Annotated in this window: 52 protein-coding genes and 10 pseudogenes (1 of these 62 cut by a window edge); 30 read left to right on the top strand and 32 right to left on the bottom strand. The window is 59.8% G+C overall.

Annotated elements, in window-relative coordinates; translation table 11 throughout:
• The 5 genes and pseudogenes from AWB64_RS23960 to AWB64_RS23940 form a co-directional block, all read right to left on the bottom strand.
• Positions 1-110, bottom strand: a pseudogene (locus AWB64_RS23960) (gamma-glutamyltransferase family protein); it reaches 1,545 nt to the left of the window's first position.
• Between the two features lie 162 nt (positions 111-272).
• Entirely contained in the window at positions 273-1,784 is a 1,512-nt protein-coding gene (argH, locus tag AWB64_RS23955; protein WP_060857923.1) for an argininosuccinate lyase, read from the bottom strand.
• Between the two features lie 76 nt (positions 1,785-1,860).
• On the bottom strand, positions 1,861-3,168 hold the full coding sequence (locus AWB64_RS23950; RefSeq protein WP_063493274.1) for an MFS transporter: 1,308 nt from the start codon (positions 3,166-3,168) through the stop codon (positions 1,861-1,863).
• 11 nt (positions 3,169-3,179) lie between these two features.
• The gene (locus tag AWB64_RS23945) at positions 3,180-4,364 is read right to left on the bottom strand and encodes a porin (RefSeq protein WP_244164189.1); all 1,185 of its coding nucleotides are present in this window, start codon (positions 4,362-4,364) and stop codon (positions 3,180-3,182) included.
• 505 nt (positions 4,365-4,869) lie between these two features.
• Positions 4,870-5,199 carry a hypothetical protein gene (locus AWB64_RS23940; protein ID WP_244164188.1) on the bottom strand — a complete coding sequence of 110 codons (330 nt, stop codon included), beginning with the start codon at positions 5,197-5,199 and terminating at the stop codon, positions 4,870-4,872.
• 885 nt (positions 5,200-6,084) lie between these two features.
• Here AWB64_RS23940 and AWB64_RS23935 point away from each other — a divergent pair.
• Positions 6,085-6,324 (top strand): annotated as a pseudogene (locus AWB64_RS23935) (ATP-binding protein); the annotation flags it as partial.
• A gap of 22 nt (positions 6,325-6,346) precedes the next feature.
• Positions 6,347-6,589: pseudogene (locus AWB64_RS31305) on the top strand (IS3 family transposase); the annotation flags it as partial.
• 34 nt (positions 6,590-6,623) lie between these two features.
• Here the strand turns inward: AWB64_RS31305 and AWB64_RS32370 are convergent.
• Positions 6,624-7,088: pseudogene (locus AWB64_RS32370) on the bottom strand (IS3 family transposase); the annotation flags it as partial.
• Between the two features lie 81 nt (positions 7,089-7,169).
• Between AWB64_RS32370 and AWB64_RS31420 the strand changes: the two are divergent.
• The 3 genes and pseudogenes from AWB64_RS31420 to AWB64_RS31090 all read left to right on the top strand — a co-directional run.
• Positions 7,170-7,310, top strand: a complete 141-nt coding sequence (locus AWB64_RS31420) for a hypothetical protein (protein ID WP_208603310.1) — start codon at positions 7,170-7,172, stop codon at positions 7,308-7,310.
• Positions 7,307-7,855, top strand: a pseudogene (locus tag AWB64_RS23925) (NAD(P)/FAD-dependent oxidoreductase); the annotation flags it as partial. The gene AWB64_RS31420 and the pseudogene AWB64_RS23925, both read left to right, overlap by 4 nt.
• Before the next feature lie 62 nt (positions 7,856-7,917).
• Positions 7,918-8,101 (top strand): annotated as a pseudogene (locus AWB64_RS31090) (IS5/IS1182 family transposase); the annotation flags it as partial.
• A 3-nt stretch (positions 8,102-8,104) separates the two neighbouring features.
• On the opposite strand, the gene AWB64_RS23920 reads toward AWB64_RS31090, so the two are convergent.
• The 13 genes from AWB64_RS23920 to AWB64_RS23860 form a co-directional block, all read right to left on the bottom strand.
• Positions 8,105-8,683: a helix-turn-helix domain-containing protein gene (locus tag AWB64_RS23920; RefSeq protein WP_244164187.1), complete on the bottom strand. Its 579-nt coding sequence runs from the start codon at positions 8,681-8,683 to the stop codon at positions 8,105-8,107.
• 214 nt (positions 8,684-8,897) lie between these two features.
• The gene (locus tag AWB64_RS23915; RefSeq protein ID WP_060857918.1) at positions 8,898-9,665 is read right to left on the bottom strand and encodes a hypothetical protein; all 768 of its coding nucleotides are present in this window, start codon (positions 9,663-9,665) and stop codon (positions 8,898-8,900) included.
• Between the two features lie 65 nt (positions 9,666-9,730).
• Positions 9,731-11,062, bottom strand: a complete 1,332-nt coding sequence (locus AWB64_RS23910; protein ID WP_167353943.1) for an MFS transporter — start codon at positions 11,060-11,062, stop codon at positions 9,731-9,733.
• Between the two features lie 38 nt (positions 11,063-11,100).
• On the bottom strand, positions 11,101-12,837 hold the full coding sequence (locus AWB64_RS23905; protein ID WP_060857916.1) for a gamma-glutamyltransferase family protein: 1,737 nt from the start codon (positions 12,835-12,837) through the stop codon (positions 11,101-11,103).
• Positions 12,838-12,883: 46 nt separating this feature from the next.
• Entirely contained in the window at positions 12,884-13,237 is a 354-nt protein-coding gene (locus tag AWB64_RS23900; protein ID WP_060857915.1) for a RidA family protein, read from the bottom strand.
• 44 nt (positions 13,238-13,281) lie between these two features.
• Positions 13,282-14,715, bottom strand: a complete 1,434-nt coding sequence (locus tag AWB64_RS23895; RefSeq protein ID WP_445343913.1) for an FAD/NAD(P)-dependent oxidoreductase — start codon at positions 14,713-14,715, stop codon at positions 13,282-13,284.
• Between the two features lie 11 nt (positions 14,716-14,726).
• Entirely contained in the window at positions 14,727-15,068 is a 342-nt protein-coding gene (locus tag AWB64_RS23890; RefSeq protein WP_060857967.1) for a (2Fe-2S)-binding protein, read from the bottom strand.
• A complete protein-coding gene (locus tag AWB64_RS23885) occupies positions 15,058-16,194 on the bottom strand; it encodes an NAD(P)/FAD-dependent oxidoreductase (protein WP_208603309.1) in 1,137 nt (378 codons plus the stop codon). Before AWB64_RS23885 ends, AWB64_RS23890 begins: the two co-directional genes overlap by 11 nt.
• A 149-nt stretch (positions 16,195-16,343) precedes the next feature.
• A complete protein-coding gene (locus AWB64_RS23880; protein WP_082850613.1) occupies positions 16,344-17,534 on the bottom strand; it encodes a porin in 1,191 nt (396 codons plus the stop codon).
• Positions 17,535-17,903: 369 nt separating this feature from the next.
• On the bottom strand, positions 17,904-19,181 hold the full coding sequence (locus tag AWB64_RS23875; protein ID WP_060857964.1) for an NAD(P)/FAD-dependent oxidoreductase: 1,278 nt from the start codon (positions 19,179-19,181) through the stop codon (positions 17,904-17,906).
• 45 nt (positions 19,182-19,226) lie between these two features.
• The gene (locus AWB64_RS23870; protein ID WP_060857914.1) at positions 19,227-19,895 is read right to left on the bottom strand and encodes a haloacid dehalogenase type II; all 669 of its coding nucleotides are present in this window, start codon (positions 19,893-19,895) and stop codon (positions 19,227-19,229) included.
• Positions 19,896-19,952: 57 nt separating this feature from the next.
• On the bottom strand, positions 19,953-21,446 hold the full coding sequence (locus AWB64_RS23865; protein WP_060857913.1) for an aldehyde dehydrogenase family protein: 1,494 nt from the start codon (positions 21,444-21,446) through the stop codon (positions 19,953-19,955).
• An 83-nt stretch (positions 21,447-21,529) separates the two neighbouring features.
• Positions 21,530-21,994, bottom strand: coding sequence for a cupin domain-containing protein (locus tag AWB64_RS23860; protein ID WP_244164185.1), 465 nt, complete (start codon positions 21,992-21,994; stop codon positions 21,530-21,532).
• Positions 21,995-22,215: 221 nt separating this feature from the next.
• Here AWB64_RS23860 and AWB64_RS23855 point away from each other — a divergent pair, with 221 nt between their 5' ends.
• The 4 genes from AWB64_RS23855 to AWB64_RS23840 all read left to right on the top strand — a co-directional run bounded on the left by AWB64_RS23855 (position 22,216) and on the right by AWB64_RS23840 (position 27,168).
• A complete protein-coding gene (locus AWB64_RS23855) occupies positions 22,216-23,082 on the top strand; it encodes a GNAT family N-acetyltransferase (protein WP_082850612.1) in 867 nt (288 codons plus the stop codon).
• A 138-nt stretch (positions 23,083-23,220) separates the two neighbouring features.
• Positions 23,221-24,621, top strand: coding sequence for an aspartate aminotransferase family protein (locus AWB64_RS23850; protein WP_060857911.1), 1,401 nt, complete (start codon positions 23,221-23,223; stop codon positions 24,619-24,621).
• Between the two features lie 118 nt (positions 24,622-24,739).
• A complete protein-coding gene (locus AWB64_RS23845) occupies positions 24,740-26,212 on the top strand; it encodes an NAD-dependent succinate-semialdehyde dehydrogenase (RefSeq protein WP_060857910.1) in 1,473 nt (490 codons plus the stop codon).
• On the top strand, positions 26,209-27,168 hold the full coding sequence (locus AWB64_RS23840) for a M14 family metallopeptidase (RefSeq protein ID WP_060857909.1): 960 nt from the start codon (positions 26,209-26,211) through the stop codon (positions 27,166-27,168). The genes AWB64_RS23845 and AWB64_RS23840 overlap by 4 nt, the downstream gene beginning before the upstream one ends.
• Before the next feature lie 80 nt (positions 27,169-27,248).
• Here AWB64_RS23840 and AWB64_RS23835 read toward each other — a convergent pair.
• Positions 27,249-28,102, bottom strand: a pseudogene (locus tag AWB64_RS23835) (isocitrate/isopropylmalate family dehydrogenase); the annotation flags it as partial.
• 38 nt (positions 28,103-28,140) lie between these two features.
• Between AWB64_RS23835 and AWB64_RS32565 the strand changes: the two are divergent.
• From AWB64_RS32565 to AWB64_RS23820, 4 genes are all read left to right on the top strand, one after another.
• Positions 28,141-28,269, top strand: a complete 129-nt coding sequence (locus tag AWB64_RS32565) for a hypothetical protein (protein ID WP_157766689.1) — start codon at positions 28,141-28,143, stop codon at positions 28,267-28,269.
• Positions 28,270-28,671 (top strand): LysR substrate-binding domain-containing protein, encoded by a 402-nt coding sequence (locus AWB64_RS23830; RefSeq protein ID WP_060857908.1) that lies wholly within the window; start codon positions 28,270-28,272, stop codon positions 28,669-28,671.
• A gap of 276 nt (positions 28,672-28,947) precedes the next feature.
• Positions 28,948-29,988: an ABC transporter substrate-binding protein gene (locus AWB64_RS23825; RefSeq protein ID WP_060857907.1), complete on the top strand. Its 1,041-nt coding sequence runs from the start codon at positions 28,948-28,950 to the stop codon at positions 29,986-29,988.
• Between the two features lie 72 nt (positions 29,989-30,060).
• A complete protein-coding gene (locus AWB64_RS23820; RefSeq protein WP_060857906.1) occupies positions 30,061-31,734 on the top strand; it encodes a GMC family oxidoreductase in 1,674 nt (557 codons plus the stop codon).
• A gap of 10 nt (positions 31,735-31,744) precedes the next feature.
• On the opposite strand, the gene AWB64_RS23815 is transcribed toward AWB64_RS23820, so the two are convergent.
• From AWB64_RS23815 to AWB64_RS23790, 6 genes are all read right to left on the bottom strand, one after another.
• The gene (locus AWB64_RS23815) at positions 31,745-33,172 is read right to left on the bottom strand and encodes an aldehyde dehydrogenase family protein (RefSeq protein WP_060857905.1); all 1,428 of its coding nucleotides are present in this window, start codon (positions 33,170-33,172) and stop codon (positions 31,745-31,747) included.
• Positions 33,173-33,197: 25 nt separating this feature from the next.
• Positions 33,198-33,989: an ABC transporter permease gene (locus AWB64_RS23810; protein WP_060857904.1), complete on the bottom strand. Its 792-nt coding sequence runs from the start codon at positions 33,987-33,989 to the stop codon at positions 33,198-33,200.
• Entirely contained in the window at positions 33,986-34,795 is an 810-nt protein-coding gene (locus tag AWB64_RS23805) for an ABC transporter permease (protein ID WP_374728647.1), read from the bottom strand. Before AWB64_RS23805 ends, AWB64_RS23810 begins: the two co-directional genes overlap by 4 nt.
• A gap of 95 nt (positions 34,796-34,890) precedes the next feature.
• Positions 34,891-36,207 carry an NAD(P)/FAD-dependent oxidoreductase gene (locus AWB64_RS23800; RefSeq protein ID WP_208603308.1) on the bottom strand — a complete coding sequence of 439 codons (1,317 nt, stop codon included), beginning with the start codon at positions 36,205-36,207 and terminating at the stop codon, positions 34,891-34,893.
• Positions 36,204-36,914 (bottom strand): HAD-IA family hydrolase, encoded by a 711-nt coding sequence (locus AWB64_RS23795; RefSeq protein ID WP_060857903.1) that lies wholly within the window; start codon positions 36,912-36,914, stop codon positions 36,204-36,206. Before AWB64_RS23795 ends, AWB64_RS23800 begins: the two co-directional genes overlap by 4 nt.
• Positions 36,915-36,980: 66 nt before the next feature.
• Positions 36,981-38,057, bottom strand: a complete 1,077-nt coding sequence (locus AWB64_RS23790) for an ABC transporter ATP-binding protein (protein ID WP_060857902.1) — start codon at positions 38,055-38,057, stop codon at positions 36,981-36,983.
• Between the two features lie 124 nt (positions 38,058-38,181).
• On the opposite strand from AWB64_RS23790, the gene AWB64_RS23785 reads away from it, so the two are divergent.
• A complete protein-coding gene (locus AWB64_RS23785) occupies positions 38,182-39,153 on the top strand; it encodes a LysR family transcriptional regulator (protein ID WP_060857901.1) in 972 nt (323 codons plus the stop codon).
• A 35-nt stretch (positions 39,154-39,188) separates the two neighbouring features.
• Here the strand turns inward: AWB64_RS23785 and AWB64_RS31080 are convergent.
• Together AWB64_RS31080 and AWB64_RS31415 are read right to left on the bottom strand one after the other, a co-directional pair.
• Positions 39,189-39,505 (bottom strand): annotated as a pseudogene (locus tag AWB64_RS31080) (AraC family transcriptional regulator); the annotation flags it as partial.
• 134 nt (positions 39,506-39,639) lie between these two features.
• A pseudogene (locus AWB64_RS31415) lies at positions 39,640-40,372 on the bottom strand (IS6 family transposase).
• 80 nt (positions 40,373-40,452) lie between these two features.
• On the opposite strand from AWB64_RS31415, the gene imuA reads away from it, so the two are divergent.
• Both imuA and AWB64_RS23765 read left to right on the top strand, forming a co-directional pair.
• On the top strand, positions 40,453-41,169 hold the full coding sequence (gene imuA, locus AWB64_RS23770) for a translesion DNA synthesis-associated protein ImuA (RefSeq protein WP_063493273.1): 717 nt from the start codon (positions 40,453-40,455) through the stop codon (positions 41,167-41,169).
• Positions 41,170-41,203: 34 nt separating this feature from the next.
• Positions 41,204-41,428, top strand: coding sequence for a DUF3717 domain-containing protein (locus tag AWB64_RS23765; protein ID WP_060857898.1), 225 nt, complete (start codon positions 41,204-41,206; stop codon positions 41,426-41,428).
• A 105-nt stretch (positions 41,429-41,533) separates the two neighbouring features.
• On the opposite strand, the gene AWB64_RS23760 is transcribed toward AWB64_RS23765, so the two are convergent.
• Positions 41,534-41,935: a hypothetical protein gene (locus tag AWB64_RS23760; protein ID WP_063493272.1), complete on the bottom strand. Its 402-nt coding sequence runs from the start codon at positions 41,933-41,935 to the stop codon at positions 41,534-41,536.
• A 274-nt stretch (positions 41,936-42,209) separates the two neighbouring features.
• On the opposite strand from AWB64_RS23760, the pseudogene AWB64_RS23755 reads away from it, so the two are divergent.
• Positions 42,210-42,795 (top strand): annotated as a pseudogene (locus AWB64_RS23755) (nucleoside 2-deoxyribosyltransferase).
• Positions 42,792-43,754, top strand: a complete 963-nt coding sequence (locus AWB64_RS23750) for a tyrosine-type recombinase/integrase (protein WP_060857896.1) — start codon at positions 42,792-42,794, stop codon at positions 43,752-43,754. The pseudogene AWB64_RS23755 and the gene AWB64_RS23750 overlap by 4 nt, the downstream one beginning before the upstream one ends.
• Here the strand turns inward: AWB64_RS23750 and AWB64_RS23745 are convergent.
• Complete coding sequence (locus tag AWB64_RS23745; protein WP_060857895.1) at positions 43,735-43,959, bottom strand: hypothetical protein; 225 nt, start codon at positions 43,957-43,959, stop codon at positions 43,735-43,737. The genes AWB64_RS23750 and AWB64_RS23745 overlap by 20 nt on opposite strands.
• A 728-nt stretch (positions 43,960-44,687) precedes the next feature.
• Between AWB64_RS23745 and AWB64_RS23740 the strand changes: the two genes are divergently transcribed.
• Genes AWB64_RS23740 through AWB64_RS23725 form a run of 4 tightly spaced genes read left to right on the top strand, consistent with a single transcriptional unit; the run spans position 44,688 to position 47,319 of the window.
• Positions 44,688-45,140: a MarR family winged helix-turn-helix transcriptional regulator gene (locus AWB64_RS23740; protein ID WP_060857961.1), complete on the top strand. Its 453-nt coding sequence runs from the start codon at positions 44,688-44,690 to the stop codon at positions 45,138-45,140.
• Positions 45,141-45,170: 30 nt separating this feature from the next.
• Entirely contained in the window at positions 45,171-45,734 is a 564-nt protein-coding gene (locus AWB64_RS23735) for an isochorismatase family protein (RefSeq protein ID WP_060857894.1), read from the top strand.
• Between the two features lie 2 nt (positions 45,735-45,736).
• Positions 45,737-46,066 carry a hypothetical protein gene (locus tag AWB64_RS23730; RefSeq protein WP_060857893.1) on the top strand — a complete coding sequence of 110 codons (330 nt, stop codon included), beginning with the start codon at positions 45,737-45,739 and terminating at the stop codon, positions 46,064-46,066.
• Entirely contained in the window at positions 46,063-47,319 is a 1,257-nt protein-coding gene (locus AWB64_RS23725; protein WP_060857892.1) for an MFS transporter, read from the top strand. The genes AWB64_RS23730 and AWB64_RS23725 overlap by 4 nt, the downstream gene beginning before the upstream one ends.
• Before the next feature lie 353 nt (positions 47,320-47,672).
• Here the strand turns inward: AWB64_RS23725 and AWB64_RS23720 are convergent, their stop codons facing one another.
• Positions 47,673-47,960 carry a DUF2164 domain-containing protein gene (locus AWB64_RS23720; protein ID WP_060857891.1) on the bottom strand — a complete coding sequence of 96 codons (288 nt, stop codon included), beginning with the start codon at positions 47,958-47,960 and terminating at the stop codon, positions 47,673-47,675.
• Between the two features lie 919 nt (positions 47,961-48,879).
• On the opposite strand from AWB64_RS23720, the gene AWB64_RS32360 reads away from it, so the two are divergent.
• The 8 genes from AWB64_RS32360 to AWB64_RS23675 all read left to right on the top strand — a co-directional run bounded on the left by AWB64_RS32360 (position 48,880) and on the right by AWB64_RS23675 (position 55,334).
• Positions 48,880-49,140: a LexA family protein gene (locus AWB64_RS32360; protein ID WP_244164184.1), complete on the top strand. Its 261-nt coding sequence runs from the start codon at positions 48,880-48,882 to the stop codon at positions 49,138-49,140.
• Complete coding sequence (locus AWB64_RS23710; RefSeq protein ID WP_244164183.1) at positions 49,098-50,408, top strand: Y-family DNA polymerase; 1,311 nt, start codon at positions 49,098-49,100, stop codon at positions 50,406-50,408. Before AWB64_RS32360 ends, AWB64_RS23710 begins: the two co-directional genes overlap by 43 nt.
• 390 nt (positions 50,409-50,798) lie before the next feature.
• Positions 50,799-51,017, top strand: coding sequence for a hypothetical protein (locus AWB64_RS23700; protein ID WP_060857888.1), 219 nt, complete (start codon positions 50,799-50,801; stop codon positions 51,015-51,017).
• Positions 51,018-51,098: 81 nt separating this feature from the next.
• Complete coding sequence (locus AWB64_RS23695; protein ID WP_060857887.1) at positions 51,099-51,398, top strand: hypothetical protein; 300 nt, start codon at positions 51,099-51,101, stop codon at positions 51,396-51,398.
• A 3-nt stretch (positions 51,399-51,401) separates the two neighbouring features.
• A complete protein-coding gene (gene ligD, locus AWB64_RS23690; RefSeq protein WP_060857886.1) occupies positions 51,402-53,372 on the top strand; it encodes a DNA ligase D in 1,971 nt (656 codons plus the stop codon).
• Between the two features lie 20 nt (positions 53,373-53,392).
• Positions 53,393-53,818 (top strand): hypothetical protein, encoded by a 426-nt coding sequence (locus tag AWB64_RS23685; RefSeq protein WP_060857885.1) that lies wholly within the window; start codon positions 53,393-53,395, stop codon positions 53,816-53,818.
• A 54-nt stretch (positions 53,819-53,872) separates the two neighbouring features.
• Positions 53,873-54,688, top strand: coding sequence for an exodeoxyribonuclease III (xth, locus tag AWB64_RS23680; protein ID WP_060857884.1), 816 nt, complete (start codon positions 53,873-53,875; stop codon positions 54,686-54,688).
• Positions 54,689-54,878: 190 nt separating this feature from the next.
• Positions 54,879-55,334, top strand: a complete 456-nt coding sequence (locus tag AWB64_RS23675) for a hypothetical protein (protein WP_060857883.1) — start codon at positions 54,879-54,881, stop codon at positions 55,332-55,334.
• A gap of 573 nt (positions 55,335-55,907) precedes the next feature.
• Here the strand turns inward: AWB64_RS23675 and AWB64_RS23670 are convergent.
• Positions 55,908-56,189 (bottom strand): hypothetical protein, encoded by a 282-nt coding sequence (locus tag AWB64_RS23670; protein WP_060857882.1) that lies wholly within the window; start codon positions 56,187-56,189, stop codon positions 55,908-55,910.
• Between the last annotated feature and the right edge of the window lie 968 nt (positions 56,190-57,157).

The following is a 57,157-nucleotide window of genomic DNA, read 5'->3' as shown; positions in this document are numbered from 1 at the left end:
ATGCGAAGGCCGGCCTGTGCAGCGAGCGGGTGCGAAGTGGAAACAATGTTACGGGCAAACACGGGAAGGCGCGGCGTCGAATACGGATTGGACCAGTTGAAAAAGATCATGACTTGAGGATGGGAAGATAATTTTAGCCGCAGGCCAGGAAGCCGTAAACTGGCGTGCGAAGGGCACTACCCCTGCGATACGCACGGTCGGGGCGTCCATATGAGACTGGCGATGCTCGATGCTCTTGACACACCAAGTCGACATCGTATCCCGACAGATGATCAGGAAGGGCCTACGGCGGCAAGTTTCTTAACCTCGGCATTCAGTTCGTGACGACGTTCGATCAGGCACTCCTTTTTGATTTTATGGCGTGACTTCTCGACATCAAGCCTCTCAATCGCAGCGGCGACTCGAACCTCTACATCGTCTGGACTCGGGCCCCCTGCCGAGCGGCGCGCGTGGACATTCGCAACAGGATCGAGACACTGCTCAACCTGCTTTTCTGAAAATCCTAGCGTTGCGCCCATTTGTTCCTGTGCAGCAATATCCAGCATGTGCGCACTGATGGCGTCTGCACCAAGACCTTTTTCGAGCGCGTCTTTTACTGCAGCGCCTACAACGTGATGAGCTGAGCGAAACGGCCAGTTTCTCTCAACAACAATCAGATCCGCTAATGCCGTGACCGTTGAAAAGTCCCTACTCGCCAACCGCATTGCAACTTTTTCAATAGGCGATGCTGTGCGCAGCACTAACTCAAGCAGCTTGATGCACCTGATCGCTTCATCTACAGCATCTGAAAACGACGCAGAACTTTCACGATTTGCATCCCCTGCGTGACTGAAATTTGTTCCCTTGATTGCAATCGTAGCGCTCAGTAATCCTCCAATGATATTCCCCGCCCGACCTTTCAGATACTCGAGAACAATTGGATTCTTTTTTTGCGGCATGATGCTCGAGGTTGTCGCCACGCTGTCCGGAAATTCGATGATCCCAAACTCCGCAGTCGACCAGACAAAATAATCTTGGGCTACCCTGCTCCAGAAAATAGCGAGCATGCTGAGGTCCGCCAATGTGGCTACCATGAAATCTCTCGATGCGACGGCATCCAGCGCGTTCTCAACATAGTCATCAAATCCCAGTAGTTCAGCCGTCCGCTGCCGATCAATCTCATAGATTGTGCCGGCAAATGCAGCTGCACCGAGAGGACATGAATTCATCCCGTTAAGGTTTTCGTTCAGCCGAGCTGTATCGCGCTCCAGAGCCTGAGCTACCCCTGCGAGGTAAAACCCGTAGCTAATAGGCTGAGCCGGTTGCAGATGAGTGTAGCCAGGAATGATCGAGTGAATGTGCTTCACTGATTGACGTAAGGCTGTATCTCGCAGGGCATGCAAGGCATCGATCAGTTCAAGCAGTGCCTGTCGACACTTCATCCTGTCAAGTGTCGCAAGCACATCGTTGCGACTACGTCCAGTATGCAAACGGCCGCCCACGTCATCACCAATCTTCGCCATCAGATGCGCTTCGTAGTTGAAGTACGCGTCTTCACGGGCCGCGTCTAATTCTATTGCGCTGGCGCCTTCAATTTCGATTTCCATCACCGCGGATGCTATCTGATGAGCGTGGTGGCGATTTATCAATCCCCTCTCAGCCAGCATCACTAGATGAGCTTTATTGACATCGGAGAGCGCGATAAATACCTTTGCGAAACCCTGCAGTCGAGGCTGGATAATCAAGTTCTTGACCTCTTCAGCAAGACCCTCTGTAAGCCTTGCACTCACCTTAGATTCGGACATTTTTATTGCACCATAGAAAATAGAGTTTACGCATTTCACGGTAAAACGAAACGTGTAGGCGGAGGACTCGCCAGATTCAAAACCCGGATCTCGAACCGCGTGGCAGCGTCTCAGGGAGAAGGAAGAAAGCCATGATCACCAGCAGCCCCGCGACAGCCAGATACGCAGCAATGGCGTCAATGCCGAAGTGCAAATAGAGCAACGTAGAAATAGCTGGCGTCAGTCCTCCAGCGACTGTCCCGAGCTGATAACCGAGGGATACCGCCGTGTAGCGAACCTCCGGTTTGAATAGTTCCGGGAAGTAGGCACTTGGAAGAGCGTTTCCGATCCCAGCAGAAATAGCGAGCATCAGAATGACCGCAAGACTTATGAGTAAGGTACTACCTGTTGTCACAAGAGGTAGATAGGCGGCGCCGAAAACGAGTGAGGCAATCCCCGCAAGCAATCCGACTGGCTTTCTTCCAATACGATCAGACAGCGCGCCACTCAGCGGCATGATGAAGATCGAAAGGAATGACGAGAGGCTCATCGCTGATAGATAAACCGATGGCGGAACTCCAAGGTTGTGCGTAACGTAACGAAGCCCAAAGACAGCCACGATATTGAACTGCATGGTCTCCCCGGAACGGGCTGCACAGACGAGCAGCACGCGCTTGAGATCATGTTTAAGGACTTCGGCAATCGGTAGCTTCGAAACTTTGTGGCTTTTCTCTACTTTCAGGAATTCCGGTGTTTCATCGATTCGCATCCGGATCCATAGACCGATGACTACGAGAACGATGCTGAGAAGGAAAGGCATTCGCCATCCCCAGCTGAAAAACTCGTCCTGCGGCATCGTCCTGAACAGACCAAACACAATGGTTCCGAGCATTGTGCCGGCGGCGAGACCTACCAATGTCGAACTGGAGTAAAGACCTCGTTTGTCAGCGGGACAGGTTTCACTCACCAGTAATGCTGCTCCACCATATTCACCACCTAACGCAATACCCTGCGTGATACGCAAGATGGTGAGAACGATTGGTGCGGCCACTCCAACTTGCTCAAAGGTCGGCAGCAAACCCATGATGATGGTCGCTCCGCCCATCATCATGAATGTGATGATTAGCACTGGTTTGCGTCCAAGTCGATCTCCAAAATGCCCGAATATCACCCCCCCCAACGGCCGCGCCAGGTAACCGATCGCATAGGTGAGAAGGGCGAGGAGCAAGCCCACCGTTGGACTGAAGCTGGTAAAAAAGAGCCTATTGAAAACCAGTGCGGAAGAGGCGCTGAAAACTGTGAAGTCATACCATTCGATCGTGCTCCCCGCGAAGCTCGCGAACACTACTCGTTTAAGAGACGTCGATTCTGGTTTGCCCGATGCTGCCGTGCCAGGTTGAAACATGTTTCCCCCTATCAGAAGCGTTTAGTGAGACCTGCTGTCACGACAAGCTGGGATCGCCCGGTCGAAGGCGTTACGCTCGAGATGGTTGCTACGGCCGGCTTACCAGTGGAGTCTGTGCCGCCTGCGCGTTGCCAAACTCCCACCAGATATAGACCTGTCGACTTGGAGAGGAAATAGCGCGCACCTGCATTTACTTGCGAATAGTGTGCATGCTCCCCATCTGGACCGACCATCTTCGTGTAGTTGTATGCGGCAGCAACCATAAAGCTCGGAGAGAGGTAGTACATCAAATTCAACTCCTCCGTATTGAATGTTGCCTTTCCTCGATATGCAGTTTCTTTGGGAGTCAAGCCCGTCACCGATGTTGCGCCAAGGTCGGAAAATTGGACATTGCTATAGACTGCGTCAATCATCAGCGCGCCCAGTTTGTATTGACCGCCCGCAGCAAAAATGCTTTGGATTCCAGCGTTTGCGAATCCTGCGTATGCCGGCGTGCTGCCGAGGTTAGTGGCAGTTGCGCTGCCCTTTGCAGTGTTACCAAAGAACGAATAATTCGGGTCTTTTGCCACAAGGTAAGTCGCCGCGAGGTTGACTGGACCATTGGCGTAGTTCAGCGCTGCTTGCCAGATCTGGTTTCTCGTATAGTCTCCAGCAACTCCGCCGAGAGCATAGGCTCCAGCAGCGGTCAGACCTCGCCAATCCGGTGTACGATATTTGACGGTGTTGTTCGTCCGATTTACAGCGACCAAATTGTCGATATCGCCGACATGGGCCCCATAGCCTGTGCCAGCCGCCGCCCATGAGGAACCGGAGGCAAAGCGACCTACATAGTCGTTACTTAAAGCGGTCTGTCTACCGAGCAACAACACGCCGTAGTCTCGACTCGAAAGCCCGACGTAGGCGTGCCTGCCGAAAAATGTCCCGCCTTGGCCAATGGAGCCATTCACGATTGAGAAGCCATTTTCGAGTTCGAAGACTGCAGCGAGGCCTCCCCCAAGGTCTTCTGTACCCTTCAGCCCCCACCGGTTGCCAGCACCATTGCCACTAGTCAGCGCGATCTGAGAGTGCCCGCCACTGTTCGTGTTGTAGGTAAAGCCTGCATCCACGATTCCGTAAAGCGTTACGCTACTCTGTGCGTATGCGTTGCCAGCCAAGGCTCCGAAACAGATCACCAAACAGTTGATTCGAATTTTCACGTCAGCTCCCTTTAGCCGCAGACTTCGGTTTATCTGATGAAAAGAGCAAGACCGGTGTCAGTATTGGCACCTGCCAATCCTTTCGGTAGTGAACACTTAGGGCCGCCCTTCGTGCTTACAGGCTGACCATATCCGTACAAATTTCATTCAGAAAATTCGTTTACCGCTCAGTAATATTCAGTTTTTTGCGATTTCCTTGAGAACGCCGAGACGGAGAGGCGGCTTCTCCTCGCGATGCGCGCTCGCGTTTGTCCCTTTTGGACCGATGCTTTGAGTGCGCAATTGATACCTTTGTGCGCCCAACCAAGGCATTCGTAGTAGAGCATCCGGTCGTGGATTTACCTCAATCTTGTTTGCATGCGGAGTCGACCACGATCTTGATGCCTCGCCGTCCTTGGTGCCCCTCAAAACGTCGTGCGTTTGGCCTATGGCTAGCATCCGTTTCTACGAGACGGCAGGGCCGTACTATGGTCAATTCGCGTGGAGCAGCATCCCAGATTGGAGGTCAGCGTTTGAGCGCGCTTCGGTCCACTGCAGAATCGTTGCCTACACTTTCTGGTTGACCCTCGCCGCGGATCGCCTCGAACATGAATCGCGCGGCGCGCCGATCGCGCTTCCGGCGATAACTGTCCGCCCGCAGGCAGCCCGTCAACTGTGCGGCCCACTCGTCAATAACGCTCGGACTGACACGCCTTGGATACTTCGTCTCGACAGAATCGGTCTGGTGCAGCCAGCTGCGCGCCGTGTTTCGGGGCAGGCCCGTATGCCTCTCAATCTCGCGCAGCGGAACCTTCTCACGGAAATATATCCTCCCGATCTTGGTCAATATGCCCACCGCGAACACCTCCGTAAATTCGATAAAAATTACGGCCCTACGTCAGGTAATTTCTGCGTGAACATCAATATTAAGTCGAAGTATCGACGTTGAATTCGTACTCCTATGTTTACCAAGCCGAAAAGCTGTAATTCGGATATGCGACGGCTGGGCACATTCTGGATTCGGCCGCGCCTCAACTTGCGCGGTCACAATTTGCTCAAGGCGGGAGGGCCGGCTTGCGATGGATCTGTGTGGTGACACGCTCTCCAAGTTTCTGACAATCGAAACGTCGAAGGCGAGGATTGCATGTCTCACGCGGCCACGATGAAGGGTCTCAAATTGACGATTGGTGGCTTGTCAACGTGTTGGATGCACTGGACATGGCGGCTGACAAGTCGCTGGAGGAGCATGAGCAGGCGTCAACTCCATTACCGTCGCCTGATATGCGAGTCCGAAATCAGTAGCTCAAACCCGTCAGTGCTCTTCGGAGCCTAGCGGATTTTATTTGCCTGCGGGGCGCAGGCTATACACGGCGGTGGAGTCGCTCAGCCGTTGAATTGCGATTCGACGTTCAGGACGATCCGTGCGACCGGTTGTTGTCAGCGGATTGCGGTGCGAACTTGATCTGGGCGAACGTGACGACACCAAGAGCGACGACCACTAGTACTCCAGACGCGGCTATGCGGGTAAGTAATTTCACAGGGACTTCAATCGCACTCGCCACTCGCACTGGCCAGTGCAGCGCCTTTTTGTATTCTCCACGGCTGGTTGCCAAAGCCGATACGGCTGCCGACTTCTGTTAGCTATCCTGATTATTTGACATAATGCATAATGCGTGATTGTGCTCGAGATGTTTGGACAAAGCTCGGATGAATCTCACGAGGCGGGGGTTGGTAGTAGGGCAATTACCAATTTGGCGAATGGGACAAGGTTTTCCCCGACCGGGCCATGACGGTGGCCGCCGTCGACCGGCTGGTCCATCACTCGACCATCTTTGAGCTGAACGTCGAAAGCTACCGTCGCCGTACTGCGCTGCAGCGCAAGCAGCAGGGACCGGGACGCTCGGCCAGTCGAGCGACACCAAAGAACGTGGGCGTGCCACCGACACAGGAGGATCACCACGGCATCGACCTCACCGAATGACCCGCTGTCTCATCCAGATTGTCGCGCCACAATCGGTTGGCGCGTCAGTTCGTCGATGACTAAAGACTTCGTTCTGGATGCACTTGAACAAGCACTTGATGCGCGGCGCCCAAGTGGCGATGGAACGTTGATACATCACTCCGACACAGACTCGCCAACACGGGAGTCCGTCGAGTTGGCAACGCTTGAATGGGTGGCCTGGTTCAATCATCATCGATTGATGGAACCCCTCGGCTACATCCCCGCCGAACCCGCATTAACTTAAACCAACCAGCCTCCACGATTCCCGGGGCGGTTCAGCTAGCCCAATCGATGACAGCAGTCAGATAAACGAAGCCCCGTGCCATAGGCACGTAGGTCGTGTCTAATGCGAACACCTGATTGCTGCGCTTGATTTTCCGATCGCGCAGTAGGTGCGGCCAAATCTTGTGAGCCAGATGTTTGCGGCTCAAGTTCGGCTTGCGATACAGCGCTTCGATGCCCATTTTGTGCATCAATGTACCGCCATGCTTGCGTCCGACCACTATGCCCTCTCGCTTAAGCAGGCGCATCAGCATGCGCGCGCCGGCAAAAGGATGTTCCTAGTGCAACTCGTCGATGCGGCGCATGAGCGCCAGATCCGCGCCACTGACCGGGCTCGGCGCGTAGTACTCACTGGATCGGCTGATGCCGACCAGCTTGACCCGCTAGAAAACTGGCAAAAGGTGGGCACGATCAATCATTTCTTTGCGCTCAGCAGGCCTGCCTTGCTGAGCGCGCCTTCTAAGACATGATGGCCTCCAGAGAACGCGGCGTTGACGTTCATCCGATAATTGGACGACGTTCACTGCACCACGTAGACAGTCATGGACAAGATCAAGTTTTATGTCGGGCTCGACGTGCACAAGGATTCGATTGCTGTCGCATCGGCCGCAGCCTATTCACGGGACGATCCACACTTCGTCGGCACGACACGCTATAGCGTCATTTCGCTAATCAAAGCGTGATTGGTGCGGGCGTGATCGGCACCTCGGTTGCGTTTCACCTGTCGAAGTTCGGCGCGAAGAACGTGCTGGTGCTGGACCGCGCGACAATCGTAGCCGGCACGACGTCGCAACCGTCGGGCATTCTGCGCACACATTATTCGGTGAAGGAAAATGTCGAACTGGCCCGCGAATCGTGGTCGGTTTTCAGCAACTTCGCCGCGTATCTCGGCGATGACGAAGCATCGTGTGGCCTTGTCAAGTGCGGCTATATGATCGTGGCGGCCGAAGGCGACAAGCTTGAACCGCTGCGTGCGTCGCTTGATCAGCAAAAGCAGCAAGGCATTCCGCTGGAACTGCTGGACGCACGCCAGGCGCGCGCATTGATGCCGATCGCGAATTTTAACGATGCCGCGTTGATTTGCTATGAGCCGGAAGCCGGTTTCGCGGACGCGTACCTGACCGCCACCAGCTTCGCGCGTGCGGCGCGCCGCGGCGGCGTGACGATCCGGGAAAATGTCACCGTGAACAAGCTGCTGCCGGCCCAGCCCGCCGTAGAGCACGGTCGGGATATCAAAGCAGGTAGCGGACGGCGTCCTACATGCGACTGATGTGCGATTGCTGTACCGGGTATTGGCCCAGCGCGTGCCCGCGTTGCCATCTCAAGGCGCGATGTTCTCCCAGTGACTATCGCCGCATCCGACGATGGGAACACGAACATGTACTGGAGGGCCGTGCAGCGTCGGCTCGATCGCAAGCCTGATGCAACGACCATCCGAAGAAGCACTATCGAACATGTCTTCGGTACCCTGAAACGCTTAGAAATGAGGAATCGGCGGGCGCGTGTTCATTATCCACAACACACGCGATTCGGATCCACTGCGATTGTCTATGCGATGGGCGACGACGCTGCTGAACTGGAAACTATCGCCTTGAATGAGGACCTCGCAGCGGTTTCCCACAGTCAGACGGATTTCTCCTTCCAGAACGAGCCCCGCCTTTTCGCCCGGCCCAATCAGCACTTCCTCGGAGTTCGAACCGGGCGGAAGGCTGATGATCATGAACTGCAGATCATGATGCCCATGCGGCGTCAGCAGTTCCTTGATGAGTCCGCCAGCGCTGACCGAAAACTGGGGACGCTGACTAGATCTGCGAACGAATTCGGCGATGTTCGATTCTTTCGCGTCCGATGACGATATCTCCGGCGTCGGCTCGTCCCCTTCCAACAGCGTGGTCAGCGGCACGTCGAGCGCGACGCGCAGTTGTTCGAGAATCCGGATGGAAGGATTCGCCAGACCACGCTCGATCTGGCTGATCGTGCCAATGGCGACGTCGGCGCGCTTGGCCAGTTCGCTCAAGGACAGACCCGCTCCACGCCTCAAAGCACGTAATCGCATGCCCAACGCACCGTCGTCCGATGCGCGAGAGGGCGGCGCAAAACTCATCTTCCTGGTCGATCCTAGAGAAACTTTCTTCATAAACGATACGTAAACACGAGAAATGGCCGCCACATCCGCTAGGAATTCGCAGGCAACGCCCGGAAATGGTCGAAACCCGAAGCTGCCGAATTATATCAATATATTGAAATCGCCGGTAGGCGGAACGTTGGCGTCACCGTTCGCCCGAGGCCATGCGCGCCAGCGCTTCCATTACGTCGATCCGGCGATAGGTCTCGCTCGCGACGCCGTCGCAGAGAATCGCCTCGCGGCGTTTAAGTGCCTGCGCGTTCTGCGCGGGCGTGATGTCCGCGGCACGCAGCTTCAGCCATTTGATGTAAGCCGTGTCCGTTTCCTTGAAACTTTTATCGCTAACCACCGGACGATCAAGATAGACCGGTCGAAGAACACGACCAGGATTGACCTCCGTTCGCTTTTCCATGCCGCGGATCGTTACATCGCCGTCGCGGACTCTGCCGCACGCGTGATAAGCGAAGCCCGAGGCGATGCGGTCGAGCGCGTGATCGACTTCCTTTGGACGAAACTCGGGAAGTGCCTCGGCACGATCCGGCACCGCGAGCCGTGTAATGCCACGATCATTGATCGCATCCAGCAGCTCCTTCGGATCGCCCGGCACCATCACCTCCCGACGCGCCGGCCAAAAGTCGAACGCGGCGTGTGTACCCCACGGCCTGCCGTAGTGAAACGCGTAGATCTCCGGATAAACCGTCAATTCGCCCCGTCGGCGCGGGCGGGCTTCATAGAAGGCGGTGATGAAAAACTGGATCAGATGCGACGCGCCGAGGCCACCCAATGGTTCGTCGATGACCACGCCGAGGCGGTCAAGCGCGTTCCAGCCGGGGAATAACGCATCGATCGATGCCTGCGCATGATCGATGGTCACTTCGAACATATCCGGGCGCAGCAGCGCGATGGTATGCATACCAGTTCCGATTCGAAATTTGATCGACAATCTTGCTGATTGACCAGTGCTGAGGCAAACCGCCGTCACTCATCGCCCATGTTCGCAATCGGAATAGACGATGATGCGGGATTGCGCGTGTCGAGCGTCTCCGGCAGCAACAGGTAGCAGATTAGAACCAGCAAGCCTGACCCCGCAAGATACGCGAGAATCGCATTGATGCCTAAGTACATGAAAAGCACCGTGCAAAACGCTGGCGTGAGACCACCAAACACGGTCCCCAACTGATAGCCGACCGATATTGCGGTGTAACGCACACGCACGTCGAACAACTCAGGGAAATATGCGCTCGGCAGCGAGTTGCCGATCCCCGCCGAGACGCCGATCATCGACACCACAGCGATCACGACCAATACGTTCGATCCTGCCGTCATCAGCGGAATGAAGGCGCTGCCGCACAATACCGTCGCGACTCCGGCAAGGATGCCGATAGACCGGCGCCCGAAGCGGTCGGACATCGCGCCGGCGAACGGCATCACGAAAATCTGCACGAGTCCGGAAAAACTCAGCGCCGACAGATACAGCGACGGATGCACGCCGAGGAACTTTGTCGCATAGCTGAGCGAAAAGACGGAAATCACCGTGTACTGCATCGTCTCGCCGGACCGAGCGCCGCACACCAACAACACACGTTTCAGGTCGAATCGCAACACCTGCGCAAGCGGTAGCCGCAGCACCCTGTTGACACGCGCGATCTGCTTGAACGCCGAGGTTTCGTCGACCTGCATGCGCAGCCACAGGCCGATGAACAGGAGAATCACGCTCAGCAGATACGGAACGCGCCACCCCCACTCGAGAAACTGTTCGCGCGGCAGCATCGCGAACAGACTGAACACGCCCGTGCCGAGAATGCCACCCGCCGCATTGCCGATCATCGCCGCCGACGAGAACAGCCCGCGACGATTAGGCGGACAGCTTTCAGTAACGAGCAGCGCCGCGCCGCCGTATTCGCCGCCGACCCCGATCCCCTGAACGACACGCAGCATGATCAGCGCGATCGGGGCAAATACGCCAATCGTCCCGTAACCGGGCAGACAACCGATCAGTACCGTCGCGATGCCCATCATCATGAAGCTGACAATCAGGACCGGCTTGCGGCCGATGCGATCGCCGAAATGACCGAACACGATGCCGCCGACCGGCCGCGCAATGTAGCCGATTGCGAACGTGAGCAGCGACAGCAGCAGGCCGATCAACGGGCTGAGGTTGGCGAAGAAAATCCGGTTGAACACCAACGCCGACGACGCGCTGAACAACCCGAAGTCGTACCATTCGATGGTGCTGCCAGCAAAGCTCGCCATGATCACGCGCGCAAGAGACAGTTGCTGATCATTCAGGCGTCTGAAGATTCTGGTCATGACGTTTCCCTTGGTGTTCTTCGAGCGGTAGCCCGCGCTTACCATCCCATTGCATACGCGGTGCGCCGTGGATCGGCGCCCGCAGCAAGCCGTCCATGCTCCGAACCGACGCGGATCGCGCACAGCGCACCGGCCGTCGCGATGAAATCCGGCCATTTCGTGGGGCGATGCCCTTTCGCCGAGAGCGCCTGAAATGTCGCATCGGCAATGCGTCCTTCCGCGAACAGCGCGCCCGGGTTGTAGTGATGCGGATGCTGTGTCTCGGGAAAATTAAACGTCGCTACGCGCGGCGCTTCGATCGCGCGCTGCGGGTCCATGCCGTAATCGACGACGTTGACGATCAGCTGTGTCATCGCTTGCGGCTGCACGTCGAGGCCGGGGGTGCCGAACACCATTGCGAGCTTGCCGTCTTTCAGCATCAACCCGGGGTTGGGCGTGAGGCGCGGTCGCTTGCCCGGCGCCAGCGACGACGGATGACGTGGATCGAGCCAGCTCTGATAGCCGCGCGGCGACAGCACGACGCCGACGTCCGGCACCACCGGCGTATAACGCACGCCATCGGACGGCGTCGCCGAAAAGCCGTTGCCCTCCGCGTCGACGACGCTCAGGCAGCTTGTGTCGGTGCCGAGCGGTCCGGGTTTGGGCTCTTCATGCTGCGCCATCGCCCCCGGGCTGCGTCCTTCGTACTTCCACGGATCTCCGGGCTGCGGCATTTCGTTCCATGCCGCGTTCATCAAAATGCGCCCGGCCCAATCGCGCGCGTACTCCTTGTTCAGCAAGCCGTTGATCGGTACATCGACGAAATCCGGATCGCCGTAGAACGCATGGCGATCGCTGAAGCTCGCCTTCAATGCCTCGATGATCAGGTGCAGCGACTCGGGCGAGTTGTGGCCGTACGACGCGAGATCGAAATGTTCGAGGATATTCAGCGTCTGCGGCACGACCGGCCCCTGGCACCACGGTCCGCACGCGTACACGTCGTAACCGCGATAACGGGTCTTCACAGCAGGCTCGACGGCGACGGCGAACTCGGCGAGATCGTCATAGTCGAGAAAGCCGCCCTGCTCGCGTGAGAAACGTGCCATCTTTTCGGCAATCTCGCCCTTGTAGAACAGGTCGCGTGCCGCCATGATTGCGTCGGCCCGGCCACGGCTCGACGCGGCCCGTTCGGTGTCGATGAGCGCTCGAAACGTCCTGGCGAGCGTCGGCTGCCGGATCGTGTCGCCGGGCTGGAACGGCTTGCCGTCTTCGCGCACGTATTCGCGTGACGACGGCCACTGCTGGATGTTCTGATGCACACCGACCAACATGTGCGACATGAGGGGGCTCACCGGATAACCGTCGGTCGCGAGTTCGAGCGCCGGCTCCAGCACATCGGCGACCGTCATCGTGCCGAAACGCGCCAGCGCCGTGAGCCACGCGTCGCAAGCGGACGGCACGATCGCGTTCTTCACGCCAAGCGGAATATCTCCGCCAAGCTCGTCGCGAAAGTGTTCAAGCGTCGCCTTCTTCGGCCAGCGTCCAAGCCCCGAGATCGTCACCACCTCCTGCGTCTTCGCCAGATAGATGATGATCGGCGCAACGCCGCCGAAGTTGGTCAGGTCCGGCTGCGTGACGTTAATGCAGATTCCCGCCGCGACGCCCGCGTCGATCGCGTTGCCGCCCTTGTGCAGAATCCGCATTCCCGCCTGCGCCGCGAGATAATGCCCCGCGGATACCGAAAACTTCGACGAACTGATCAGCGGCCGAAACGTCGGAGTGACATAGCTCGCCATGGTATCGTCCTCAAAAAATTAACAACGGAAGAACACGCGCGGTCGATCACACGGCCGCGGTGATCAGGATCTCGACGCGCGTATCCGGCGCGCCGAGCCCCACCGCACAGGTCGCACGCGTTGGCGCCATGCCCTGCGGCACCCAGCGTTCCCACGCCCGGTTCATGCCGGCGAAATCCTCCTGCATGTCGGCGATCCACACCTGGGCCGACAGCAGCCGCGTCTTGTCGGTGCCCACAGTCGCCAGATAGCCGTCGATTTTCTGCAGTATCTCGGCGGTCTGCTCCTCGGCATCGCTCGGACGCTTGTCGGCTGTCGTGCCCGCGACATAGACGGTATGGTTGTGCACGACAATTCTCGACAGTCGGCTGTTGGTCTGCTTACGCTCGATGTTGCTCATCACATATCCTCAGGAAAGAAACGGGGATAGACGCGACACGCACGTCAATTCCCCGCGAGTTCGCCGATCGAGACTGGTTTGATCGGCGGACGAATCCGGTAATAGCCGACCTGATCGACCGCTACGCCCCGCCGGTCGGCAATGACTTCGCTGACAGTCAATCCGCACAGGCGGCCCTGGCACGGCCCCATTCCGCAGCGGCTGAACGCCTTAGTCTGATTCGGGCCCTGCACGCCCAGCGCGACGATGCTGCGAAGCTGACCGGCCGTGACCTCTTCGCAGCGGCATACGATCACATCGTCAGCGGGAATGCGGTGTTCGCGCTTCGGGCGGTACAGCGCATCGAGGAACGGGCGGATGCGCGTCAGACGACGCAGCGCCTGCCGGACTGGCGCGGCGAGACGATCTCGTTCTGCCGCATCGATACGGCCGATGCCGCATGCGGCGGCGAGCGCGGCGAGCCGCCCCTGCTCTTCCGATGCTTGCGCACCGACGATCCGAGCGCCATCGCCCGCGATGAAGATGCCCAGGTCGGCGGCCTCGCCCCAGGCGTCGAGTTCGGGCAGCCAGCACAACTGTCCGTCGTCCCAACGATGCGGCACGCGCAGCGCCCAACTGAACTGCGTATTCGGCACGACGCCTTGATGCAACAGAATCAGATTCGATTCGATGCGCTGCGCTTTACCGTGGCTGACGAAGCACAGCGCACGGGCGACCCGGCTCACGGCTGCGCTTGCGCCGGTACCGCTGGCATCGCCGCCCTCGTCGGCCTCGATCGCCAGTTGGGCCGCGCCGGTGTAGTGCGCGACGCCCGCACGGCGGATCATGCGCAGCATCGCGAGGCCCTTGCGCACGAACGGCCAGCCCATCAGCGCACTGGACACGTGCGCGAGCGCGCGACGATAGTCGTCGGACGATGTCGTATCGACGATCGCGCGAATCGGCACACCCGCCGCAAGGTACTGCGACGCGAGCAGCAACAGCAACGGGCCGCAGCCCGCCAGCACGACCGGATCGGCCGGTACCAGGTGCGCGCTTTTCAACGCGATCTGCGCGGCGCCCGCCGACATCACGCCGGGCAAATCCCAGCCTGGAACCGGAAACGGTCGCTCCATCGCGCCCGCGCATAGCAAGATGCGGCGCGCGTTCAGCTGCCGTGATTCGCCGCTTCGCAGATAGTCGATGCGTCGGTCGCGCGACACGTTCCATACCGCCGCGCCCGGCTCGTAGCGAATCGCGTCGTGTTTCAGAGCGGCGACAAGACGCGCGCCGCCAGCGTAGTCGGGACCGAGCCGGGCACGCTGCGCATCGTCTGCCTGCGTGATCGAACGGTAGATTTGACCGCCGGGTGCGTCCTGCTCGTCGAGCACGACGACGCTCAAACCAAGCGACGCCGCCGTCGTCGCCGCCGCCATGCCCGCCGGCCCGCTGCCGACAATCGCGAGATCGAAGGTATCGACGTTCTTCGTCATATCCATAGCGGGGCCGTTCATGCGCGGTCTCCGTCGCCGTCGCCCGAATGGTCCGGTGCGCCATCTTGCCTGCGGATGCACATACCCGCGCGCACAGGCGTCATGCAGCTCTGACGATTCGGCACGCCGTCGATCTCGACGAAGCACTCGAAGCACACGCCCATCATGCAGTACGGGGCGCGCGGCATATTGCCGACGATGCTGCGCCGGAACTCGCGCACGCCCGCCTCAAGCAGTGCGGCGGCAACCGAAATACCTGCGATCACCTGCACCGGCACTCCGTCGTATTCGATCATCACCTTCGGGCAGGCCACGCCGGACAGCGGCTGGAACAAGGGCGAACGCGTATCAATGGGCATGTGCAGCACTCTCTTTTCCGGCCGCGAACCGCGCGCCGGAAAATGCATCTATGTCGGGCAGCGTCGCTTCACCCATGAGCCACGGCGTGAGCGCCAGTGCATGGGCGCCGGCGAGCGTCACGCCGCTATGGCACGTGACGAGAAACGCGCCGGGGTATCGTGTCGACTCCTCATAGATCGGATAGCCGTCGGGACTCATCACGCGCAGCGCACCCCAGGCGCGGACGAGCCGCAGCTTTGCGATAAACGGGAACTGGCGCACCGCGCTCTTCGCGATCGCCTTCAGCACGTCGGGATGCGTGGAATCGTCGAAGCCGACGTCCTCCATCGAATCGCCGATCTGGATTGAACCCTCATCGGTCTGGCGAACGAATGCGGTCGCACACGGCAACACCGGCGCAATGCGCTCGGTGACGAGAACCTGCCCGCGGTTCGGCCTGACCGGCGCATTCAGGCCGACGCGCTCGGCCAGCCGGCAATTGCCGAGCCCTGCGGCGAGCACGATCCGGTTCGCGACGAGTTCGCCAGTCTTCGTCCCCAGATGAAAGCGGCCAGCGTCGTACACGATATCGTCGACATGGGTGCCATTGCGCATCGTCACGCCGCGCCCCTGACATGCTGTATGCAGCGCACGCAGAAGTTTGAGCGGATTCACATGGCCGTCCATTGGCGAGAAAGCCGCGCCGAACACGTCAGGACCGATCTGCGGCAACCGCGCTTTCAGCGCATCGCGTTTCAGTATTTCGAACGGGTAGTCGCCGCCGATCGCCGAGCGCACCCATTCGAGTCGCTTGACGCGCTCGGCGATGTCCGCCTCCGTGAAGCATAGATGGAATGCTCCGCGCTGCTGCAACTGCACGTCCACGCCGGTTTCGGCGTAGAGGCTTTGCGCAAGCATCGGCCATAACGTGCTCGACTGCCGAGTCCACGATGCATACGGCGCGAACTGGTAACCCTTGCTCTGCACCCACACAAGGCCGAAATTGCCGCGCGCGGCGCGAAACGCGTCGTCGCCCTCGTCGAGCACGACGACACGCCTGTCACGCCGCGCCAGCCCGTATGCGAGCGAAGTGCCCACCAGTCCCCCCCCGATCACGGCGAAGTCAAAACTGTCTGCGGTACTCACTCGGGCGTCCCCGGAAGAGACACGCGGCACACGCAGTTCAGACTCATCTTCATAACGGCAATCCCTTTCATCAAAATGCTTATTGTCCCGCGCGCTCAACCAATGCACCAATTCGTTCGCATCCTCTGCCGGGATATCGTGTGCGCCATTCAGAATTTCTTCTCAATGCCCAGTACGATCACGCCTTGTGTGTTCTTGCTCGATGAAGCCGCGCCACCGATCGACGCCACGGCCGGCGCACCCGTCGAGTTCACGCCGCCCGCCCACTGATAGAAACCGAGCGCGTACAGGTCCGTGGTTTTCGACAGGAAATACAGCGCACCGAGATTCACTTGCTGATAGTTGGACGACGGACCGCCGCCAGTGACCTTCGTGTAGTTGTACGCCGTGCCGACCATCAACGTCGGCGTCACGAAATATTTGAGGTTCAGCTCGCCGGTGTTGAAGGTTGCGGTGCCACGCAACGCGGCTTCGGCCGGCGTGAGGCCCGCGATGGCCGTTTCTCCGAGCCCCTTGAACTGCACGTTGCTATAGACTGTCGCGACGGTGAACGACCCCAGCTGGTACGAGGCGCCCGCCACGATAATCTGCTGTGAGCGCGCCGTCGCATAACCGGCAAATGTCGGACTGCCGGTCATGTTGTTGCCGGTGGTACTCGACGCCACGTTGTTTCCGAAGAACGAAAAATTAGGATTTCGTGCCAATAGATAACCCGCCGCGACCTTCACGGGACCAGCCGAGTAGGCAGCGCCCACCGAATAGATCTGGTTGCGCGAGAAGTCACCCGCCACGCCACCGAAACTATAGAGACCGCTGAACGAAAAACCCGAATAGTTCCTGCTGATGTACTTGATCGAATTATTCGCACGACTCGTGCCGTCGAGATTGTCGACGTCGCCCATATGCACGCCGTAACCGACACCCGAACCGGCCCAGCTCGATCCCGACGAGAACGGCATCACATAGTCCGTTGACGGGACGGTGTGCCTGCCCATCGTCAACGTGCCGTGGGGACTCGACAGCCCGACGTACGCCTGCCGGCCAAAGAACGTGCCGCCCTGCCCGATCGCACCGGTGGCCATGCTGAAGCCGTTCTCGACATCGAAGACGGCACTCATACCGCCGCCAAGATCCTCGTTGCCGCGCAAGCCCCAACGGTTGCCCGCACCGTTTCCGCTCGACAGCGTATACCGCGCCGACCCTGATATGTTCGATGCGTACGTCAGTCCGGCATCGACGATTCCGTACAACGTGACGCTGCTTTGCGCATGCGACAGCGCACAGATCGGCAACAGCGCCAAACCCGCGAAAATCTGCTTCCGACCGACGATCAATGGCATGAGCCGCTCCCTGGAAATGCCGTTCCTGGACAGCATGAGAAATGCGACGGACGAACCGTCACGCACGGAGCCTTGCGACACGCACAATGTATGTCGTCGGCGCCAATTTCATTTTATTGAAACAAGCTGAAAATTGACTGTCAAGCGAAACCGCCGGGAATCTGAAAAACGTCGAAACCAATGGGTTCCAGGGTATTTCAGTATTCCGAATCAGCTCGCCGGATGCGCGCGATCGGACCCGGACGCTGGGCGGCGTCGATTCAGGGAAAACGACAGGAAGGAGAAGGCTATATCGGCTGCGGCCGACGGCATGGCCCATCCCGCTGCATTCGTCGTGCGACGTGCAGCGGGGCCATGCTCACACGCGCGTCAACGCAGGATGTCCTGCACGCGGTAATACGCGCCAACCAGCGGCAGAAACCATGCATGCCCGAAATGACCGGGAATTGCGGGCCAGTCGAGCACGCGCCACGGATTGCGCGTGGCGTCCCCGAGCATCACGTCGGCCATTACGCGGCCCATGTGCACCGACATCTGCACGCCATGACCGCTATAGCCCATCGAATAGAACAGCCCCTCGTGCTGCCCTGCACGCGGCAGCCGGTCTGCGGTCATGTCGACGAGGCCGCCCCAGCAATAGTCGATGCGCACGTCGGCGAGCTGAGGCAAATATTGCGCGAGCGACGCCAGCAGAATGCGCCCGCTTTTCTCGTCCGAGCGCGGATTCGACAGTGCAAAGCGCGCGCGTCCACCGAACAGCAGACGACCATCCGGCGACGGCCGAAAGTAATTGCCGATCGTGCGGCTCGTCACGTATGAGCGGCGTGTCGGCAACAGCGCGTCGAGACGCTCGCGGCCGAGCGGCTCAGTCGCGAGGATAAAACTGCCGACCGGCGCTAGACGCCGGCGAAACCATTGCAGCGGCCCTTTTTGCGACGCGCCGGTGGCGATCAGCACACGTTCGGCGCGCACGCTGCCGCGCGGGCAATGCACGTCGAACGCCGTACCGCCGAGCGGCTTGAGCGCGGTAACGGGAGTGTCCTCGAAAATGCGCGCGCCATGTCGGGCCGCCGCTTCGGCGAGCCCGACACCGAACTTGCCGATATGCATCTGCAAACCGTTGCGCTGCACGAGTCCGCCGAAGAAGCTGTCGGAAGCGATCTCGTCGCGGATGCGTTCGCGCGGCACGAGTGCCACGTCCGGATCCACGCTGCGGCGTAGTAGCTCATAAGTCTTTTCCAGCGCCGCGAAATGATGCGGCTTGGCGGCGAGCTTGATCTTGCCGCTCTCGCGCAGATCGCAGTCGATGCTCTCTTCGGCGACGACCGAACGAACCGTATCGACCGCATCCGCGAACGCACGGTAGAACGCCGCCGCGTGCTCGTTGCCGTAGCGTGCGCTCAACGCGCCGAAGTCCTGCGCGGTGCCGGTGCTGCAATGGCCGCCGTTGCGGCCCGACGCCTCGCTCGCCAGCCGCTGCGCCTCCAGCACGATCACCGACGCGCCGCGCCGCGCGAGCGCGAGTGCCGCCGACAGCCCGGTGAAGCCGCCGCCAATCACCGCAACGTCGACGCGCGCGCCGAGCGGCTCGTCGGTGCCGCTCGAAAAACGCGGCGCGGTGTCGAGCCAGTAGGATTCAAGCTTCATCGGATCGCACATTCCAGAAAGGGTTCGAAGTGTCCTGCCTGCGTTCTAGAGACCAAGCTGCGACGCAAGATCAGGAATGCCAGATACTTCGGTGACGCCGTAGTACGGATTCAATGGTTCATGCCGGCGATTGACGAACGCCTTGTGCCTGATACCCATGTCGTAGGCAGTCATCAGATCGTAGCGAAAGCTCGACGATACGTGCAGCACGTCTTCCGGATTGCAGTCGAGTTGCGCGAACATGTACTCGAACGCCTTCTGCAACGGCTTGTACGCCTGCGCCTGCTGGGCGGTATAGACGCGATAGAACGGCGCGCCGAGTTTCGCGACGTTGCTGTCGATCTGCTCGTCCGCGGCGTTCGACAGGATCACGAGCCGATACTTTTTCGCGAGCCGGGCAAGTCCCTCCGGCACGTCCGGATGCGGGCCCCATTTGGGCACCGCATCGTAAATCTTCGCCGCCGTCGCCTCGTCGTACGGCATGCCGGTACGCTCGCAGGTTCGCCGCACTGCGTTCGCCACCACATCGCGAAAGGGCTTCCACGCCCCCAGCACCTCATCGAGCCGATAGCCGCGAAAGTATTCGACGAAGCGGTCCATCTGCGCCGCGTCGAGCTTGTCGCCGTAGAGCTGTCGCGCAACATCCGCCATCCGGAAGTTGGTCAGCGTGCCGTAACAGTCGAAAGTAATGTACTTCGGCTCAAAATCGATCATGGTGAACGTTCCTGTCTGTCGTGGATATGAATGCGGGTATTGCGAAACGGGATACGGCTATAGCGCTTCAAAGTCGATCAGCACGCTCTTGTGGCGCATGCTCGCGAGCAACGCCTCGCGGCCGAGATCCTTGCCGATGCCGGACTGCCGGAAACCGCCTGTCGGAATGATCAGGTCGCCGCTGCGGCCGTAACGGTTGATCCAGACCGTGCCTGCCGCGATGCGGCGCATCGCGCGCAACGCCTGGCCGATGTCGCTCGTATGGACGCCGGCGGCAAGCCCGTAGGTGGGATGAGCGGCGAGCGCGATGCCCTCGTCTTCATCTTCGAAGGTCTGCACGGTCAGCACCGGGCCGAACACTTCCTCGCGCACCGCCGGCGTGCGTCCCGTCACATTTGCAAGCAGCGTCGGACGATGGAAATAGCCGTCGCCGGTGCCTTCGAAGAAGCCGCCGCCATAGATCACCTCGGCGCCGTCCGCGACGCTCGCCGCGATCAACGACTCGACGCGTTCGGCCTGCATGCGGCTGATGAGCGGCGAATAACGTGTGGAACTGCGCCATACCGGACCTGGCGCGATCGGCGCGAGCAGCCGTTGCAGCGCGTCCAGCAGAGGGCCAGCGACGCGCTTGTGCACGATCAGCCGCGAACCGGCCACGCATGCCTGACCGCCGTTGCTCGTGAACCCTCGCGCGATGCAATGCGCCGTATGCTCGAGATTCGTCACGTGCTCGAATACCAGTTGCGGGCTCTTACCGCCAAGCTCCAGCGTGACGGGTTTGACGCCGTGCTGCGCGGCCTCGGTCATGATGGCGACGCCGGTGCGTGTCGAACCTGTGAAACTCACCTTCGCGATGTCCGGATGACGTGTCAACGCGGCGCCGGTGGTCGCGCCGCGACCATTGACGACGTTGAAAACGCCCGGCGGCATGCCCGCCTCGATCGCCAGCTCGGCAAGACGAAGCGTCGAGAATGGCGTCATCTCCGACGGCTTCAGCACGACGGCATTGCCGGCGGCGAGCGCCGGGCCGCATTTCCACGAGCACATCGAAAGCGGAAAATTCCACGGCGTGATCGCGCCGACCACGCCGTAGGGCTCCGAAGATATGAACCCAAGACTGTCCTGGCGCGTCGCAGCAAGATCGCCGCCGAGTTTGTCAGCAAGCTCGGCGAAAAAGCGGATCGCGTCGGCGGTGAACGGCACGTCCGACGCATACGCTTCCGCGACCGGGCGCGTCGAGCTGACCGTTTCGAGTTGCGCGAGGCTCACAGCGTGCGCGTCGATCAGATCGGCCCACCGCGCGAGCACGCGTGCTCGCTCGCGTGGCGGCCGCGTGCCCCAGCCGCTCGCTTTCCATGCGCTCAACGCGTCGCTCACCGCGCGGTCGACCGTATCGGCGCAGGCATCCGGGACATAGCCCAGCGGCACGCCATCGGAGGGACGGCGAACGTCGATGTGCGTCTCGCCGCCCGGCACAAATGAGCCGCCGATGAAATGACCCTGTGGCAGGGGAACGTCGCCGGGTTCGAAATCGAGTGTCGGTGTGGACATGCTGGGCCGGATCGTTGATTGGGAAAACAGAAGATTCATTATAATGAATATTCTGCGGATTCCTAGTCAAAAAAAACGGACGATCACAGATGAATGATCGGCGGCTGCGTGTTCATGATCCACACCAGCTGCGCGACGCGATCGCTTTCATTGCGCACCCGATGTGGCGCCGTACTGCGGAACTGGAAGCTGCCGCCTGCTTCGAGATCGACTTGATGGCCATCGAGGTCCAGCACGACTGCGCCTTCGAGCACCAACCCCGCTTTCTCGCCGGCGCCGACCAGCACCTCCCGGGAGCCCGAATCGCGCAGCAACGTGATGATCATCATCTGCAGATCGCGATCGCAGTGCGGCGACAGAAGTTCCTTCAGCATGCCGGTATCGGCGACCGAGAGCACCGGCCGCCCGTGCATGCGTCGCACGAAATCATCGGCGGCGGACTCGGCGGTTGTGCCGTCCGCTTCGAACAGCGCGCTCAGCGGTACGGACAGCGCCCGGTGCAGCCGTTGGAGCGTGCTGATCGACAGATTTGCCTTGCGACGCTCCACCTAACTGACGGTGCCGACGGACAGCCGCGTGCCGATATCCGCATGGACCAGCTCGGACAGAATCGTTTGTTTCGGTGATGATCCGCGCATGACACCCCTGTAGATGAATGACGCGCGAGGAAGATCGCGCCAATTTTTCATCATTATATTGAAAACTGCTATAGTGCGACGAACCTTGCATCGCTTTCTTCCACGCGCCGCGTCAGCCATCGGAATTCAACGTGCCTCACGACCCGCTCATCTATCGTCACTTCACGCATGCCGACATCCCTGCCGCGCATCGACTTTCGGTCGCCGTGGGCTGGCCGCATCGGCTCGAAGACTGGAGCTTCGTCGCGCAAGCGGGCAGCGGCTTCGTCGCGATCGACGGCGACGCGGTGGTCGGCACCATCCTGAACTGGAAATTCGGCAGCGCGAGTGCCTCGCTCGGCATGGTGATCGTGGCGCCCGACCACCAGGGCCTCGGCATCGGCCGCCAGTTGATGCTGCTCGTGCTCGACGAGCTTGGGCCGCGCACGACGTTTCTGCACGCGACGCGCGAAGGTCAGCCGCTCTACGAGAAGCTCGGTTTCGCGGCGATGCAGAACGCGACCGATCAGCACCAGGGTACGGCCTTTCGTGCACCGGTGATGCCACTGCCGCCGGGCGAGCGGCTGCGGCCGATCGGGGCAAGCGACACGCTACGGCTCGTCGAACTCGCGTCGCGCGCGAGCGGCCTCGATCGCAGCATGCTCCTGCCGACGCTTCTCGCCAGCGCGGATGGCATCGCGCTCGATCTCGACGGCGAGTTGCTCGGCTTCGCGCTATTCCGCCGCTTCGGTCGCGGCTATGCGATCGGTCCGGTCGTGGTTATGGATTCGCCGGGCGGAGTGCGCGCCAGGGCGCTGATCAGCTATTGGCTCGCGCTTAACGAGGGTACGTTCGTGCGCATCGACGTTGGCACGGAACACGGTCTGACCGGATGGCTCGAAGGATTGGGCCTCGCGAAAGTCGATACCGTTACGCGGATGGTCCGCAAGGGGCCCGCGCCGACGCCCGTCGATCCCGCGCTCAGACAGATCGCGATCATCAATCAGGCGCTGCAGTGAATACACCGCCGCGGCAGCATGGAAAATGCGGTAGAACGCCCGAAAGAAACCTGCTGACACGCTTTTGCGCCGCCGTTTGGCGGTGGTCGATACGGTTTCACCCGCTCACATGTGAAGATTCATCGTTCGAGGTCCGCTATGTCCACGTCCCCTCTCGCCTCGCTGATCGAGGCCGACCGCCAGCATCTGATTCACCCTGTCATCAACTACCGCACGCACGAGACACGCGGCGCGACCGTGCTGGAATCCGCTCGCGGTCCGTTTCTGCGCACTGCCGCAGGCGAAGAACTGCTCGACGCGTTCTCGGGCCTGTGGTGCGTAAACGTCGGCTACGGACGCGACAGCATCGTCAAGGTGGCCGCGGAGCAGATGGCGCGCCTGCCGTATGCGACCGGCTATTTCCATTTCGCCTCCGAGCCTGCGATCGAGCTGGCCGCAAAGCTGACCGGGCTTGCGCCGCCGTCGCTGCAGCACGTGTATTTCACGCTCGGCGGCTCGGACGCGGTGGATTCGGCCGTCCGCTTCATCACGCACTATTTCAACGCGACAGGCCGGCCGTCGAAGAAGCAGTTCATCGCGCTCGAACGCGGCTATCACGGGTCGTCGTCGGTGGGGGCGGGACTGACCGCACTGCCCGCGTTTCACCGGCATTTCGACTTGCCACTGCCGCATCAGCATCACATTTCGTCGCCGTATGCCTACCGGCACGCGCAGGGCGGCGACCCAACCGCGCTAATCGACGCATCGGTGAACGAATTGCGCGCGAAGGTTAGCGCGCTCGGCGCGGACAACGTCGCCGCCTTTTTCTGTGAGCCGATCCAGGGGTCGGGCGGCGTGATCGTGCCGCCGACCGGATGGTTGAAGGCGATGCGCAAAGCGTGCCGCGAACTCGGCATCCTGTTCGTCGCCGACGAGGTGATCACCGGCTTCGGCCGAACGGGCCCGCTGTTCGCATGTCAGGGCGAAGGGGTCGAGCCGGATATGATGACCGTTGCCAAAGGCCTCACATCGGGTTACGCACCGATGGGTGCCGTGCTGATGTCCGATGCGGTGTACCAGGGCATCGCCAGCGACAATGCGGTGGTAGGCCACGGTCAGACCTATTCGGCTCATCCGGTGAGCGCCGCAATCGGCCTCGAAGTGATACGTCTCTATCACGAGGGCGGCGTGCTCGCGAATGGCGCCGCGCACGGGCCACGCTTCGCGCAAGGCCTCGATGCGCTGCTCGCGCATCCGCTGGTCGGCGATGCGCGCCATCGCGGCCTGCTCGGCGCGCTCGAACTTGTCGCCGACAAGCACACGAAGCAGCGCTTCGACGCTTCGCTTAACCTGCCGGATCGCATCGCCGCCGCGGCATTTGAAAATCGTCTCGTGTTCCGCGCGTTCGGCGACGGCATTCTCGGCTTTGCACCGGCGCTGTCGTACACAGCGGACGATTTCGATCTGCTGTTCGAACGACTCGAACAGACCCTCGACGCCGTGCTCGCACAACCCGACGTGCGCGCGGCCCTCGGTGCCAGCCGGCCCGTCGTCGCATGATGCGCCGACGGAACCTTCGCGCAGCTTCCTGATGCCCTTCGGGCTGGCCGAAACTCCTGACGACGAATGACAGCCCGGCGCGCCGCCTGCCTTACCGCATAGATCGGAGACCACTCGCATGACACGACGCTTCAGCCTCGAAGACCTGATCCTGACCGCCAATCTGATCGATGGTCGATGGCTCTCCGCCGCCGACGGCGCGCGCTTCGCCGTCATCGATCCGGGGACCGGAAACACGATCGCCGAAGTCGCCGACAGCGGCCCGGCCGACGCACACGCGGCGACCGATGCCGCGGCCCGCGCGCTGCCCGCGTGGCGCGATACTTTGCCGAAGGAACGCGCGGCCATTCTCGACCGCTGGCATGACCTCATCGTCGCGCACGAGGAAGTGCTCGGCGAACTGATCTCGCTGGAACAGGGCAAGCCGCTCGCCGAAGGACGCGGAGAAGTCGCGTATGGCGCGTCGTATGTCACGTGGTTCGCCGACGAGGGGCGGCGCATCTATGGCGACATCATTCCGGCGCAGCAGCGTGGCAAGCGCATGAGCGCGGTCAAGGAGCCCATCGGCATCGTCGCGGCGATCACGCCGTGGAATTTCCCGCTCGCGATGATCGCCCGCAAGATCGCGCCAGCGCTCGCCGCCGGGTGCACGGTGGTAGGCAAGCCCGCCGAAGATACGCCGCTCACCGCGCTCGCGCTTGCGCTGCTCGCGCAGGAGGCCGGCGTGCCCGCGGGCGTGCTGAACCTGATCACCGCATCGCGAGAACGCGGCATCGCGGCTGTAGCCGACTGGCTCGAAGACAGCCGCGTGCGCAAGATCACCTTCACCGGCTCGACGGCGGTCGGCAAGTATCTGGCGCGCGAATCGGCGGCAACGCTGAAGAAGTTGTCGCTGGAGTTGGGCGGCAACGCCCCGTTCCTCGTTTTCGATGACGCCGATATCGATGCCGCGGTCTCGGGCCTGCTTGCGTCGAAGTTCCGCAACGGCGGCCAGACGTGCGTGTGCCCGAATCGCGTGTACGTGCAGGCGGGCGTCTACGACGCGTTCTCGCGCAAGCTCGCCGACAAGGTCGGCGCGCTGCGCGTTGGGCCCGCGACCGACCCTTCCTCGCAGATCGGACCGATGATCAACACGCGCGCCGTCGACAAGATCGCTCGCCACGTCGACGACGCCGTTGCAAAGGGCGCTCGCGTGCTGACCGGCGGCACGCGGCTGCCCGAGTGCGGCGCGCACTATTTCGCGCCGACCGTGCTCGCCAACGCCACGGACGACATGCAGTTGTGCTGCGAAGAAACTTTCGGGCCAGTTGTGCCGCTCTTCCGCTTCGACAGCGAGGAAGACGCCCTGCGCGCCGCCAACGACACGCCGTTCGGCCTCGCCGCCTACTTCTATAGTCAGGACGTGCGGCGCACCGACCGGGTGTCGCGCGCGCTCGAAGCGGGCATCGTCGGCATCAACGAGGGGGCGATATCGAGCGAAGCCGCGCCGTTCGGCGGCGTCAAGGAATCGGGCTACGGCCGCGAAGGCTCACGCTATGGTCTGGATGACTATCTATCGATCAAATACCTGTGCCAGGGAGGTCTCGAATGAGCGCCGCAATCTATCCAATCCAGGTCGAATTTCCGGACATTGCGACGCACGCGCGGAGCAACACCGGCATTCCGTATGTGCATACGTTCGATTCAGGCGTCGCAGGCCCGCACGCGATGGTCAACGCGCTGACGCACGGCAACGAGGTCTGTGGCGCGCTCGTCGTCGACGCGCTGCTACGTGCAGGCGTGCGCCCGCGCCGCGGACGCCTGACGCTCGCGTTCGCGAACGTGAACGCCTACGGGCGTTTCGACTCGTCGAACCCGGATGCCAACCGCTTTGTCGATCAGGATTTCAACCGTGTGTGGACCGCGCAGGTGCTCGACGACCACGCACGCCGTTCCTGCGAGCTGGATCGTGCGCGCGAGATGCGTCCCGTGATCGATACCGTCGATCTGTTGCTCGATCTGCATTCGATGCATGAAAAGAGTGCCCCGCTGCTGCTCGCCGGTCCATTGCCCAAAGGCGCCGATTTCGCCTTGAGTCTCGGCGCGCCGGCTACCGTGATGTGCGATGAAGGGCATCCAGAAGGCCGGCGTATGCGCGATTACGAAGGATTCGGCGTTCCGGCGAGCGCGAAGAATGCCCTGCTGATCGAATGTGGGCAGCATTTCGAACCGTCGGCTGTCACGGTCGCGCGGGACGCCACCGCGCGGTTTCTGACGGCATCCGGCGTGCTCGATACCACCGACCTGCCGCCGGACTGGATCATGCCGCCACCACCGGCAATGCGTGTCATCGAAGTCACCAAACCCGTAGTGGCGACGAGCATGGACTTCCGCTTTGCCGAGCCTTATACCGGGCTCGAAGTCATTCCGAAAGCGGGCAGCGTGATCGGCTGGTCGAACGGCGAGCCTGTGCATACGCCGTATGACGACTGCGTGCTTGTGATGCCGTCGCTGCGGCAACTACGTCCCGGCGTGACGGTGGTCCGGTTCGGCAAGATCCATCGATAGTGCTTGGCGTCCCGGGATCGCTACGTGCGTTCGCGAGACATGTCGTGCCTCATGCCGGCGACCCGGTGTCGAGGCGCTCGTCAGGCTTCGAGCGCGGCGGCGATGGCCATGCCCCCACGTCGGTCGTGCTCGCGGTACCTGCCGGATCCGGTGTGCGCGGCCCATTGACCAGCACGGTTTCGATGGCCCGGATAATCGCGTCATGTGCTTCCCGATAAACGCTGTCGCTATCGCCCAGGAAGTTCAACATCATTGCGCCCGACCAGATCATCGCGATCGGATTAGCAATGTTTTTTCCGTAAATGTCGGGCGCCGAACCGTGCACCGGCTCGAATAGCGAAGGAAAATCGCGCTCCGGCTTGAGATTCGCGGACGGCGCTATGCCGATGGTCCCCGCGCACGCCGGTCCCAGATCGGACAGGATGTCGCCGAACGGATTCGACGCCACCACCACGTCAAAGCGATCCGGACTCAACACGAAACGCGCCGACAGAATATCAATGTGATATTTGTCCCAGTGAACGCCGGTGTAGCGTTTGCCGACTTCTTCGACCCGCTCGTCCCAATACGGCATCGTGATCGAGATGCCGTTCGACTTGGTCGCGGCGGTCAGGTGCCTTTTTTGGCCGGCTGTGCGCAAGCCTGAATGCGTAGTCCAGAATCCTGTCCGTGGCGTGGCGTGGCGTGTAAATATGCTCTCCTGTACCGCGAACTAGCGGTCGGTGCCTTCGAACATGCCGCCGCCGATCGACGAATATTCTCCTTCGGTGTTTTCGCGGACAATATAGAAATCGATATCTCCCGGCTTGCGTCCTGCCAATAGACACGGGACACCGGGCATCAAGCGCAAGGGCCGCAAGTTGACCTGCTGCGAGAAGTCGCGTCAGAACTTCAATAGCGCGCCCCAGAGCGAAATATGATCAGGCACGATAGCCGTGCCAGCTGCTCGAGTATCCGAAACTCGAGCTGGACATGCATTTCACCGACCGGCTGGTCGATCTCGTCGACGACGGATTCGATTTATGCGTGGGCAACGGTCCGCTCGGACAAAGCGCGGGCCTGATGAGCCGCGCCATCGCCATAGAACGCGTGCTGGTGTGAGTGTCAGCTCGCTATCTGGAGGAAAACGGCACACCCGAAACACTTGCCGATCTCGCCGCTCATCAAGCTATCGCCTATGGTCAGAGTGGGCGGGTACAGCCGTGGTCGTTTCTACGGACGGATGGTTCGCCCTGTTACGTCCCACCCCCGGCAAAGCTTAATCTCAACGATATCGAAGCAATCTCCGATGCTGTCGCAGCGGGCTTTGGCTTGGCCTGGCTCGCGCACTGGCTGGTACGTGACCGGCTTCGCGCCGGTGAACTTGTGGAGGTGCTCCCGGCCGCAGGCGCTATCGTGTCGAACATCTCCTTGATCTGGCCGGCTACGCCGCATCTGCCCCAGCGTGTGCGCAGCGCGATCGATGTGCTGACAAACGAAGTTGCGGCATTTACAGCAGCTTGATCTTGGGAGGCCTGAAGGGCCTCTTCGAATGACCGAAGGCTTCTGACGCCGGCCGTCAGTCCCCGGTATACCCGCAGGGCGAATCCTGCCGCGGACATAACCGCATGTAATAGCCCCTCAAACAATTCCGGCGTTGCCACGCCCATAACGGCGCCCTATATTTTTCCTCAGCGCGGGCAGGACCGGCCGACTAGAGTCCGGCCACCGTGTCACGTTTGATCATTACATCGAACACTCCGCGCAACTGCCCTTCCAATGACCCCAGGACCGACGTCGATGAAAAATCTGCCACTACGCCCCGTCGCATTGTTTCTATCGATATTTCTTGCCTCAAGCGTCCCGGCACTTGCCGCCGGTCAGATCACATTTGTCTCGCAGGGCGGCAGTTATCAGGAAGCGCAGACCAAGGCCATTCTGGACCCTGCCGCAAAGCTGCTCGGCATCACCGTCAACCAGGACAGCATCCCCGATGCATGGCCGGCGGTCAAAGCCCAGGGCGCAACCGGCAAGCCAATCTGGGACGTGATCGATACCCCAACTGCGAACTGTCTGCGCGGCGGCCGCGAAGGTCTTCTGGAAAAACTCGACTTCTCGAAGATCCCGAACGCCGCTGCCATGCCCGAGCAATACCGCACGCCCTATTCTGTTGCCTACGAGTTTTATTCGACGGTGATTGGCTACAACAAGAAGTCACTTAAGAAGGTCCCGCAGAGCTGGGCGGATTTCTGGAATGTAAAGGCGTTCCCCGGCACGCGCGCATTGCGCAATGATCCGCAAACCGTTCTCGAGGCGGCACTGCTCGCCGACGGCGTCCCGCGCAACAAGCTTTATCCGCTCGACGTGGACCGCGCGTTCAAGAAGCTCGATCAGATCAAGCCGGACATAACGGTCTGGTGGACGTCCGGCGGCCAGTCGGCACAGTTGCTGCACGACGGCGAAGTCGATATGGAAATGATCTGGAACGGTCGCGCAAGCGCTGTTCAAAAGGACAATCCCGATGTCGCCTTCACATATAACGACGGCATCCTGCAGAACACGCAGTTGTGCATCCTCAAGAACGCGCCGAATTTGCCGACCGCGATCCAGTTTTTGAACACCGCCATGTCCCCGGACCTGCAGGCCAACCTGCCGTTGTATATCGACTACGGTCCGGGCAATCCGGCTGCGTTCAAGACCGGCAAGATCACCGCGAAGCGTGCGGCCGAACTGCCCAGCTCGCCCGAGAACGCAGCGAAGCAGGCGCTGATGTCGGAAGACTGGTGGGCCTCGGAGCCGGGCATCCAGGCGAAGGCGCGCTGGCTGAAATTCATGCAATGACGTCCGTAGGTCCGGATTCTCTCGCGCCCGTGTTCCGGGCGCGTTCGCCTTTCTCCACGCGCCACATACCTTGTGATCGACACTCTCATACTTGGCGGCGGGTCGGCCGGCTGCGTGCTGGCCGCGCGTCTTTCCGAAGATGCCGGCAGACAAGTGATGCTTGTTGAAGCCGGTCGCGATATTTCCGCATCGACCATGCCGGCCGAAATACGAAGCCGCTACCCGGGGCGGGTCTATCTCGACACCAACAACCTCTGGAAGCGTCTTTCGGCGCGCATGAGCACGCCCGCTTCGCCTCGTCGATACGAACAGGCGCGACTCCTTGGCGGCGGTTCCGCGATCAACGCGTTGATGGCCAATCGCGGCGCACCCGCGGACTATGATGAATGGGAATCGCTCGGCGTCAGCGGATGGAACTGGGCGGCATGCCTGCCGGCTTTTCGCAAGCTCGAAACAGACATCGATTTCACGGGTGAACTACACGGTACAAATGGACCGGTTCGCATCAGGCGCACTGAGGCCGCCCGGATTTCTCCCTTCGTGCGTGCGGTGCTGAACGTGCTGGACCGCTCGGGATATCCGAATCGCGGCGATCAGAATGGTCCTTGGGAAGATGGCTCGTTCATCGGTTCGATTGCGGTCAGCGATGAAGGTGAGCGCATTCCTACATCGGTTTGCTATCTGACCGATCAAGTCCGCCAACGCTCGAATCTTTCAATCAGGACAGACGCAAGCGTTGATCGCATTCTCTTTGACGGCACGCGCGCAACCGGCGCGCTGCTGGGTTCCGGCGAAGTCATCCAGGCACGCAATGTAATCGTCTGTGCAGGCGCGATCCATAGCCCGGCGATGCTGCTGCGCAGCGGCATCGGTCCCGCGGACGACCTGCGCGCACTGGGAATAAAAGTGATCGCGGACCGTCCGGGCGTCGGCGGCAACCTGATGGAGCATCCGTCGATTGCCGTATCCGCGTTCCTTAAGAAATCAGCGCGCACCCGGTTTCCGGAGGAACATCATGAACAGGCGATCGTACGGTTCTCATCAGGATTACCCGACACGGTTGCTGGCGACATGCACGGCGCGATCCTTTCCCGCTCAGGCTGGCACTCGATCGGGTATCGACTGGGAACGCTGTTTTTCTGGGTCAACAAGTCTTACTCGCGCGGGCGGGTGACACTGGTTTCATTGGATGCGCGGGATGAGCCGAAAGTCGAATTCAACATGCTGTCGGACGCGCGTGATCTTGACCGGCTCAAGCTCGCGGTTCGCTTTGGCGCGACCGCACTGAGCGATCCCGCGATGACAGAGTGGGCCGGTGCGCTTTTTCCATCCAGTTATTCTCCACGTGTGGCAAAGGTGGCAGTGCCCGGCGTACGGAACGCCTTGCAGCGCGGCGCATTGAGCGTGCTGCTGGATATTGCCGGGCCCTGGCGCGCGAGGCTGGTCAGGACACTCGTCACGCAAGGCGTGACGCTTGAGACCCTGCTTGGAGACGACCAGGCAATGACCGAATTCGTTACGCGCTCAGTCGGTGGTACGTGGCACCCATCGGGTACGTGCCGGATGGGCGCGCCTGAAAATCCGCATGCCGTCACCGGCTCAAGCGGCCTCGTCTACGGCGTCGAGAACCTGCGGGTCTGCGATGCGTCGCTGATGCCGTCCATTCCGTGCGCAAATACCAACATCCCGACCATCATGATTGCCGAGCGCATCGCGGAAATGATCCGCTCGGAAACGGCTCAATGAAGCATCGTGATCACGCGGCGTATCCCACGATGCCCTTCACTTCGAGAAACGCCTCCAATCCCCACTCGCCATACTCGCGGCCGTTGCCCGATTGCCTGAAACCGCCGAACGGTGCGCCCGCGTCCCAAGCCGGGTAGTTGATATGCACGCTCCCCGCACGCAGACGGAACGCGACACGTCGCGCATGCTCGTGGTCACCGGACTGCACATAGGCTGCGAGGCCGAAGACGCTGTCGTTTGCCATCGCAATGGCATGCTCTTCGTCGTCGTAAGGCAGTATCGACAGAACGGGGCCGAAGATTTCATCGCGGGCAATGGCCATGTCGGGCCGCACGCCGGCGAAGACGGTGGGACGCACGTAATAGCCATGCGCCAATCCTTCGGGACGCCCGGTGCCGCCCGTGACCAGCTCCGCACCTTCCTCGATACCCTGCTGGATCTGCCGTTGAATGCGGTCGAACTGCACCGCGCTCACGACTGGACCGAGCGTCGTGTCTGCATCGTCGGCGGCGCCGACAACGTGCTTTTGCGCCGCCTCGCGCGCGATCGTCACCGCTTCGGCATGACGCGCGGCCGGCACGAACATCCGCGTGGGCGCGTTGCACGACTGCCCGCTGTTGCCGAAGCACGCGTTGACGCCGGATGTGACCGCGGCGGTAAGTTCGGCATCGTCGAGGATAATATTGGCAGACTTGCCGCCGAGTTCCTGGTGCACGCGCTTGACGGTGGGCGCCGCAAGCCGGGCAATCTCGATACCCGCGCGAGTCGAACCGGTGAACGACACCATGTCCACGTCGGGATGACTGCACAGCGCAGCGCCGGCGAGCGGACCGTCACCATTGACGAGGTTGAACACGCCGGCAGGTACGCCTGCGGCGTCGAGCACTTCAGCGAACAGGAGTGCGTTGAGCGGCGACACTTCGCTGGGTTTGAGCACCATCGTGCAGCCCGCCGCAATCGCGGGTGCGACCTTGCAGACAATCTGGTTGATCGGCCAGTTCCATGGCGTGATCAACGCGGCTACGCCTATCGGCTCGTACGTGATCAGCGTCGTGCCTTTCATGCGCTGCCAGACAAACGCCTCGCATGTGCGGATCAGTTCATTCAGATGGCGCGTGCCGAGTCCCGCTTGCCAGCCGTGCGCAAGCGCGCGCGGTGCCCCGATTTCGCGTGAAATGACGCGTGCCATTTCTTCGTAGCGTTCCGCATAGGCGGCCAGGATCTTGCGGATCAGCGCAAGCCGCTCGTCGGGCGATGTCGCCGCAAACGAGGTGAACGCACGACGCGCCGCGGCCGCCGCGCGGTCGATATCGGCCGGCGTCCCCATGGCGATCTCAGCGAACGTTTCCTCGGTGCACGGATCGGTCACGCCAAGCCGCTCCGGGCCCAGCGGTTCCACCCACTCACCGCCGATATAAAACTGTAACGCGTGATTCATCGAGATGACCTCTTGGTTAATGCACTCAAACCCGCGCGGCCGACTTGCGGCTAACCACCACGATCATCACGAGGCACAATGTGATCGCTGTCAGCATGGTGCTGATCGCGGCAATGGTCGGATCGATTTCGTCGCGCAGCGTGACAAACATGCGGCGCGTCAGCGTCTGGTTGGCGCCTCCTGAAACGAACAGCGCCACGACGGTTTCATCGAGCGCCTGAATGAAGACGAACACCGCACCCGAGATCACGCTCGAGCGGATCTGCGGCAGCGTGACCGTCATGAAGCTGCGAAACCGATTCATGCCGAGACTGCGTGCCACCATTTCCTGCGTGGGATCGAAGGTGCGAAGATCCGCGCCGACTGCGATCAGGACATACGGCAGCCCGAGCATGGTATCGGCGAGGATCAGGCCGCCCAGGGTGTTCACGTAACCGGCCTGTGAGTACACGAAGAAAACCCCGACCGCCACGATAATGATCGGCACCATTAACGGCAGCATCAGCAAGGTCCGCGCGTACCGCATGACCCGATGCGTCCCGTTCTGGATCGCGTAGGCGGCAGCCACGCCCAATGGCGTGGCCAGGAGCGACGCGCATACCGAGGCAATCAGCGTGGTGCGTGCTGCGTCTATCCACGCGGGATTGCCGAAGAACGTGTGATACCAGCGCAGGGAATATCCGGGCGGCGGGAAGGTCATGAAGCGGGTGTCGGAGAAAGACAGCGGCACGACGATCAGGATGGGCACCATCAGGAAAACGAGGATGGCCACCACTCCGGCTGCCAGCGCCACGCGTGCGAAAGAGAGTCGGTTCATTTTGCCCCCAACGTCTTTTCGAGCGGCACCACGCGGCTCGCTGCATAAAAGATGGCGAACACGCAGACCAGCAGCACCACACTGACCGCACTCGCCGCGCCCCAGCTGTTGTAGATCTCCACGTTGCGACTCACGACCATGGACACCATCACCGACTTGCCGCCGCCCATGAGTTCGGGCGTGATATAGAAACCCAGGCACAGGATGAAAACGAGCGTCACGCCCGCAATCACGCCACTCATGGATAACGGCAGGAACACCCGCAGGAATACGTGCAGCGGCGAGCCGCCGAGGCTCGCGCCGGCATGCGAGAGGTTCGCGGGGATCTTCTGCATCGCGGAATAGAGCGGCAGCACCATGAACGGCAGCAGGATGTGCACCATGGCGATTACCGTACCGATCTGGTTGTAGCCGAGTTGCAGCGGGTGGTCGGTGAGGGCGCTTGCCATCAGCAGCTTGTTGACGACGCCGGTGCGCTGCAGCAAGACGAGCCAGGCGTAGGTGCGCACGAGCACGCTGGTCCAGAACGGCAGGATCACCATGCCGAGGATCAGCGCGCTGAATCTGGGCGAGACGGACGCGGCGAGGTAAGCGACCGGATAACCCAGCAATAGCGTTATGACCGTCACGATAAAGCTGAGCTTGAACGTCAGCAGGAAGGTATCGAGATACACGCCGGTGAACACCCGCTCGTAATTCGCGAGCGTGAAGCCGTGGTTCCAGATGGACTGCCACGACAGCCACACGAGCGGCACCACCAGCAGCAACACGATCACGACGAGCGCGGGCGTCATCAGCAGCCACATCGTCCGGTCTTCGCGACGCTGGTATTGCCGAAAAGGGTCCGAGCGCGGGATGACGGCCGTGCCCTGCCCTGAAATAGTCCGGTTGGCGATTGACATCATGCACCTACGGCGTCGAGGAACTGGTACCACGCAGCGACGAGGCGAACCCCCGGCGCGCGCAACGAATGGAATGGCACGGGGTTGAGCCCGGCTGAAGCCAGCAGCGACAACTCTGGCCGCTCGCCCAAGGCGAGCGCCGCTGCGTGCCGGCCGAGCAGGCTCGCCATTGCAATGCCTGCTCCGTTATAGCCCAGACAAAAAGTCGTGACGTCGTCGCTGCGGCCTACATGCGGCAACGAATTGAAAGTCATGCCTACATATCCCGACCACTGATACTCCACCGGCACGTCCGCGAGCTCCGGAAACAGCCCTGCCATGGCGCGCCGCAGTGCGTCGAAACCCGTCGTCTGCCCTTCCTTGCCGAACGCGTCGCGGCCACCGAACAACATGCGGCCATCGACCTTGCGGAACCACTTCATCATGCGCCGGGTTTCCGTATAACTCCGGCGATTCGCCATCAAGCGGGCATCGAGTTCGGGAGATAGACGGGCTGTCGCTATCATCGCGCTGCGAAACGGCACGAGTTCGCGCTGATAGTCCGATGTCGCAGGCGTCAGGTTCGAGTATGCGTTCGTCCCGACAATCACCTGCTTTGCCCGCACGGTTGCATTCGGCGTACGCAGAATCGCGCCCGCACCGCCGTCCAGGCGATGCATGTCCAGCACCGGGGTATCTTCATGAATCGCGACGTTGCGTTGCGTCAGCCCGTCGGCCATGCCGCGAACATAGTGAAGCGGAAGGATCGTGCCTGCGTCGGCACTCAGCGCGCTGCCGACAAACGCTTTCGAGCCGGTCTCGTGCTGCGTCTCCGCACGCGAGAGTACCGACATGGAGGTGTCGCCCAATTGCGTGCGTACCCAGTCGGCCTCCGCGCGGATGCCTTGCAATGCACGTTCGGTGTGGGCGCACCGCAGGCTTCCGGTATGTTCGAAGCGCGCGCTTTCGAGCTTGAATTCGTCGATGAACCTTTCCACCATGCGCACGCCGTCATGCGCGAGCCGGTGCATCGTACGTGCGGCTTCGAGTCCGTGCATGCGCTCGATGGCCGGAAACGACAAGCGAAACTTCGACGACACCACACCGCCATTACGACCGCTCGCGCCCCAGCCGACCGGATTGGCGTCGAGCACGACTGCCCGCACGCCGCGTTCATGCAACGCATGCGCCGCCGACAAACCTGAATACCCCGCGCCGATAATCGCGACATCCGTGTCGATATCGCATGCAAGCGGGGCGCGCGGCACGGGTTCCGGACCCGCCATGGCCCGCCATAACGAAGGCGCAAGCGGCCGTGCCGGCGGCGTGTTCATCATGCTGCGCGCGCTTCTGCTTCGACCGCGTCGGCGAGCGCGCCAAGCGTCGCGAACTTGAAGGTCGGCGCCGTTACAGCATCGGGCGTCGGCGTTGCGCCGAATCCCTTTTGTCCCTGGCGCCGCTCGATCCAGCATGTCGAATAACCGAGTTCGGTCGCGACGCCGATGTCGTGATACTGGCTTTGCGCCGTATGCAGGATCTCGCCGAACTTGTAGCCGAACGCGGCTTGCCGACCGCGGTTGTAGGCAAAGAATTGCGGATTCGGTTTTGCGACGCCCGTCTCGTCACAGCAGACGGTATCGTCGAACGGATCGCCGAGCGTATGTGCATACGACGACAAGGCGACGCGGTCCGCATTGGTCATCGCGACGAGCCGGAAGTGCTTGCGCAAGCGCTTCAACGCTGCGACGGAATCCTCGAATGCGGGCCAGTCGAGTACGTCGCGCTGGAATGCGGCGGCGGTCTGGTCGTCCGACGGCAGGCCGAGTTCGTTCGCAAGCGACTGGTAGACCTTCGACATCGCCTTGCTCGAGCGGCCTGGATAAGCCGCGCGGCCACGCATGTAGGGCTCGAAGATCTGGTCGTCGGTGAGATCGCGGGCCGCGTCGCCACCGAGACGCCGCACGGAAGCCAGCACGCCCCGCTCGAAATCGATCAGCGTTCCCACCACATCGAACGTCAACACCTTGAAGTCTGTCAGTTTCATTTCGTTATCCTCTGTAGTTTGTCAAATAACACGCACTGATCCTAAGCAAATACGTGTTGGAAAGATTCAGCCAGGCACGACGATGGTGTCCTGCGGATCGAGCACGACCGTCATTTGCGAGCCCGCAGCCGGAATGCGCTGACGGGCGTCGTGACTGCCGGGTTGACGCAGGCTGATGGCCGTGCCGTCGGCAAGCGTTGCGAACACACGCAGGCTTTCGCCCTGGTACAACACTTCAGTGACGCGGCAGACAAGCCGGTTCACGCCGGCGTGGTTCAGCGCGGTGTCGATGACGAGTTTCTCCGTTTGCACCGCAAGCAGGAGCGTGTCGCCATGCGGCAGCGGATGCGCGGTGCGCAACAGCGTGTTGCCGAGCATCACGGCGTCTTCTCCGGCACGCTTGACGGGCAACATGGACGCCTCGCCGATGAAACTCGCGACGAACGCATCGCAAGGCCGGTCATAGAGACGCTCGGGTGTGTCGATCTGCACAAGTTTGCCGTTGCGCATCACGGCGACGCGGTCGCTCATGGTCAGCGCCTCACGCTGGTCGTGCGTCACGTAGACAATGGTCGCCTCGAGTTTCCTGTGCAGGCGCCGCAGTTCGATCTGCATGGTTTCGCGCAGTTGCTTGTCGAGCGCCGAAAGCGGTTCGTCCATCAGGATCAGTTGCGGCTCGAACACCATGGCGCGCGCGAGGGCAACGCGCTGGCGCTGCCCGCCCGACAACTGGCTGATGCCGCGGCTTTCATATCCACCGAGCTCCACCATGGCAAGCGCGTCGGAAACCTTGCGCGCCCATCCGGCCTTTGGCTGACGTCGCGCGCGCAACGGAAACGCGACGTTTTCGCCTACGCTCATATGCGGAAACAGCGCGTAGTTCTGAAAGACGATCCCGATGTCACGCTTGTGCGGCGGCGCGAATGTAATGTCGCGATCGCCGACCCAGACCGAGCCGGAGCTCGGCTGGACGAACCCGCCGAGAATGCCCAGCAAGGTCGTCTTGCCGGAACCCGAAGGCCCGAGCAACGAGACGAATTCGCCAGGCGCGATATCGAGCGAAACGTCGTCGAGTGCGACAACCGGGCCGTAGCGCTTTGCAGCCGAGCGGATCGATACTCCTGCTTTCGCCCTTGCATCCATGCTGGTATCTCTCGTTGGTATTCATGCCGGGGCATGGGTTTTCATGCATCGGTCGAATCGAATATACGGCGCGTTTTTATTGGCGGCAATTCCCGAATTGTTGGATCAGGCATAACATGAGGTCATGCCCAATCTACGCAAGAAACTGCCGAGCGCCAACGCGCTGTTTGTTTTCGAGGCCGCGGCGCGCTGCGGAAACTTCACGCGCGCCGCACAGGAACTGTATGTGAGCCAGCCGGCGGTCAGCCGGATGCTGGCGCGCATGGAAGACCATCTCGGCGTGCAATTGTTCGAGCGCGCACGCGGCGGTATCGAACTGACGGAAAACGGCCGCATCCTGTACGGGAAGATATCGGAGGGGTTCAACGGTATAGAGGGGGCGATCCGCGAGATCGAAGCGCGTTCGACCGGCGTGGAATCCGTGACCCTCTCGGTTTCCACCGCCTTTACCACGCACTGGCTGATGCCGCGAATGAACCGGCTCAACAAGGCGTTTCCGTCGGTGGACCTGCGGTTCCAGTTGATTTCGGGGCGTATTGGCGGTCCGCTGATCGACGTGGACCTCGGCATGCGTTTTGTGACTCAGGACGAAATCGATGAAAACAGCGTCCTCGTCATGCCCGAACTCCTGCTGCCGGTGTGCAACCAGCGCTATCACGATCAACGGTCGGTCAACTCAGCAGGCGAGCACGAAGACACGGTGATCGTCATGGACGACGAAGAGCGCGGCTGGCACGACCGCTTTGCAGCATTCGCCGGGCACCGGCGGCGAGCGGCGCACATGCTCAGTTTCAACGATTACGCCATCGTGGTTCAAGCCGCGCTGCTCGGTCAGGGAGTGGCGCTTGGCTGGCTGAACGTGGTGTCGCACTGGATTGCGCAAGGCGCGCTGATGCCGGCCGAACAGGAGCTGACTGCAACGCACCGCCGCTGCTGCCTGGTTTCGCCGCCAAACAGGTCGCTGCGGCCGATCGTGAAATCGGTGCGCGACTGGATCATCGAAGAAACGCGCGCGGACATGCGCACGGTCGAGACGGCGTATCCCGGTCTTGGCGTGCGCAATGCGCTCAAAAGCGCGGGGCTGGTGCTGAACTGACGAGGCCGTTGTGCTCGTGCGTGGCGGTCTTGCCGCGCGCGCTTCAGAAACGCGGTGGGCGTCATGCCGCAAAACTGCTTGAAGTGGCGCGCAAGATGGCTTTGGTCGAAGAAGCCGACTTCAGCCGCGACCATGGAACTGGGCACGCCGGCCAGCAGCAACGTCTGCGCGCGTTTTATCGCAAGCCGCACAAATACCGGTACGGTGACGACCCGAACTGTTGGCGGAATACCGTGACGAATCTCAGCACGCTCAACGCCGATGATTCCGCGAGTTGCGCGAGCGTCACGGGTTCGTCGAAATGCGCTTCAATGAACGCGCGCGCTTCACTGAGCGCCACGGTCGATTTCATGGGGGCGCCACTGCGGGTTGCATGACGGGACCGGCAGCGAACCGCCGCACGGAGAAGGAGTCGAGTGGAATGGCCGTGCGGGCATTGTCAACTTGCCGAGGGTGAGGCAGCACGACGGCAGGTGTGACGGCAGATCAGAAAGCAGTCGACGGAGTTTGGGAGTGTTCGGTGAATTCGCGCCATGCAACAAACCGGGCTGCGAGTTGTTTTCGATAAAGTGAAGCGCGCAGCAGATGCCGCTTGAACGCGAAATTGGCGGATCGGCCCAAAGCAGGAGAGAAATTTCTGTGTCCGTTTCGGGTCGCGAAAGCCGCGCATGCGACGCTCTCGTTCGCGTGTCGGTTGGTGGCTGTTCTCGGCCCGATTGTTCAGTCGGGCCGCCGCTTTGACAAATATGTGCTTCACGTTCGCAAGTTCCGGGATCTCGGCTTTTGCCACCGGATAGCTGCGCAACCGGTCGGTGACGATCTTGCGCGGCACAGGGCTCGAACGCAGCACACGCTTGAAGAAGCGTTTGGCAGCCGCTTTGTCGCGCCGCTTTTGCAGCAGAATGTCGAGTTCGGTGCCATGCTAGTCAACCGCACGCCACAGCAGGTAGGGTTCGCCACGAAGCGTGACGAACATTTCGTCGAGGTGCCACGTGCTACCCGGCTTGCAGCGCGCGGCTTTGACGCGATGCGCAAAACCCTTACCAAATTTGTCACACCAGCATCGGATCGTCTCGTAGGTCACGATCACGCCGCGCTCGAAAAGCAGTTCCTCGATGTCGCGCAGGCTCAACTGGAAGCGAAAATACCATCGAACAGCACAGCTGATGACACCTGCCGGGAAACGGTGACCGTGACAGAGTGATTTCGATTTCTTCATTGCGCCATCTTAACCGACACGTCACGCAACCTGACAACGCCAACGGAAGTACTATACTGTATAAAAACACAGGTATAGATATGTCGGCGCTTTCTGACTACGAAAAGATCCACCCATCGTTGTGGAGAGGATCGCAACTAGCTCGCACTGCGAGGAGGGTCATCGACACCGGCTACGAGGCGCTGTCGGCAGAACTGCCAGGCGGCGGCTGGCCCGTCAGTACGTTGGTTGAGTTTCTGACCGCTCAGTCGGGTATTGGCGAAATGCGCATCTTACGACCCACGCTAGCGTCGTTGGCAGGTAAACCGATTGCACTGATCCAGCCCCCTCAGGTGCCGAATATACAAGCGTTTATGTATATGGGAATTGATTCATCGAAGCTTGTGTGGATCACGCCGAAGAAAACAGCGGACGCCCTGTGGTCCGCTGAACAAATTCTGAAGGCCGGCAGCTTTGGTGCGGTGCTTTTCTGGCAACAACACATCCGAGGTGAGTCACTACGTCGCTTAATTCTTGCGGCGCAGTCAAATGAAACGTTGTTTGTGCTGATGAGGCCGCTCGCGAGTGCACAAGATAGCTCTCCGGCATCGCTACGGCTCGCGCTACGGCCAGCCGAAAACGGCGTCGCGGTCGAAGTGATCAAACGCAAGGGGCCTATCGGCAACGGAAGTTTCGTCCTGCCAGTGGATCCGGCGCCCTCGTTGGTCAGCTCGTTTGGACGAAGATCGCGGGAATTCCTGGTCAGGGAGGCGGGCACGTCCCCCATCGTTACGCCAGCCGACGTTTCGGCACCCTAACCTAATATCGAACGGCCTTTTCTAAGTAATCGCCATGAATACCTACACCATTGGACAGATTGAAGATGCGATCAACTACTGGCGTGAGCATCAAGCGTCGGGTGAGGACGCTGCACTCTGCCCCCGCGCACGCGTGCTTGCCGACATTTACGGTGCAATGATCTATAACCGCGAAGAAACCGTCTTGGCCAACACGTTATCGCCTGCACAAAACGAATCACTCAGCTTGGCGCTCAATCAGCAACCGCTTGGACTATAAGCTTTGATCCGTCGTCTATAACGAGGTGCGCAGGCGTTGGCGTTTCTCACCAGGACGAACAAGCTAAAACCTTCGCGCCGTGCGACATGGGTTGGTTTCGGGCGATCACCGGTTCGCTCGCTTGATAGCGTCCAGCGCCTTCGTTTTAGCGATATCAGCGCATAGCTCGGTCCACTTCCAGAGAAGCGATGTGTCGTCTGTGAGAAACAGAGGATGTTCGACCCATGCGCTCACTTCCGCCCCTTTCCAGCCGGTTTCGAAAACTCGCACGTCTTCGTCGTCGCTCACACCCGAGCCGACCAAATCGGCAAACGATGCGAGGTTGTATAGATAGACGTCCGCTTCTGGCATGTCGAACAGCACCGCGAGCGTTCTTATCGCACGTCGGTTCGCCGCTTCCCTGCCTCCGGCCATCAAAAAGACAACGCTTTCATCGCTACTCTTCGGTTTTCCGAAGATGACTCGGTAGAGAGATGTCCTGCACCGGTTGCTTAGTTGAATGCTCATCAGAACTCCAGCGGACTTGACATGCACGTCTTGGCGATATTCTAACCACTGACATGCTTGATCAAAACATAACGAGGAATGAATGCCTAACCCTACCAAGGCACTGCAGGCTCTCAGCCAGCAGCTCGACGAAGGCCACGACATCGACGTAATCGCTTCGAATCTTGGCAAAAGCGTGTTGGCTGTCCGGCAGCAGATTGCGCGGTTGCGAAAACGAATTGAAGCTGGCCACATCCGGCCGGCACCGCTACCTATCGAAAAGGCCGCGGGGACCTTGCGTGTGTATCTCGCTGGTTTCGACGTATTCCGAATCGATGCAGTAGATCACGGAGCTTATCTAAAAGGCCTGTGTCGAGAGGAAGGTTTTCTCGGCATGTATCCGTTCGACAACGAAGCACCGTCAAACTTAGGCCCCGCTGAGAAAGCGGCATGGATCTGTCGCGCGAACATCGATGCGATCCGATCCGCTGACATGGTCATGGCGAACCTGAACGATTTTCGTGGGCTCGGTGAGCCAGACAGCGGTACAGCGTTTGAGGTTGGTTTTGCGGCCGCACTCGGCAAGCCTATGGGCGTATCGCTCCGACGCTCGAGCGCTTGTTGAACAGATCGCTGAAACGTCCGATCCGGCCTCTTCCCTCCCTATGTGCGCGCGTGGATACGTCGTCGAAGACTTTGGCCTAAGCGTCAATCTAATGCTGGCCAGTTCGGCGCGCGTGGTAGTAGGTGGCCCGGAAGATTGTCTGCGCGAGATGAAGAAAGTTCAGCATTGGTGGCCCCTCCCTTTTGATGACGGGGTTTGCGAAGCGCAGCTTCGTATATATTGGGGAAAACGCAATTCCAGTATATCTATTTTATGAACGATTTCGATTGGCTAAACGATCCGCAAGCGGCGTACGACGAATGGCAGCGAAACGATGCTGTTGGCGCGGACCGGCGTCCATTCGCTGAACAGTCAATCACTCAACATCGGTCAATGTTCGCGCGGTTCCATCGACACCTCGCGACCCATGGCAAGACGGTGGCCACCTTCGGCGCGGCAGAGATCGACAATTTCTTCAACACGCTTGGCCAGGAGGCGCGCCCAGATACGACGACGCAGCTTCGTTACCTCAAACTCATCGATCGCGTCTCGCGTCACCTCGTGGCAATGGAAGTACGCAAAGACAATCCTGCGTCGTTGATGCTCGTTGGCCAAGCCTGGCCGGAAGACGAGCCGACTCCGGTCTTCCTTTCAGAAACCAACGATAAACGCCTGCAGCTCACGTGCGTCACGGCCGCGGAGTCGACGTTCAAAGAACTCCGAAGCGTGGCGATTGTCGCCATGTTCTTGGGCACTGGAATTACAGCGGCCGAATGCCGCCAACTCGGACTTGATGACCTAAATGTCGACGGTCTGCGACCTGACGTTTATGTGAAAAAGCGTGGACCGCGCATCGCGCGCCGCGTGCCCCTCGAACCTTTCTGCATCGATGTTCTTCGCGAGTATGTCGTAGCGCGCAAAAACATCGCCTGCCCTACAAGCTATCTTTTTATAGCAACAGGGACCGGCAAGCCGATGAAAGATGACACGTTGGGCAAGAGTGTCCGAAACGCGCTTGAAAAAATCAAAGTGACGGCGGCCGACATGAGTCCTCGGTTGCTCAGAAACACGTACGGGCGCCGGCATATCATCGCCGGCTGCACCAACGAGCAAGTCAGCAATCTGCTCGGGCTTTCGAGCCATCGAACTGCCGCGAGATTACGTCAAACGCTCGAACTTTCTGGGCTGGAGCCCATCGAGGAGTCCAGGAAGACGGTTAATCCGGATTTAAGTTAAGCGGGTTCTTTGCTGTGCGAAGAGCCGACTCAACCTGTGCCACCACTTGCTTGATTGTCCCTTGAAACACCGGTCCGCCATCCACCTGCGCAACAACCTGATTTTCAATCACTTGCCATTCGCCGCGGTTCCTGCCGTCGATCATTATCAAACCCCTCTGCGCCGGCGCATGGTCCCTCACGTAAAGCTCAATCTTGCCCGCCATCCATCAAACTCCTACTATCGTTCAAGAACAGTTTGACGCGAATTCTAAGACAAGATCGCGGATAGCTAGATTAGAAAGCGTAAACTGCTTGATCACGCGAGCGCAAAAAATCCGGGCGCGATAGGCGGCTGATTCGGCCCATCGACCATTAATCGAGGCTTTGCTGGATAGGGTCCAAGCTCTTAACGGGTCGGAACCTGTCGTTGCAGTCGCTACGAGTCGAAAGGCCATAGTGGGTCGGGCTGCGTCAGTCCGCGGTTCAAACTCATCGCCAGAAAGCGGCCAGTGGAATTTCGCTGCCCTGAAGCGGCCAGTCGCCAGCGCGTACTTCCGACCCGAAGCAGCCGATCAAACTCGACTGACGAACGGCTGGAGTTGGGCATAAACAGCCTTAAGCCACCTGCGATAGCCGACGATGGTTGTGTCCGTTTAGCATTGCACCCCCTTTGTCCTCCCAGTACCCATTGGTGTATATCAAGCGCACAACTCTGTCATAGAGGAGGCGGGTATTGGTTGCCGCAAGCTGATCGGTGCCCGTGGATTCGCCAGATCCTTCTCAAGCTGGGGTTACCGCGCGTAGCCGCCAATTGGTGAACGAACTCTTAGCGGACGTCCAGAAGTAAAGCCTCGGTAGATCGACCCGCATGTACCGACAGCGCTTGCTCGTCCATCCAATCATTACTACAGCTTGTCTGTACAGTTTGACTGTGCTCACGTATGATCGGAGCATGATCAAGTCATCTCTCACATCCGATGCGCCATCGGCGGCCTTGCTCGCAGGCGAACTGCGTATTTCCCTAGGCAAATTGACCCGCCGGCTGCGGGAGCAGGCGCATCCAGGAGACTTCACATCCGCTCAGAAGTCGGTGCTACTCCGCCTGGATCGCGACGGGCCCGCAACCGTATCCGCGCTTGCGCGGGCGGAAAGCGTGCGCCCGCAATCCATGCGCATCACAGTGGCCGGTTTGGAGGCGATGGGGGCCATAAGTGGCGAACCCGACCCGACCGATGGTCGGCAAAGCCTCATCGATTTAACGCCTAGCTTTCGAAAAACCCTCAAGGAGAGTAGGGCCGCCAAAGACGACTGGCTGGTCCGTGCCCTTAAAGCACAACTCTCTCCTCAAGAACAGGAGGCACTCGCGGCCGCGGTGAAACTGCTGCAGCGGCTCGCCGACTTCTAAGCCATTCCCAGACCCTTTCAGGAAATTAACATGGCCCTTACCTCGCTCGATTCGAACACTGCGCTTATCATCGTTGACCTGCAAAAAGGCATTGTCGGCTCCCCCTTTGCCCATCCCATCGACGGGATCGTGAATCGTTCGCGCGTACTGCTCGACGCGTTCCGTGAACGCGGCTTGCCGGTAGTACTGGTCAACGTCGCCGGGGTAGCACCGGGCCGCACCGAGCGGCCACGTCACATCGAATCGTTCCCCACTGGATGGACCGACTTCATCCCCGAACTCCATCAGCAGCCCGGTGATATCGTCGTAACGAAGCGAACCTGGGGCGCATTCGCCAGCACTGATCTCGAAGGCCGGCTGAAGGCACTGAGCGTCACCCAGGTCGTTGTCACCGGCGTCGCCACCGGGACCGGCGTCGAGGCGACAGCCCGTCAGGCATATGAGCAGGGATTCAACGTGACCCTGGCCCTCGACGCCATGACTAACGCGCGTCCCGAGGCGCACGACTACAGCATCAAAAACGTCTTCCCGAAGCTGGGCGAAACGGGTACGGCTCAAGACATCATCGATTTGCTGGCAAAAAGGAGCGCCTGAAAATGGAATGGCTTCAACTTGTCTCCTACTTCTTCGGCGCTGCCTTTCTCACGAACGCTGTGCCGCACTTCATCGCCGGCGTGAAGGGCGAACCGTTCCAGAGTCCGTTCGCAAAACCGCCGGGGCAAGGTATGTCCTCATCAACCGTGAATGTGCTTTGGGGGTTTCTCAATCTGATCGCCGGCTATGTGCTCATTTGTCGCGTCGGTGATTTTGACCTGAGGAGCACGAGCGATGCCGTTGCGTTCGGGCTCGGCGTCCTGGCCATTGGGCTGCTTTCCGCGCGGCTGTTTGGCCGGTTTCACGGCGGCAATGCGCCGGAACATTCGTGAGTGCGGCTGCCGGGGACGTCTTCCGTTCGCTGAGAAACTCCAATTACCGCATTTGGGCGGCTGGTGCGCTGGTCTCGAATGTAGGAACGTGGATGCAACGCACCGCGCAGGACTGGTTGGTGCTGACCCAGCTCACGCATCACAATGCGTCGGCCGTTGGGACCGTCATGGCGTTCCAATTCGGGCCACAGCTTCTGTTGCTGCCCTGGACAGGCTTCGCTGCCGATCATTACAACCAGCGCAAGCTCCTGATGGCGACCCAGGCGGCGATGGGAGTACTTGCCCTGGCACTGGGAATTATCACCGTCATCGGTGCAGTCCAGCTATGGCACGTCTACGTATTCGCTTTTCTATTCGGCTGTGCTTCTGCGTTCGATGGGCCCGTGCGCCAGACCTTTGTGGCAGAGCTGGTCGGCGACGCGGAGCTGCCGAACGCGGTCGCGCTCAACTCGACCTCGTTCAACGCAGCGCGAATGATCGGACCGGCGGTGGCGGGTCTGATCATCGCCTCGGTCGGCACCGGCTGGGCATTTCTGCTCAACGGTGCCAGCTTTGTCGCTGTGCTGGCCTCCCTGTTTCTGCTCCGCGTCTCCGGTCTGCATGCGAACGCACGGGCACGCCGGACCAAGGGTGGTCTCACCGAGGGATTGCGCTATGTATGGGCCCGACCGGACCTCAAGGCGATCCTGGTCATGCTGTTCCTGATCGGTACGTTCGGACTGAATTTCCCGATCTTCATCTCGACCATGGCCGTCGGTGTCTTTCATAGCGATGCACGCGGCTATGGCCTCCTTTCGTCGATCATGGCCATCGGTACCGTCTCGGGGGCACTGCTTGCGGCCGGCCGCGATCGGCCACGGTTCTTGTCCTTGCTAATCGGGGCCGCGATCTTCGGACTTGGCTGCACGCTGGCCGCCGTCGCCCCGGGCTACTGGGTATTTGCCGGCGCGCTGGTCGTCATCGGCGTAGCCGCCCTGACCTTTACCAATGCGACCAACAGCCTGATGCAGCTTTCAACAGCACCCGCCATGCGGGGACGGGTGATGGCATTGCGCGTGGGCATCGCGCTTGGGGGTACGCCGATCGGCGCGCCGATCGTGGGTTGGGTGGCAGACCATCTGGGCCCACGCTGGGCACTCGGCGTTGGTGCGGCATCAGGTTTCGCCGGTGCTATTGTGGCCATCTACGTCATGACACGGCAGATTCATCTGCTCGGGCGTGACGAACTTCCCGAGGGACATAATTCTCGTTGATGTTGAACAATGCGAGCGATGCGACTGGTGCTATTGCCCAGAGGTGAAGTCGCCACCGAGTTTGAGTAGCCGGTCCTCTATTGCCGCTGTCCCTCGTGGGGCGAGCAGCGGTCGTTCGCGACGGCAGTCCGAATGACGGTTCCTGGCCGGATTGAGGCTGTGCCCTAGGCAATTTGCTCGCCGCAAAGCGGCCGCTGAACGAGGGGAAACGAGACGTGGCTGATGAAAATGGATGTTGACGTCGACCGGCGGTTCCTGGCCGTACTGCGTCCGAGGACCGAGCATGTCGCTCGTCTGCGGCCGTTGCACGTCATGTAGCAGCTACGAGCCGCCGTTGAGAATATCCGAGGCAATCATTTACTCACGTACTTGCGCGCCTTCGTTTGGGCTTCGTACTTTTTCCAGTACTCGAACTCATCTTCGTGAACTTCGAAATCAAGTTCCGAGATGCGTTGCAGGAGTCGTTCTTGTGCATCTGCCACAGCTTTGTTGTAGATGCTGGGGCCGATTTCTTCCAGGAAGAAGCCGAGAAGCGCACCGGCAGCAATATTGCCGATGGGCTCCTCCATATTCTCCTTAAAAAATCTCTGAACGGATGCGATCGCATCGGCTCTGACTTCTTTCGACAATTCAATTGTCATGGTCAACGGCCTCGAGGAATTTCCCGCGCTTCTTGTTTCACATCGATTCCCTTCCCCTATACCGGCAAATTCCGTGCGGACCTCAGCAGTTTTCCGCCACGTAGTGTGCCCGAAGGTTCATGCTGCCGTGAAGAGATTTTCGATTATCTAGGCACGGATGTCGAGTGACCGAAACTGGCCGTCTGTGTCTGTCATTGATTGACCCTGGAAACAGCAATTACGTATTGCACTCCACCGATTACACGGGTTAAATGTTGTCGCGGCGGAACACGGTGCTCAAACGGCCTAAAGTAACCTTTGTTCCTTGCCGCACTCTCGAACGACGATGCACGTCATAGCATGGCGTTCTCATCAAGCAGAGTTGTTTCGCTCGCTGCATCGCGTGGAAGTACCCACGCAGCTTCCGTCACATCCCCGGCAGAAATGCCGATTGCAAATATCCGTACCGGCAGTCCACCTGTTGAGGTCGTCCACTGGAGGAGTTCCGACTGTTCGCCCATTCTCGCGCGCATAAAAAGTGGGCTCGCCCGCTTTCCCACGGGCTACCGCCGCGTCGATGGAGGATCCGAACGCTGCACGTAAATTCGCAACGAATGCAGCCATCTCGGGCATTGGATGTGATTTGCGCTCGGTCGCAACGCTCATCTTCATTCTCCCGCTATCTCGAAAAAGGGCCAAACCAAGTCGGACAAAAGCCGTTATAGAATACTGTACATCCATACAGGCATCGTGTCCATGCGCCGCCCCATCCCTCTCGCCGACGATGTCGCCGGCGCATATTTGATTGAAGTACTGGCCAAGGTGCCGGCTGGCTTTCCAAGCCCAGCGCAAGATCACACGCAAAAACGCATTGACCTGAACGATGTACTCGTCTTGAATCCAATCGCGACATTCCTGTTTCAGGTCGAAGGGCGACTCGATGATCGATGCGCGGATTTTCGATGGAGACCGGCTCATCGTCGATCGTTCGGTGGAAGCGGTGCATGGGCGCATCGTGCTTGCTTGTGTTGATGATGAATTTACCGTCAAGCGTTTGTATAAGCGTGCGGGCGTCGTGCGTTTGCATGCCGCGAATCCGGCGTACCTACCGATCACGTTCGCCGAGGGACAAGAGATGAGCGTGTGGGGAGTGGTCACATGGAATCTTCGACAACTCCTTCACCCGCGCAAGCCGCGATGACTACATTTGCGCTAATCGACGGCAACAACTTTTATGTCTCGTGCGAGCGCTGTTTCGATTTGTCGTTGATCGGAAAACCCGTCGTTGTACTCAGCAATAATGATGGGTGTGCAGTAGCCCGGTCACAAGAGGCAAAAGCGCTCAAAATTTCCATGGGGCAGCCCTGGTTCCAGCTTCGCGAATTGGAGCGAACCCACGGCTTGATCGGATTAAGCTCGAACTACGCCCTCTATGCGGATCTCAGCGACCGCATGATGTCCATCATTGGACAGTATTCACCAGTACAGGAAATCTATTCGATCGATGAATGTTTCCTCGACCTCGGGGGATTTCGCCACGACCTGACGACATATGCATTCCAGATCCGGGCGCAAGTGCTCCAATGGGTCGGTATCCCAACCTGCATCGGAATTGGACCGACAAAAACGCTGGCCAAGATGGCCAACCATCTCGCCAAGAAAAACCTCGGCCGCGCATGGAACGGCGTGTGTGATTTTGGCTCGCTTGACGCGGGTGAGCGCGACAGCATCTTGGCACTTGTCGAGGTGGACGAAGTGTGGGGCGTCGGCCGCAAGATCGGTGTACGCCTGCAGGAGATGGGCATTGAGTCCGTTTTGCAGTTCAAACGGCTCAGCCCGTCTTTTGTCCGGAAGCAATTTTCGGTCGTACTCGAACGAACGCTGCTTGAGCTCAACGGCATCGCCTGCTATGGATTTGAAGATGCCAGCCAACCCCAAAAACAGGTTCTGTGTTCACGTAGCTTTGGACACGTCGTGTGTGCGCTTGAGGAATTGAGTCAGGCCGTGACGCAATTCGTGGCAACGGCCGCGCAGCGGTTACGCCGGCAAAACCTGAGAGCCAATCAGGTACAGGTATTTATTCGCACAAGCCCCTTCAAGAAGGAAGATCCGCAATACAGCCGCGCGATCAATGTTCCGCTCGTGTCACCAACGTCGGACACGCTCACGCTTGTTGACTCGGCCTTGTTCGGACTGCGCCAGATCTATCGCGAAGGCTTTCGCTATGCAAAGGCGGGGGTATTGCTCCATGAGTTACAAGCGACGTCGATCGAGCAAGGCGAGCTTTTTGGTCGCGACACCACACGTCAGGCCAAACTGATGGTCGCACTCGACGCGATCAACGACAAATACGGCCGAGGCACGATGAAGCTCGGAGCGGTCGGGGAGCGTCGGGCATGGCACATGAACCAGGATCGGCGCAGCCCCTATTACACAGCCGATTGGGCCGCACTTCCGAAAGTACGATAAGCGTTCGTGCGCTTTCCGTTCCAGTCAGTCAGCATCACATAGCGTCGGCTCTACACGTTCCCTGCTCTCGATCCAACGCTTGGCCCAACAGGTGGCTTGAAACTCAGCGTCCTCCGCTGAGTCATGACAACTGATCCCCGCAAAGGCAAATCGCCGCCGCTCGCTCCAAGCGGCGTCCTCCTTTTCTAGAAGTGCGGCGGCCGAAAATCCGGATCCCTCGACAACGCTTACCGTCCGGATTCTCCACCCATGATACATAACGAGCGTCATAGAGCCCCCTCGCGGCCTAAATCGGACTTTCGAAGCATTTTTCTTGCCATGAATGGGCTTTGCGGTACGCACCGGAACGGCCCTTGCTAGTCAGCAATGACTTACTTTTGGAGAAAAATTATGGCTGGCGACAATTCCTACAAGCCCGGCGAAATCGTTAAGGTTTCCGGCATTTATTCGGTCGTTCACGAGGACGGCAAAGGGACATTCGAAGTGACGTGCGTCGAGGGAGAGCATTTTCCGCCTACGCGCAGCGGCAAAGGCGCACACTATGAGTTGAAATACGGTGCAACGCATTCGCATAAGCACAATGATTTGAAGGGCAGCGAAAGCAAATAACCGCTTTGGAATCCGCGCGGGCCGCATTCCTATTGCGATCATCGTCAACCAATGCATTTTCAGCTGCTAGCGGAGCCACCTATGAATATGAACCTTAGCGACGTCAAGGACGAGTTCGCGGCCATGCTCAAGGATCGGCCCCGCGGAACGACTGCCGACATAACAGAGCACACCGTCATTTACTGGGACGGCAAAACCGCCGTCGGCATCCATCGGGTTTACGATCATCCATGGTTCGAGGACCGCTTCGAAATCGATGATCACTTCGTTGCAGATGCGCATGAGCACCTCGCTCCCTGGTTTGCGAACCCGGCGTTTTCGTCACGGCCTGATCTTGTCGCGTGGTTGGACGCTGGACTGGATAAAGTCATGGAGCGTTAATCCATGGCCGGGCGATGGAATAACTCGAACAAGAAACCGCCCAGACGTGCAACGAAGGAGCCGCCGGGTGTAACGCCTTCACTGGTCGAACCGCAGCTGGGCACGCTCGTCAATCGCCCTCCCACCGATGGAGAATGGTCGTACGAGATCAAATTCGACGGATATCGGATTCTCGCCCGCATCGACGCCGGCGACGTGCAGCTTTTCACTCGCAACGGACACGACTGGTCCGATCGCATGCCCAAGCTTTGCGCGGCGCTTAAAGCACTTCCCGTTGATAACGTGTGGCTCGACGGCGAAGCGGTCGTGCTGGACGCGGCAGGCATGCCGAATTTCAATGCGCTTCAGAACGCGTTTGATCGTCGCAGCACCGCAGAAATCGTATTGTTCTTTTTCGACCTGTTGTATCTCAACGGAACGGACCTTAGAGAACAATCGCTCAGAGCACGGCGTGCGCTCTTGGCCGAGTTACTTGGCGAAGTTCATACCGATGCGTTGCGCTACTCGGAAGACTTCGCGCAGGACCCCGACTCACTCGTAACATCAGCATGCAAAATGAAGCTCGAGGGGATCATCGGCAAGCGCGCGGACGCACCATATCGGTCCGGACGCTCGACCGACTGGGTCAAGCTCAAATGCAAGCTCAGACAGGAATTTGTCGTTGCCGGATTTACGCGCTTGCGCGGCGCGAATACTGGCATTCGTGCATTATTGCTTGGAGTGTATGAGATGGATGGAACCCTTCGGTTCGCCGGCACCGCGCAGCAGAACCTACGCCCTTCGCAGATCGCCGCGCTTGAGAAAAAGGCAAAAACGTTGGTTCGCAAAACGAGCGCGTGTTACAACCCACCGGCACCCGAAAAAGACCGTGATTACGTCTGGCTGGAACCCCGGCTTGTCGCGGAATTGTCGTTTCTCGAGTGGACGCCGAACGGAGAAGTTCGGCACCCGATGTTTCACGGCATGCGTGACGATAAACCTGCGGCCGCCGTCACGGAGGAGCCGGTTGTCGACGTTGCGAACGGAGAGCCGGTCGAGGCGCAAACCGGCTCGACGCGTGTTCAACCGGGGCGCCGCAACAACGTCACGCTTTCTGGCCAGAAAATCTCCAACGCCGATCGCGTGATCGACCCGGTGACCGGCATGAAGAAGATAGACCTGGTCCGATATTACGATGAGATCGCTGAGTGGGCATTGCCCTATCTGCAAGACAGGCCAGTCTCGCTTGTACGCGCGCCCGATGGCATCGCAGGCGAACTATTCTTCCAGAAGCATGAGGAGCGGATGCGCATTCCCGGAATCACCAAGCTGCCCGTCGCGCTGCACCCGAAGCATCCGTCTTTGTTGGCCGTTGACGTGCCCGAAGCACTCATAGGCTTGGCTCAAATGAACGTCATTGAATTGCACACGTGGAATGCCGTGCAACCAGACCTGCAGCATCCCGACCGATTTGTGCTCGACCTCGATCCCGATCCGAGCCTCTCATGGAAAATGATGACCGAGGCCGCTCAGTTAGCCAAGGTCCTGCTTGATGAAGTCGGGCTGAAATCCTTTATCAAGACCAGCGGTGGCAAGGGATATCACATCGTCATTCCGCTCACGCGGCGCCAAAGCTGGGATGAGGTGAAGACGTTTTCGCAAGGCGTTGCGCGTCACATGGCCCAGGTGATGCCCGACCGGTTTTCAGCGGTGCTGGGTCCAAAGAACCGTGTCGGAAAAATCTTCATCGACTACCTGCGCAACAGCAAAGGCGCGAGTACGGTCGCAGCCTTCTCCGCGCGCGCACGTTCCGGCATGGGCGTCTCGATGCCGATCGCTTGGGAGGAACTGCCAGAGATCGAGGCAGCCGACCAGTGGACTATTCACAGCGCGATCAAACGGCAGCGCATCCTAGGCGCCGACCCGTGGCAGGGATACGCGCGTTGCCGGCAGGGATTGACCGTTGCCATGAAAAGAGCAATCGACCTCAAGTAGCACTACACAACGGAGAAACGATGGACGACGGAATTGAGAGACGCGCCCTGCTGTTGCATTTGGGCGACGTGCTGGAAGCATCTGCGTGCGTGATGAAATGCGCAAACCGGTTTAACACCGTTGGAGAGGCTGTCGGACAAGAGGAATCCCTGATGAGCTTTACCATCCTTCGCATGGTCGATGCAGAAATCACCCCCTACGAGTTCGCGAAACGAGCAGCGAGCACGTTCTTCCTTTGGCCGAAGCTGCTGCTCGATGAGTCGATCAACCGGGCGCTGCTCGCGAACCTTGTGCAACACGATCTCTTCCCCGGAAATCAAAGCGGCTGGGAAAGCTACGTCTCCGAGCTCCGACACCAAGTGCCGTGGTTTGCTGACGGTTTGGACCAGGTTCCTGAAGGGCAGTTTGAGAAAAGCGTTGCGGTGTGGCCACCCACTGCGCATTGATCTAATGTTGGTAGTCGATCGAGATGTCACCGGCCGTTTGAGGAGATTGCGAACGTGCCGAAACTGAAGATCGCTACGTTCAATATCAACGGAGTGCGCTCGCGCCTTCCATCGTTGCTGACGTGGTTAGCCGAGGCGTCCCCCGACATCGTCTGCCTGCAGGAGCCAAAGGCTGTCGATGCCGCGTTTCCGATCGAGGCGATTAACGAGGCTGGGTACGGCGCAATTTGGCACGGGCAAAGTGCGTGGAATGGCGTTGCAATCTTGAGCAAAGGATCTGATCCGATTGAAAGTCGCAGAGGTCTACCAGGTGACCGCGGTGATAAACAAAGTCGGTACATCGAAGCGGCGGTCTCGGGCATTTTGGTTGGTTGTCTCTATTTGCCAAACGGCAATCCGCAGCCAGGTCCCAAGTTCGACTACAAGCTCGCGTGGTTCGAACGGCTGATCGAATACGCGCAATATTTGACGGATAGTGCTCACCCCGTTGTGCTCGCCGGCGACTACAACGTCGTCCCCACAGACGACGACATTTATAACCCACGCTCGTGGCGCGATAACGCGTTGCTACGACCTGAAAGCCGTGAATGCTTTCGGCGCCTTGTAGCGCAAGGATGGACCGACGCGCTGCGCAGCGTGCACGGCGACGAGCGCATTTACACCTACTGGGATTATATTCGCCGGCACCGCGGCGCCGACTACGGTTTGCGGATTGACCATCTCCTGCTCAGTCCAGCGCTTGCCCCGCGTCTTAGGGATGCGTCTGTTGATGCTTGGGTGCGGGACCTTCCAAACGCCAGTGACCATGGTCCAACGTGGATCGAGATCGTGCCTGAACAACACGGACGTAGAACGAAAAACGCAAAATGAGGGCGACTCAGATACGGCATGAACTGGCCGTGATGCGAAAGCGAATCGACTTTGCAGCGTTCAGCGCGCACTGGACTCGCCGAAGAACGCAACTGCCATCCCCGTACCAGTGCCTTGACTTCGCGCGGTCATGAGTAGCTTGGGTTGTGCGTCTGACATTTGGGTCTTACGCATAACCAAAAGGCAAATCATGACCTACCAAGGCAGTTTTAACGACCTCATCTACGCTAAGAACGATCGCACGCCGAGCGTCGCACGCTACCGTATCGCGTGTTTTGATGACGGGGCCGATATGCGCGCAGTGATTCATCTCGCGCATTTCGCGAATCCTGTATTATCTTCGCAAGGGATTGATGCCGACACCGATGCAGCACTCAACAAGATCATCGATATTCACTTTGGTGGTGTTCGTATCGACCACGTTCATCTGGTCGTTGAAGCGGTCGACGGCATGTTTGAATATCCGATCGATTTCGATGCAAACGAGTTCCATCGGCGCGGCAACCCTGCCACGCTTCAAGGTTCGGGGAAGTCTCAAGCTTTAAGCATCGATAGTAAAGACGTCGTCGGCGGTTCGGTTAGCTTCTTCGCGTCATCCGTGAAACGTCATGCGCTGAGTGCAGCGGTCGAGAACGCGTTACGGTGACTGCCTCCGTTACAAACTAGCGGTGTCACTCAGGTGACGTCAGTCCTCCAGCGGCGACTCGGTTCGCCGCTGGACGTGCGGTCGAGGTTGGCACCCTCACGACTACTAGAACACTTATTGGCCGTGATCACCAAGCAAAGAGCCCCGATATGCAAATCTTAAGCGAAGTTGAACGACAGGCAATCCGCGCAGTGGCCGAGGGCGACCGATCGCAACTTGATTGTGCGCGCCGTGCGTTTCACCGCGCCGCTCCGCGCTACGGAGTCGCGTCCTGTGTCGAACTGCAGTTTATGTCCGAAGTCCTGACACCCGTCCCCGACCTACTAATTCGATCGAACTATCGACGGGCGCTACTACGGCAATCCGCTTAGCTGTTGCGTGTTTCCCGACGGACGTTTCGTTCGTCGGCTCTTCGTCCTCGCTTCACTACGACTTCACCGTGCGCTTACTTAGATTCTACAATTTCGAGAACCGAGGGGCCTAGAAATCCACGTGCTCGTTCGGTTCGCAGTTTCACCGACCGATCGGCCATCTTCCCCTACTGGCTACGCCAGCCAAGGGCCGCCGCTTTGGTCAAGTGACGTAAACGGCATACACCAGCGCGCCAATAAAATAGCAGAAGCAACCAATGCTCGCCATGAGTGAAACGCGCCGGTAGGGCACCGGCGCCCCCGATCCCCGGGACTTACGTTGCACCCAGCTACGACTGCTAGAAGCCATCGCTAAACCGATACCGAATGCGCCCGCTATGACGCGTAGGTTGGCAAAGTTGTTCCAGATAGCGCCATCGATAATCATAAGAAGGAATAACACGCCGACTAAATTCACTTCAGGATCGACACTCGTTTTTGGCATAGCGATGGATTCATCCGGTTTAGGAATTTGGCGTCTATATGCTTCGAACGAACTTTTTTGTCATGCCCGAAGGTTCGTCAATATGTAGTTCTTGACGACAGTAATGAGCCGAGAGCATCGCAACGATCGTGATCCACGTAACGCAACCATGTGCGGCCTGCTAAGCCGCAAGAGCCGCCCTCCAACTTGCCTCGAGCGAACCGTTCGACGGCATTATGCGCAATGTCAATTCGCGGCAGCTAGACGTGCTGCATCCAAAAACTACCGGGCGGAGCGTAATGCAGATGGCCAGTAGCGTATTCCCAAAAATGGCCAACCGGATTTTCTCGTTACGCCTTCGATTAATGGTAAATCCCGAGACGAGCAAGCGTCGCAGCCCGGCATGTCTCCACCAAAAATCATCTACACGATCATTACGGGAACGAACGGCACGCCGAGCAACCCCCTGCGGAAATTCGGAAACAAAGGTACTCCAAAATTTTTGCAGGCCTGCACGTCTAAGCCATCGATGCGCGAGGCTTTAACGTAAGCGACCCTTTCGTTACCGCGTGAGCAGGCCCTTGACCGTGCTGACAATCCAGGGAACCAAGCCTCGCCGAGCCGCCGTGCGCACCAATTGTCCCGGTCCTAAAACAGTCCCCACGATCAGCCCGGCAGCTATAAGGCCAGCGTAGGGCGTTTGCAAAAACACCGGACCTTGCGGGGTGTCTGTTGGGACAAGCCGTCGGCGTGGCCTGCCAACCAACGAGGTGACGTGATTGGCGGCCACCAGCTCCGCTCGGGTAGCCGCCATGCGCGCAAGAATTTCTGTTTGAGACGGGTTCTCAGCACGGGTCATTGCAACGCCTCTTTAACAGCAGCTACGTCGTTTTGAGTCTCGGACCGGAGCGTTTTGAACGGCTCTGTAGGCTTCTGGGTGCGCACAACGAGAAAGGCGCTGATCGCCACCACCAACCACAAACCAGCGA

Source organism: Caballeronia sordidicola (genome assembly GCF_001544455.2).
In the GTDB taxonomy this organism is placed as follows: Bacteria; Pseudomonadota; Gammaproteobacteria; order Burkholderiales; family Burkholderiaceae; genus Caballeronia; species Caballeronia sordidicola.
This window is presented reverse-complemented; position numbering and strand designations above follow the sequence as displayed.

What these genes read in the sequence shown, in the direction of transcription:
- AWB64_RS23700 (WP_060857888.1), top strand. Translation starts at nt 50,799, where the DNA reads ATGGCTGGCGACAATTCCTACAAGCCCGGCGAAATCGTTAAGGTTTCC.
- AWB64_RS23880 (WP_082850613.1), bottom strand. Translation starts at nt 17,534, where the DNA reads ATGCCATTGATCGTCGGTCGGAAGCAGATTTTCGCGGGTTTGGCGCTG.
- AWB64_RS23710 (WP_244164183.1), top strand. Translation starts at nt 49,098, where the DNA reads ATGGAATCTTCGACAACTCCTTCACCCGCGCAAGCCGCGATGACTACA.
- AWB64_RS23950 (WP_063493274.1), bottom strand. Translation starts at nt 3,168, where the DNA reads ATGTTTCAACCTGGCACGGCAGCATCGGGCAAACCAGAATCGACGTCT.
- AWB64_RS23750 (WP_060857896.1), top strand. Translation starts at nt 42,792, where the DNA reads ATGAACGATTTCGATTGGCTAAACGATCCGCAAGCGGCGTACGACGAA.
- AWB64_RS31420 (WP_208603310.1), top strand. Translation starts at nt 7,170, where the DNA reads ATGGACAAGATCAAGTTTTATGTCGGGCTCGACGTGCACAAGGATTCG.
- AWB64_RS23670 (WP_060857882.1), bottom strand. Translation starts at nt 56,189, where the DNA reads ATGCCAAAAACGAGTGTCGATCCTGAAGTGAATTTAGTCGGCGTGTTA.
- AWB64_RS23865 (WP_060857913.1), bottom strand. Translation starts at nt 21,446, where the DNA reads ATGTCCACACCGACACTCGATTTCGAACCCGGCGACGTTCCCCTGCCA.
- AWB64_RS23805 (WP_374728647.1), bottom strand. Translation starts at nt 34,795, where the DNA reads ATGTGGCTGCTGATGACGCCCGCGCTCGTCGTGATCGTGTTGCTGCTG.
- AWB64_RS23695 (WP_060857887.1), top strand. Translation starts at nt 51,099, where the DNA reads ATGAATATGAACCTTAGCGACGTCAAGGACGAGTTCGCGGCCATGCTC.
- AWB64_RS23920 (WP_244164187.1), bottom strand. Translation starts at nt 8,683, where the DNA reads ATGCGATTACGTGCTTTGAGGCGTGGAGCGGGTCTGTCCTTGAGCGAA.
- AWB64_RS23850 (WP_060857911.1), top strand. Translation starts at nt 23,221, where the DNA reads ATGTCCACGTCCCCTCTCGCCTCGCTGATCGAGGCCGACCGCCAGCAT.
- AWB64_RS23735 (WP_060857894.1), top strand. Translation starts at nt 45,171, where the DNA reads ATGGCCCTTACCTCGCTCGATTCGAACACTGCGCTTATCATCGTTGAC.
- AWB64_RS23900 (WP_060857915.1), bottom strand. Translation starts at nt 13,237, where the DNA reads ATGAGCAACATCGAGCGTAAGCAGACCAACAGCCGACTGTCGAGAATT.
- AWB64_RS23895 (WP_445343913.1), bottom strand. Translation starts at nt 14,715, where the DNA reads ATGGATATGACGAAGAACGTCGATACCTTCGATCTCGCGATTGTCGGC.
- AWB64_RS23795 (WP_060857903.1), bottom strand. Translation starts at nt 36,914, where the DNA reads ATGAAACTGACAGACTTCAAGGTGTTGACGTTCGATGTGGTGGGAACG.
- AWB64_RS23915 (WP_060857918.1), bottom strand. Translation starts at nt 9,665, where the DNA reads ATGCATACCATCGCGCTGCTGCGCCCGGATATGTTCGAAGTGACCATC.
- AWB64_RS23790 (WP_060857902.1), bottom strand. Translation starts at nt 38,057, where the DNA reads ATGGATGCAAGGGCGAAAGCAGGAGTATCGATCCGCTCGGCTGCAAAG.
- AWB64_RS23760 (WP_063493272.1), bottom strand. Translation starts at nt 41,935, where the DNA reads ATGAGCATTCAACTAAGCAACCGGTGCAGGACATCTCTCTACCGAGTC.
- argH (WP_060857923.1), bottom strand. Translation starts at nt 1,784, where the DNA reads ATGTCCGAATCTAAGGTGAGTGCAAGGCTTACAGAGGGTCTTGCTGAA.
- AWB64_RS23720 (WP_060857891.1), bottom strand. Translation starts at nt 47,960, where the DNA reads ATGACAATTGAATTGTCGAAAGAAGTCAGAGCCGATGCGATCGCATCC.
- AWB64_RS23910 (WP_167353943.1), bottom strand. Translation starts at nt 11,062, where the DNA reads ATGACCAGAATCTTCAGACGCCTGAATGATCAGCAACTGTCTCTTGCG.
- AWB64_RS23905 (WP_060857916.1), bottom strand. Translation starts at nt 12,837, where the DNA reads ATGGCGAGCTATGTCACTCCGACGTTTCGGCCGCTGATCAGTTCGTCG.
- AWB64_RS23815 (WP_060857905.1), bottom strand. Translation starts at nt 33,172, where the DNA reads ATGAATCACGCGTTACAGTTTTATATCGGCGGTGAGTGGGTGGAACCG.
- AWB64_RS23675 (WP_060857883.1), top strand. Translation starts at nt 54,879, where the DNA reads ATGACCTACCAAGGCAGTTTTAACGACCTCATCTACGCTAAGAACGAT.
- ligD (WP_060857886.1), top strand. Translation starts at nt 51,402, where the DNA reads ATGGCCGGGCGATGGAATAACTCGAACAAGAAACCGCCCAGACGTGCA.
- AWB64_RS23870 (WP_060857914.1), bottom strand. Translation starts at nt 19,895, where the DNA reads ATGATCGATTTTGAGCCGAAGTACATTACTTTCGACTGTTACGGCACG.
- AWB64_RS23800 (WP_208603308.1), bottom strand. Translation starts at nt 36,207, where the DNA reads ATGATGAACACGCCGCCGGCACGGCCGCTTGCGCCTTCGTTATGGCGG.
- AWB64_RS23890 (WP_060857967.1), bottom strand. Translation starts at nt 15,068, where the DNA reads ATGCCCATTGATACGCGTTCGCCCTTGTTCCAGCCGCTGTCCGGCGTG.
- AWB64_RS23765 (WP_060857898.1), top strand. Translation starts at nt 41,204, where the DNA reads ATGAATACCTACACCATTGGACAGATTGAAGATGCGATCAACTACTGG.
- AWB64_RS23845 (WP_060857910.1), top strand. Translation starts at nt 24,740, where the DNA reads ATGACACGACGCTTCAGCCTCGAAGACCTGATCCTGACCGCCAATCTG.
- AWB64_RS23825 (WP_060857907.1), top strand. Translation starts at nt 28,948, where the DNA reads ATGAAAAATCTGCCACTACGCCCCGTCGCATTGTTTCTATCGATATTT.
- AWB64_RS23745 (WP_060857895.1), bottom strand. Translation starts at nt 43,959, where the DNA reads ATGGCGGGCAAGATTGAGCTTTACGTGAGGGACCATGCGCCGGCGCAG.
- imuA (WP_063493273.1), top strand. Translation starts at nt 40,453, where the DNA reads ATGTCGGCGCTTTCTGACTACGAAAAGATCCACCCATCGTTGTGGAGA.
- AWB64_RS23685 (WP_060857885.1), top strand. Translation starts at nt 53,393, where the DNA reads ATGGACGACGGAATTGAGAGACGCGCCCTGCTGTTGCATTTGGGCGAC.
- AWB64_RS23810 (WP_060857904.1), bottom strand. Translation starts at nt 33,989, where the DNA reads ATGAACCGACTCTCTTTCGCACGCGTGGCGCTGGCAGCCGGAGTGGTG.
- AWB64_RS23730 (WP_060857893.1), top strand. Translation starts at nt 45,737, where the DNA reads ATGGAATGGCTTCAACTTGTCTCCTACTTCTTCGGCGCTGCCTTTCTC.
- AWB64_RS23740 (WP_060857961.1), top strand. Translation starts at nt 44,688, where the DNA reads ATGATCAAGTCATCTCTCACATCCGATGCGCCATCGGCGGCCTTGCTC.
- AWB64_RS23840 (WP_060857909.1), top strand. Translation starts at nt 26,209, where the DNA reads ATGAGCGCCGCAATCTATCCAATCCAGGTCGAATTTCCGGACATTGCG.
- AWB64_RS32565 (WP_157766689.1), top strand. Translation starts at nt 28,141, where the DNA reads ATGCATTTCACCGACCGGCTGGTCGATCTCGTCGACGACGGATTCGAT.
- AWB64_RS32360 (WP_244164184.1), top strand. Translation starts at nt 48,880, where the DNA reads ATGATCGATGCGCGGATTTTCGATGGAGACCGGCTCATCGTCGATCGT.
- AWB64_RS23785 (WP_060857901.1), top strand. Translation starts at nt 38,182, where the DNA reads ATGCCCAATCTACGCAAGAAACTGCCGAGCGCCAACGCGCTGTTTGTT.
- AWB64_RS23875 (WP_060857964.1), bottom strand. Translation starts at nt 19,181, where the DNA reads ATGAAGCTTGAATCCTACTGGCTCGACACCGCGCCGCGTTTTTCGAGC.